We start from the raw sequence: 57,671 nt of genomic DNA on the forward strand, positions 1-57,671 counted from the left end.
GCGCATCATTCGCCTCCCGCGCGCGTAGCCGCAACACCTGCCGCGACTGCGGCGCTGCGCGACGATGCGCCGACGCGGATGACGTCCATCATCGGCGGCGCGGCGAGCGATTCGACAAGGTCGGCGAGGTTGCGCGTCGCATCGGGCAGGCCGCAGCTTGCGGCGCGCTCGGCGGCTTCCTCCAGCGCGCCGGGTTCGAGCGCCATGCGCTGGATGTGCTTCGCGACCTCGCCGGCCTTGAAATCGCCTTGCGCAAAGGCGATCGCGCCGCCCGCCTCGACCATGTCGACGACATTATAGGTCTGGTGATCGTCCATCGCGTGCGGATAGGGAACGAAGATCGCGGGCCGGCCGGCGCAGGTGAGTTCGGCGACCGTCGACGCGCCCGCGCGCGCGATGACCAGATGCGCCCAGCGCAGCCGCTCGGGAAAATCCCTGATATAGGGCGTGCATTCGGCGGCGACGCCCAGCTCCGCATATTTGGCGCGCACCGTCTCCAGATCGTCCTCGCGGCACTGCTGGACGACTTGCAGCCGGTCGAGCAGCGCCCGCGGCAGCATCGCGATCGCGGCAGGGACGACGTCGCTCAGCACCGTCGCGCCCAGGCTGCCCCCGACCACAAGCAGGCGGAAGATGCCGTCCTCGGGCAGCGGCGGGAAACCGTCGTCGCGGATCGCGATAATCTCGTCGCGCACGGGGTTGCCGGTGATGTGCAGCTTGGCCTCATGTCCCGCCGGGAAACGCTGGATATTGCGATAGGCGACCGCGACCGCATCGACGCGCGGCGCCATCATCCGGTTGACCCGGCCGAGCACCGCATTTTGTTCGTGCAGGACGCGCGGCCGCCGCGTCGCGCCCGCAGCGAGCAGGCTGGGGAGCGAGGGATAGCCGCCGAAGCCGACGACCACCGCCGGATCGAATTCACCGATCAGGTCGATGGCCATGCGGCGGCCCGTGCGGATCGCCAGCGCCGCCTTCAGCCAGCCGACGGGGCCGCCGGAGACGCGGCCGGCAGGAAGGACATGCGTTTCCAGTTCGGCGGGAGCGCCCGGGATCTTCAGCCCGCGATCATCGCTGACCAGCGCCACGCGATGGCCGCGCGCAATCAATTCGCCGGCGAGGGCGTAGGCAGGCAGCATATGTCCCCCCGTCCCGCCGGCGGCGAGCAGGAAGTGGCGCGTCGCTGTCATGTTTGGGCGCTCATCTTTTGTTCCAGTTGCGGGTCATCGATATCCGCGCCGCATAGGGGTTTCGCCGGGTCAGCGACAAGAGCAAACCCATGCCCATCGACAGCGCGAGGAACGAAGAGCCGCCATAGCTGATGAACGGCAGGGTCATGCCCTTCGACGGAAAGAGCTGGGTGTTCACCGCCATGTTGATCGTCGCCTGCCCGCCGAACTGTGCGATCAGCCCCGCGACCGCAAGGATGAGGAAGCTGTCCTCCTCGTCGAGCAGGCGGACGAGCACGCGCACGATGATCGCGAGGTAGAGGATCGCGATCGCGATGCACGCGATCATCCCGAACTCCTCGCCGATGACCGAGAAGATATAGTCGGTGTGCGCCTCGGGAAGCTGGAACTTGGCGAGGCCCGCACCGGGACCCGTCCCGATCAGCCCGCCGGCGGTCAGCGTCGCATGCGCCTTGTCGACCTGAAAGCTGTCGCCTTCCGCGAACAGCCAGATGTTGATCCGCTGCTGCGCGACCGGATAGAAGAAATAGGCAAGCACGAGGCCGACGACCCCGGCCCCCGCAAGACCGGCCAATATGCGCATCGACAGCCCGGCGACCATCACCAGCACGAGCCAGGTCGCGACGAAAATAACCGTCTGCCCAAGGTCGGGCTGGCCCATCAGGAGCAGCGCGATGACGCCGGTCAACACGAGCGCGAGCGGCACCACCGGCAGGCTCTGGTCATGCAGCCGCAGCGACAATATCCATGCGAGCGACACCGCAAAGAAGGGCTTGAGGAATTCCGACGGCTGCAGGCGGAAGGCGCCGCTGCCGATCCAGCGCTGCGCACCGTTCACCGATGTGCCGACCAGCGGCACGAGAAACAGCAGGAGGAGAAAGGCTATCGTGCCATAAATGGCAAAGCGCCGCGCCTGCGGCTTCGGCAGCATCGACACGGCAAGCATCACGGGGACACCGACCATGACCCACATCAACTGGCGATAGAAATAATAGAGTGGATCAAGCGACGCGGTCGAGGTCGACAATTTCTGTGCCGCGACCGGCGATGCCGCAGCAACCGCGACCAGCCCGACGGCGATCAGCATCGACACCAGCAACAACAGCACGCGGTCGATTTCCCAGAACCACAGCCCCAGCGGGGTGCGGTCGGCGCGGCTAAGGCGCGGCCCGCGACGTTTGACGGTGCGGGTTGTGGCGATGACCGGCCGTTCCGACGTCGCGTCCATATTATCCATTCCCCCGCTCATGCCCCAAGCGCCTGCACCAGCCCACGAAAAACATCGCCGCGCTGCTCATAATCCTTGAACTGGTCGAACGACGCACAGGCCGGCGACAGCAGGACGACATCGCCGGGTGCGGCCGCCGCGGCGGCATGCGCGACGGCGGTCGCAAGGTCGCCCGACCGGTCTACCGGGATGGCATCGCCGATTTCGGCCGCGAACGGCTCCATCGCCTCGCCGATCAGATAGGCGCGTTTGACATGGCCGAACCAGGGACGACAAGCCTCCAGCCCGTCGCCCTTGGCCTGCCCCCCGGCAATCCAGTGCAAACGCTGGTCCGGCGCCGGCGGAAATGCCGCCAGCGCCGGTGCAGCGGAAGCCGCATTGGTCGCCTTGCTGTCGTTGTACCAGCGGGCGCCAGCGGCTTCGCCGACCAATTCCATGCGATGCGGCAGCGCGTTGTACGTCGCGAGGCCGCGTTCGATCTGTTCGTCGTTCAACCCCAGCACGCGGCACACCGCGATCGCGCACACCGCGTTCTGGGCATTGTGCGGCCCCTGCAACGCGGGCCAGCGCATCTGGTCGGCGGGATCGATATCCTTCGCCGAGACGCGGTGGAGGCGGTGGTTGATGCGGCTCGCAATCGCTTTCGACGGGCCGTCGTCGACCGCGACGATCGAAACCTGATCGCGATGCTGCAGCCCGAACAGCCGCGCCTTCGACGCGGCATAGCCCTCGAAACCGTCATAGCGGTCGAGATGATCGGGGGTGATATTGGTCAGCACCGCGACGTCGCAGGCGAGGCTGTGCGACAGGTCGATCTGGTAGCTCGACAGTTCGAGCACATAGACCCCGCCTTCGGGCAGCGGATCGCGCGACAGGATCGGCAGGCCGATATTGCCGCCCATCAGCGTGGGGATACCCGCGCTTTCGAGCATATGGGTAACGAGCGCGGTGACCGTCGACTTGCCGTTGGTGCCGGTGATGCCGACGACCTTGTGCGGCGGCAGGTCGGCGCGCGCTTCGGCGAACAATTCGATGTCGCCGATCACGGGGACATGCGCCTCGCGCGCATGCGCGACGATCGGATGGCGGTTGAGCGGCACGCCCGGCGACACGACGACGCCCGCGAACCCGATCAGGTCGACTTCCAGAGGGTCGCCGATGTCGGCGTTCAGCGCCATCGCCTCGTCGCGCGCGGCCTCGCGGTCGTCCCACGCGGTGACGCCCGCGCCGCTGGCGACGAGCGCCTCGACGGTCGCCAGACCCGAGCGCGCCAGTCCCAGCACCGCATAGCGGCGGCCGGCAAAGGCGCGCGAGACGATCACCGCAGCTTCAAGGTCGCGAGCCCTGCGAGCGCGAGGACGATCGAGACGATCCAGAAACGGATGACGACGGTGGATTCGGGCCAGCCGAGCTGTTCGAAATGGTGATGGATCGGCGCCATGCGGAAGACCCGCTTGCCGGTGCGCTTGTACCAGAAGACCTGGATGATCACCGACAGCGCCTCGACCACGAACAGTCCGCCGATGATGACGAGGACGAGTTCATGCTGCGCGGTCACCGCGATCGTCGCCAGCGCGCCGCCCAGCGCAAGGCTGCCGGTATCGCCCATGAACACCGCGGCGGGCGGCGCATTGAACCACAGGAAGGCGAGGCACGCGCCGATGATCGCCGCAGCGAAGATCGCCAGCTCGCCGGCGCCGGGCACATGCGGGATGCCCAGATATTCGGCGAACTTCACGTTACCCGACAGATAGACGATGACCAGAAACGCCAGGCTGGCGATGATCACCGGGAAGGTCGCGAGCCCGTCGAGCCCGTCGGTCAGGTTCACCGCATTGCCGAAACCGACGATTAGCACCATCGCAAAGATATAATAGAAGGGGCCGAGCGGCACATAGACGTCGTTGAAAAACGGCAGATACAGGTCGGTACCGGTGCGCGAAACGATCAGCAGCACCGCGACCCCCGCGATCACGAACTCGATCAGCAAGCGGACGCGCCCCGGAATGCCGCGGTGGCTCGACTTGGTCACCTTGTCATAATCGTCGAGAAAACCGACGATGGCAAAACCGCCGGTCACGAACAGGCACGCCCAGACGAAGCGATTCGACAGGTCCATCCACAAGAGCGCCGAGATCATCAGCGAAATCAGGATCATCAGCCCGCCCATCGTCGGCGTGCCCTTCTTCGCGAGATGGCTTTGCGGGCCGTCGTCGCGGATCGGCTGTCCCTTCCCCTGCCGCATGCGCAGCATCATGATGAAGCGCGGCCCGATCCACAGGCCGATGATCAGCGCGGTCGCCACCGCGGCGCCCGACCGGAAGCTCAGATAGCGAATGAGGTTGAGCACCCCCGGAAAGCCAAGCCATTCCGCCAGCCAGTATAACATCAATAATCCCCGTTGGTCAGCGCCGTCACGATATGCGACAGGCCAACGCTGTTCGACCCCTTGACCAGCACGGCGTCGCCGGCGCGGATCAATTCGCCCAGCCGCGCCTTGGCGGCCTTATGGTCGGCCACATGCGCGAAATCGATGCGCCCCTCAAGCGCTTTGGCGAGCGGCGCCATCTCTTCGCCGACGAGCAGGGCGAAACGCACCCCGGCCGCGACGAGCGGAGCAGCAAGCGCCGCATGATAGGCTTCGCTGCCCGCGCCCAGTTCGCGCATCGCACCCAATATGGCGATGCGGCGCCCGGCGGATTCGCTGCCAAACTGCTCTATCGTTGCCGCCATCGAGGCCGGGTTGGCATTATAGCTTTCGTCGATGACGAGGATATCAACGCCGGACACCGCGACGCGATGCCGCGCCCCGCGTCCGGCGAGCCCCGCCATCTCGGCGAAGGCCAGTCCCGCAGCAGGCAGGTCGCCGCCGACCGACTTCACCGCGGCAAGCACCGCAAGCGCGTTCGATACCCAATGCGCGCCCGCCTGCGCGATGGTGAAACAGAGCAATGCGTCCTGCACCTGTGCCGTCACCAGCGAACCGCCCTGCCCGTCGGACAGCCAGTCGACCGCGCGCACGTCGGCGCCGTCGCCGAGGCCGAAGCTCACGACATGGGCCGCGTGCCGCTCCGCCTTGGCGCGCAGCCGCGCATAATGCGGGCTGTCGAACGGCACGATCGCGGTGCCGCCGGGCTCGAGCCCCTCGAAAATCTCGCCCTTCGCGTCGGCGATCGCTTCCTCGCTGCCGAAAAATTCCATGTGCGCGGGGGCGATGGTGGTGACGATGGCGACGTGCGGGCGCACCATGCGGGTCAGCGCGGCGAGTTCGCCGGCGTGGTTCATCCCCATCTCGAACACGCCATAATCGGCGGTCGACGGCATGCGCGCGAGGCTGAGCGGCACGCCGACATGATTGTTGTAGCTTTTGACCGAGCGGTGCGCCTTGCCGGGGCGGAAGCGGTCGAGCGCCGCGAACAGCGCCTCTTTTGTCCCCGTCTTGCCCGCCGACCCGGTGACGCCGATGATGCGGCCATGGCTGCGCGCGCGCGACGCGACGCCCAGCGCGTCCAGCGCGGCAGCGCTGTCGGCGACGCGGACGTGCGGATGGTCGATCGCCGTTTCGCAGACGATGCCGGCCGCGCCCGCGGCGATCGCCTTGTCGATAAATTCATGCCCGTCGGCGAACTCGCCCTTCATCGCGATGAAGAGGTCGCCTTTGGTAACCTCGCGCGAATCGAAAGCGACGCCCTGGACGGTGAAATCGGCGCTGGCGCTGCCGCCGGTGGCCGAAGCGATGGCGCGCGCGGTCCACAGCGGGTTCATGCCGCCTCCTCGCGCGCGACGGCCACGTCGTCGAACGGGATGACGCGCATCGCGTCGCCGCGACCGACAATCTGACCCTGCTCATGCCCTTTGCCCGCGATGCAGACGATATCGTCGGCACCCGCATCGGCGATGGCCGCGGCAATCGCGGCGCGGCGGTCGCCGATATTCCGCGCATCGGGGGCGCCATCGGCAACCGCGGCGCGGATCAGCGCAGCATCCTCGCCGCGGGGATTGTCGTCGGTGATGATTGCAAGATCGGCCTTGGCGGCGGCGACGCGCCCCATCTCCGGCCGTTTGGCCTGATCGCGGTCGCCGCCTGCGCCGAAAACGAGGATCAGCCGCCCTGCCGCATGCGGCCGCAGCGCGTCGAGCGCCGCTTCGATGGCGTCCGGCGTGTGGGCATAGTCGATATACACGGGCGCACCGGCCTTGGTAATCGCAGCGCGTTCGAGGCGCCCGCGCACCGGCTGGAGACGCGCGAGATTGGCCAGCGTCTGGCCGACATCGCCGCCCGTCGCGATCACCAGCCCCGCCGACACGAGCGCATTGGCCACCTGATAGGCGCCGATCAGCGGCAGATCGACCTTCCAAGTCGCATCCCCCGCCGCAATCGTCAGCGACTGCCCCAGTTGCGTCGGCTCACGCGAGACGAGGCGCAGATCGGCGCCCCCTGCTCCGACGGTCACCAGCCGCACGCCGCGCGCCTTCACCGCATCGATTACCGCCGGCGAATATTGGTCGTCGGCCCACACCACCGCGCTTCCGTCCATCTCGACGACTTCGCTGAACAGTCGCAGCTTGGCGGCGAGATAGGCCTCCATCGTACCATGATAATCGAGATGGTCGTGGCTGAGGTTGGTGAAGGCCGCCGCCTTCACCTTCAATCCCTCGGTGCGATACTGGTCGAGGCCATGGCTCGACGCCTCGAACGCCGCGTGCGTCACGCCTTCGGCGGCGAGGCCCGCCATATTGCCGAGGAAGGTCACGATGTCGGGGGTCGTCAGCCCGGTCGAGGCGCTGTCCTGCGACGTCGTGATGCCAAGCGTCCCGATCGATGCGGCGTTGAATCCGGCCATCCGCCACAACTGGCGCGTCATCTCGACCGTCGAGGTCTTGCCGTTGGTGCCGGTCACCGCAACACAGGTCGCGGGAAAGCGATGGAAGAAGCGCGCGGCGATATGCGCAAAGGCGCGGCGCGGATTGGTGTCGGCCACATGCACCGCGCCCTCGACCTTCGCTTCGGGCCGCGCGACGACCGCAATCGCCCCCGCCGCAATCGCTTCTGCAATGAAATCCTCGCCGTTGAACCGTTCGCCGACGAAGGCGCCGAAGATCGTTCCGGGCGCGACCTTGCGATGGTCGATGGCAAGCCCGGTCACCACCGGGTCGGCGCCTGCCAGCCGTTGATCGTCGAGCAGCGCCGCCAGACGCATTACTCCTTTTCCCCGTTTTTCCACAGCAAGGGGGTCAGTTCGGACACGTCGACGTCGCGCGTCTCGTCGGGGAAGACGCCGAGCATCGGCCCCGCGCGCATGACGACCTTCTTGACGACCGGCGCCGCGGTGTAGCCCGCGGTGCGCTGACCCGAGCTGAAGGCATTGCCCTTGGGCTCGTCGATCATCGCGAGCACGACATAGCGCGGATTGTCCATCGGGAAGGCCGCCGCAAAGGTCGCAACGACCGACGTACGGTTATAGCCGCCGACGCCCGGCTTTTCGGCGCTGCCGGTCTTGCCGCCGACCCGGAAACCCGGCGCGTCGGCCTGGCGCCCGGTGCCGTCGGAGACGATCAGGCGCAAAAGCTGGCGCATCCGCGCGCTGGTCGAAGCCTTGAAGACGCGGCGCCCCTGCGGCGGTGCCTTGTCGCCGAGCTTCATCAGCGTCGCCGGGCGCCAGATGCCGCCGTTGACCAGTGCGGCATAAGCGCTGGCGAGATGCAGCGGCGTGACCGCGATGCCATGACCATAGCTCGCCGTCATCGTCGTGACGCGGCCCCAGTCCTTGGGCCAGAGCGGAAAGGCGCGTTCCTTGAGTTCGATATGCGGGCGGCCGTCGAATTCGAGGTCGCGGAACAGATGCTCCATCTTTTCGCGGCCAAGCTGGTCGCCGATCTGCGCCGTCACGATGTTCGAGCTGTGGATGAGTGTCTCGGGCACGTTGAGCCACCGGCCCATGCTGTGCGAATCGCGGATCTTGAAACCGGCGATGGCGAGCGGCTTGGTCGCGTCATAGCGCTTGGCCATGCTCGTCACGACGCCATTGTCGATCGCGGCGCCGATGGTCAGCGGCTTGAAGGTCGAACCGAGCTCGTAAAGATTATAGGTCACGGCGTTGCGCCGCGTCGTCGGATCGCTGCCGGTCAGCTTGTTCGGGTTGAACGTCGGCAGCGACGCCATGGCGAGCACCTCGCCCGAATGCACGTCGAGAATGATCCCCGCGCCGCCAATCGCCTCGAGATTGGTCACCGCATTGCCGAGTTCGCTTTCGAGCACGCCCTGCACGCGCGCGTCGATCGACAGCGCCATCGGTTCGCCGCGCGTCGCCTTGTTGACGAGGCGATCGTCGAACGCGCCTTCGACCCCGGTAACCCCATGTCCTTCGGCATTGGTGAAGCCCAGGACGTGCGCCGCCAGCGAAAGCTGCGGATAGAGACGTTCCTTTTCGCGCGGAAAGTCGAACCCGACGTCGCCGATCGCGTTCACCGCAGCGACCTGGTCGGGCAGCGCGCGGCGGCGGATATAGGTCGGACGCGGTCCGCTCAGCTTGGCGAGAAATTCCTCGCGCGTCGTGTCGGGGAAGATCTTGACCAGCTCGTCGGCCAGATATTGCCGGTTATTGAGCAGTTTTTCGGGAACGACGCGGATCGAATAGCCATCGATGGTGCGCGCGAGCGGCACGCCGTTACGATCGACGATATCGGCGCGCGCCGGCACGAACGCCGCCGAGCCCGAACCGCGGCCGGTCGAAGTATCGAAAACCGCGAAATAGAGCAGCCGCATCGACACGAGGAAAAATGCCGCCATGAACAGCAGCATCAGGATCATCAGTCGCTGCTGCGCGGTCAGCAATATCTGCTGCCGCACCCCCGCGGTACGTACCCGGGCCGGACGGACGACCAGCGTGTTCATTGCGGCTTACTGCCCTCCCATCGCTTCGCGCGCCGCAGCGCGCTTGAGGTCCGCGAGCGTAGATTCGGCGAGGAGCTGGTCCTCGATCATCTTGAGCTGTTCGCGGCGGCGCGTCGGCGCGAGGCGCGGCGCCGCGTCGCTGCGTACGTCGTCACCGCGAATATCGGCCTGCGCGAGCTGCACCGGCTTCGCGGCCGGCGCCTTGACCGCTTCGGGCTTCGTCTCGACCTTTGCCGGTGTGCCAACTGCCGGCGTGCCAACGGGGCTGACCATCGCCATCAGCACCGGCGCGACCTCGTTCGCACCGCGCGCGCGCGGCAAGCGGTCGAGCGAGGCGAGCTGGCGCTCGTTCGACAGATACTGGTCGGCGGAGGGGGCCGAATAGCCGAAGGTGTCGGCATTCCACTGTTCGAGCTGGCGCATCGAGGCGCGCACCGCGAGTTCGGATTCGAGGTAGCGGATATTGTCGCGCGTCCGCTCGATCTGGCGGTTGATCTTCGCCAGCTCGCTGCGCGTCGCCGCGACCTTCAGCGACACGGGATACAGCATCATCGCGATGATGAGCACGAGGAGCACGAGACCGATACCCTGGAGCTTGCGAGCCGCCATCAGCATGAGATTGCCTCCTTGTCCGTCGATTCACCCATGGAACGAGCGGGCCACGCCGGAGCCGCACTCCGCACCGCGCTCCGAAGCGTTGCCGAACGTGCACGCGGGTTGCGCGCTTCCTCGGCCTTGCCCGGCCGCACCTTGCGCGCCGGGGTCTCGAAAGTTGCGGCCCGCGCCGCAGTGGTCGGCGCGGGCCGGTGGCGCGAACCGGCGGCATCGCCTCCGCTCCGTTCGCGCAGGAAGTTCTTCACGATGCGGTCCTCGGTGCTGTGAAAGCTGACGACCGCCAGCCGGCCGCCGGGCCGCAGCACGCGCTCGGCGGCGGCCAGCCCCGCCGTGAGTTCGTCGAGTTCGCCGTTGATATGGATACGGATCGCCTGAAAGCTTTTCGTCGAGGGGTCTTTCGGTGCGCCCGGCGGGTGGCGCAGCGCCTTGCGGATCACGGTCGCGAGTTCGGCGGTGCGGCTGAGCGGCCGCGCCGCGACGATTGCGCGCGCAACGCGGCGCGACTGGCGCTCGTCGCCATAATGATACAGCACGTCGGCGATTTCCGCTTCGTCGGCGCGGTTGAGCCAGTCGGCGGCGCTTTCGCCCTCCTGCGCCATGCGCATGTCCAACGGACCGTCCTTCTGGAACGAAAAGCCGCGCTCGCCCTGGTCGAGCTGCATCGACGACACGCCGATGTCGAAGGTGATGCCGTCGACCGTATCGATGCCGCGCTCGGCAAGCAGCCGGTCGATCTCGCCGAAGCGGCCGTGGACCAGCGTCAGCCGGCCGCCCGCTTCTTGGACGAGCGCCTGCCCTTCGGCAATCGCATCGGGGTCGCGGTCGCAGGCGACGACGTCGGCCCCCGCCGCAAGCATCGCGCGCGTGTAGCCACCGGCGCCGAAGGTCGCATCGACATGGCGCTCACCCGGGGCGATGGCGAGCGCGGCGATGACTTCTTCGCGAAGGACCGGATCGTGGCGCGGATCGCGCGGAAGTTCGGGGGGAAGCCCGGTCATTTCCGCCCCTTCCCTTTCGCCGCATCCCATGCGGCGGCGAGGCGCTGGAGCACCGGATCGGCGTCGGCACATTCGGCCAGCGTCGGCAGCCACCAGATTTCGAGCCGGCGGCCCGAGCCCACAAAAGCCGTCGCGCCGGCATCGCCGACGCGGTCGCGGTGGATGAAGCTGGGGAGGAAGCGGCCGCTGTCGTCGAGCGTATAGGGCTCGGTATAGCTGAAGCGCTTCTTGAACTCGGTATCCTCGTCGAAATCGAGGTCGCGCAGGCGGGCGGTTTCGCGGTCGCGTTCGATCTCGCCGTTCAGGCGGTCGTACTGATCCTGGCCATAGGCGACGAGGCAAGGCAGCTTTTCATGGAAACCGACCCAGAGCACGCGCTGGCCGTCCGCAGTGAGGGGCACATTGTTGCGGAACTGAGAGGGGACGGCGATGCGTCCCTTGCCATCGATCGCGGCGAAGTTGGTGCCCGCATATTGACCGGGCGTCACAACCGCCATCGCCATGCCCCCTGTCCTGCGCGCCACCGGGCAAAACTTCCCCGGCCCCGGAATCGCGAAATTCCGAAAAATAGGACTCAGGTGGAGATTGCCCCTCTCCGATCCCTGCCTATCAACTATAGATCGGGGTGGAAAGGGGTAATTTAGGGCAAAATAGGGAATCTACCCCCTATTCATCGCAAAATCGGGGTCGGATCGTCGAAATGGGGGCCCGGTGGTCGAGCAACGGGCGGGTCGGTTCGGGGCCAGTCGGGGAAAAGCCACCCTGAATGCCGGATCAATCGTCATTCGAGCGAATCCACAGGGGACGCAGCGCCACGGCCTGCCCGGCCGTTCCGTCCCACAGGCGGGCGGCCAGCCAGTCCATCGTGTCGGCACGGCGAAGGTGCGGCGCACCCGCGACCAACGGCTGCCACAGCGGAGCGAACAGCAGGTCGGCGTCGCCGACGAGCCACGCCTCGCCGGCGCCGATCCGGCACAAGGCGACGCGGCGGCCGCCATAGGCCCGGCAACCCGGTGGCAATCTGTCGAAGCGCCCGGCACTGAACAGGCGGAGCCGGGCACCATCGACGTCGACCGCCACGGCCTGCGTTTCGCCGACCGGCGAAGCACCGAGCGTCACGCCCCAATGGTCGAGCAGGGGGGTAAGCAGACTGGTCACCGGCGGATTGCGCGGGTCACCCAGCGGATACTGCATAGGCCATCCCGACAGCGCATCGCCCAACACCACCGCCCGGCCACCGCCGCGGACAAAGGCATCGATCGCGACCAGTTCCTGCGGCGCCAGCGCGCGCGGATGCGCGACGAGCAGCGCACCGCCGCGCGGCGGAACATTATCGACGAGACTATCGACAAGCTTGACGGGACCGGAGACCTCGAGCCGTGCCAGCGCGGGATCGTCGCGCGCTCCCTCCGCAATCATCGCGGCGATGTCACCGCCGCTGGTCCAGCGCAGCGGCAGCCCGGTAAGCATCGTCGCAGGAGGAGCTGCCGGGGCGGCGGCGAACGGGCGATATAGAAATGACAGCAGCGCATGTCCCGCTGCAAACCAACCGAACATCAGCGCCAGCGCCGCCAGTAGCCGCAACGCCCTTCCCCTCGCGCGCCACTGCGCGAAAGCATCGGCCGCCCATGCTGCGGCGACACTGGCCAGCAGCACCGATGCTAATTGCGCCCAACCCGCAGAACCGGCGAGCGACAGCGACAGCAGGGCCTGCGCCGCCAATAGAATCGCCAGCGCCGTCAGGATGGTGCGCCGGCGCACCCTCGCCGCCTCGCGACGTTGCCACCAGGCGAGCAAGAGCATGGAAGGCGCCAGCAAGGGAATAGCCAGCGCCGGGTCGATGCGGCCAAGCCAATATTGCCCGCCCGCGATCCACGCGGGCATGAGCGCCAGCAGCGCGGTGGCCAGCGCGCGCAGCAACGGCCGGCGCGTGCGTAACGTCATTGTTTCGATTGGCGCGCCCGGGCGAGTGCAGGGTCGGGTTCGAGATCGGGAACCGTCGTCGCTGCCGGCGCCGAGGGTGCCGCCTGTGGCACCTTCACCGGCGTCAGCGCATTTTCATCCTTCGAAACCGGCTGGACGCCCAGTTCTTCGAGCGGCGCGCTACCACCGCTTTTCGTCTGCTCGCCCGGCATCTTCACGGTCGGGTCGATCGCCGCGCTCTGCGCCGCATTTTCGCGCGCACGGTCGCCGATCAGCCCCGCCATACCGACGAGCAGCAACACCGTCAGCACCCCGGCAATGCCGATCTGCAACCGCCGCATCGAGTCGTTGACGGGCGCAGAAGGCGCCACCGGCAACGCCTCGATCTTCGCTTTGGGTATGCCGCCGTTCATGCCGCCGCTTCCGTTTCAGCCAGGCCTTTGCTCGCCAGCCATTCGGGGTTGTAGAGCGTGGACAGGTAACGAAACCCGCTGTCGCAAAGGATGGTTGCAATGCGCTTGCCGGGGCCGAGTTGCCGCGCGAGCGCCATCGCCCCCGCAACATTGATCCCCGACGACAGGCCGAGGCACAGCCCCTCCTCGTCGAGCAACTGGCGCACGACCGCGAGCCCTTCGGCGTCGGAGATGCGGAACTGGGTGTCGATCGGCGCGCCTTCGAGATTGGCGGTGATGCGGTTCTGGCCGATTCCTTCGGCGACGCTCGTCCCTTCGGGCTTCAATTCGCCGCACTGGTAATAATTATACAGCCCGGCGCCATGCGGGTCGGTCAGCGCAATGGTGATCTTCTCATCCCTTGCCTTCAGACCCAGTCCTGTTCCCGCGATCGTGCCGCCGGTCCCCGCCGCGCAGGTGAAGCCGTCGATCCGGCCGTCCATCTGCGCCCAGATTTCCTCGGCGGTGCCGAAAATATGCGATTTGCGGTTGGCGATATTGTCGAACTGGTTCGCCCAGATCGCATTGTCGGTTTCCTCGGCGATGCGGCGCGAGGTGTGGACGAAATGACCGGGGTTGGCGAAGGGCGCGGGCGGAACGAGCACCAGTTCGGCGCCGAGCGCGCGGATCGTCGCCATTTTTTCCGCGCTCTGGTTGTCGGGCATGACGATGATCGTCTTGTAACCCAGCGCATTGGCGACGAGCGCAAGGCCGATGCCGGTGTTGCCCGCCGTCCCCTCGACGATCGTGCCGCCGGGACGCAGGCTGCCGTTCGCCTCGGCATCGCGGACGATATAGAGCGCCGCGCGATCCTTTACCGATCCGCCGGGATTGGCATATTCGCACTTGCCCCAGATTTCGCAGCCGGTCGCTTCGCTTGGCCCTTTGAGCAGCACGAGCGGGGTATTGCCGATCAGGTCCAGACTGTTTTGCGCAATGGTCATGCGACTGATCTAGGGCGGCGCCAAGGCGGCTGCAAGACAGCTTCGTTTGCCCCGCTTCATCTTCGCCTTTGTCGACCAACGGAGCACGGACGCCGACGAACGCCCGGTCGTGAGCAATCGAAGGGGTTGTCATTGTAACAGTATATCATTACTGGACCGCCCGACAGCTCTTCCCAAGCAACAGGATTTTTCACCGATGCGTCTGCTTTCCACCGCCGGTTCCAGTCTCGCCGTCGCCCTTGCGATCCTTGCTTCGCCAGCCACCGCGCAAGAGCGGCGCGGCGCCAGCAACGACGACGTCCACACCGGCGAACCGATTGTCGTCACCGCTCCTTATGTGCGCAGCCTCGACATTCTCGGCAATGTGTCGGTGCTCGAAGGCGACGAACTGGCGCGCGACATTCGCGGGCAGATCGGCGACACGCTCACCCGGCAGCCTGGCGTATCGGCGACCAGCTTCTCCCCCGGTGCCTCGCGTCCCGTGCTGCGCGGCTTTTCGGGCGAGCGCGTCCGCGTGCTGACCGACGGCATCGGCTCGATCGACGCCTCGAACACCTCCGCCGACCATGCGGTCACCATCGATCCGCTGACCGTCGAGCGTATCGAAATCCTCCGCGGCCCAGCGGTTCTGCTGTTCGGGAGCCAAGCGATCGGCGGCGCGGTCAATATGTTCGACCGCCGGATCCCCCGGAAAGTTCCTGCCGACCATGTCCATGTCGATGCGATCGGCGGCTATGCCACCGCGGCGAACGACCGCAATATCGGCAGTTCGATCGATGTCGCGCTGAGTTCGCAGATCGTGGCGCATCTCGACGGAAGCTGGCGCAAGACGGGCGACGCCCGCACCGGCGGCTTTGTCTATGCTCCGGATATCCGTGGCGACCTGCTCCATCTTGCCGAACATGAAGTCGAGGAAGGCCATCTCGACGAAGCGGCCGAACTGACCGCACAGGCGGGCAAGCGCGGCAAGATCGACAATACGCAAAGCGAGACCTGGACCGCCGGCGGCGGGATTTCGCTGATCAACGACGGCGGCCAGCTCGGCATTTCGATCGGCTATTTCGACACCAATTACGGCGTGCCCGACCGCCCGAACACCGAGCACGATCATGGCGGCGAAGAGGAAGAGGGCGGCCACGAGCATGGCGAGGGGCCGGTCACCATCGGCATGAAGCAATGGCGCGCCGACCTGCGCGGCGAGGTCGAGCTGGGCGACGGCTTCTTCGACAAGCTGCGCATCCGCGCCGGCTTTGCCGATTACAAGCACACGGAATTCGAGGGCGAAGAGGTCGGCACCATCTTTACCAACAAGGGCGTCGAAGGCCGGATCGAGCTGGCGCAGAGCGACCGCGGCGGCTGGCGCGGGGCGAGCGGCGTGCAGTACAGCCACCGCGATTTCGACGCGGTCGGCGAAGAGGCGTTCGTGCCGCGCAACCTGACCGACCAGTTCGCGCTGTTCACGCTACAGGAATATACCGCAGGCCCGCTCGGGCTCGAAGCCGCGGCGCGCTACGAGAAGACCAGCGTGCGCGCGCAGACGGTCGGCTTCGACCGCAATTTCGACAGCTTCTCGGGCGCGCTCGGCGCAACCTATGATGTGTTCGACGGCGCCAAGATCGGGGTCTCGGTGTCGCGTGCCGTGCGCGCGCCGTCGGCCGAGGAACTGCTCTCGAACGGTCCGCACATCGCGACGCAGAGCTACGAGGTCGGCAATCCGAACCTCAAGCGCGAAGCGAACTGGGGCGCCGAAGCCTCGTTCAAGATCAAGACCGACGCGTTCAACCTCAGCCTGACCGGCTATTCGAACTGGTTCGACAATTTCATCTATTCGGCCGCGACCGGCGCCGAAGAGGATGAACTGCCCGTGTTCCAGTATTTCCAGCGCGATGCCCGCGTCTATGGTTTCGAGGCCGAGGCAAGCGCGCGGCTGGCACAGATCGGCGGCTTCAACATCGTCGGCGACGTGACTGCCGACATGACCCGCGCGAAGATCAAGAATGCCGGCCTCGACCGCAACGTGCCGCGCATTCCGCCGCTGCGCATCCTCGGCGGAATCGAGGCGCAGAGCGAACGGGTCGATGCGCGGGTCGAGGTCGAATGGACCGACGACCAGACGCGCACCGCGCAGTTCGAGACGCCGACCGACGGCTTCACCCTCGTCAACGCGTCGCTGAGCTGGCGCCCGCTTCCCGACACGAAGAACCTGACGCTCAGCCTGTCGGCGAACAATATCTTCGACGTCGAAGCACGCCGCCACGCGAGCTTCACCAAGGATTATGTGCCACTGTCCGGCCGCGATTTCCGCCTCACCGCGCGGGCGAGCTTCTGACCCCTCCCTGACCCTGAGCTCGTCCCAAGGGCCGGGTCCGGTTTTCTACCGGATCCGGCCCGTTCGCGTTCAGGACAGCATCGCCATCCCGCCGTTCACATGCAGCGTCTGCCCGGTGACATAGGCGGCTTCCTTCGACGCTAGATAGACGACCGCCGCGGCGATATCGCTTCCCTCGCCCATGCGGCCCGCCGGGATGCGCTGGTTGAGCGCTTCCTTCTGCGCGTCGGGCAGGTCATCGGTCATCGCGGTGGCGATGAAGCCCGGTGCGACGCAGTTCACCGTGACGCCGCGGCTCGCCAGTTCCTGCGCCAGCGCCTTGGTCATGCCGGTGACACCCGCCTTTGACGCAGCATAATTGGCCTGCCCCGGATTGCCCGTCGCACCGACGACGCTGGTGATCGAGATGATGCGGCCGAAGCGCGCCTTCATCATCGGCTTGGCTGCCGCGCGCGCGAGGCGGAAATTGGCCTCGAGGTTGATGCGGATCACGTCCGACCATTCGTCGTCCTTCATCCGCAGGATCAGATTGTCGCGGGTAACCCCGGCATTGTTGACGAGGATGTCGAGTTGCCCCAACGCCTCGACCGCCGACGGCACGAGCGCATCGACGGCGGCCGCATCACCGAGATTACACGGCAGCGCGACATGGTCGCCGCCAAGGCTGTCGCGAAAACCGTTCAGCTTCTCCGCATTGGAACCCGACACCGCAAGCCGCGCTCCCTGCGCGGCCAGTGCCTGCGCGATGGCCGAACCGATGCCGCCCGAGGCGCCGGTGACGAGGGCGGTCATGCCGGTGAGATTAAACATAGTCTTGTTCCTTGTTTCTACATCCGGCGGTGGAATGCCGGTCGGAATGAGTTTGACCGACGACCTAATGGATCCGGCCAAATTTTACAGCGAGCTGAACCGGTCCTTCGGAATCTCCATCATGCCTTGGGTAAGCAACCAAGCCCCGACATAGGCCGTAACGTCCGCCGTGATGGGAAGCCCCGCCCGACCCGTAATATGTTCGTTCAGATACTTCGTATCCTCATCCGAAGGGTACGGCACAAAACCGCTTGTATATATAGCATCAACGGCTGGGCGCATTATTTCAATCAACCGCGCCTTATCAGAATTTGAATAGGCATCACGGAGCTGCGTCATCTGCTCAGGCTCCAAAACAGTGTTTTGATCGAGCCCACTCCACAAAATCTCTCCGATTTTATATGAAATCGCCTGGATAGTAGCTTCGTATGACCAATCATGCTTATTCGCGCATTCTTTAACGCGCCTTACGATAGCAGCCTCAATTTCAGGCGCGATCCTTCTGTCATTTTTCCAATCATTTAATCCATAGCTGCCGACAAAGCGAAATAGCGAAGCAGATTCGGCTTCGGAATATCCTACGTCTATACAATCCAGGTTATCGGCCGCCTGCGCTCCAGCGGGGACTAATAGCAATAGGAGCGTAAGCGCTCGCCGAGCTTTAGACATCGACAATCCTCTCCGATTTAAAGAGCTTTGAGCAAAGCCTCGATGTCATCCATCGAGATCACGCTGATCGTCTCGACCTCGCCGGCAGCGCTGCGCTTCACCATCGGCGACAGGACCTTGCCGCCGAATTCGACGAATTGCGCGACGCCGATATCTTCCATCGCACCGACGCTCTCGCGCCAGCGGACGCGGCCGGTGACCTGCTGGACGAGGAGATCGCGGATCGTGTCGGCATCGCTGACCGGGCTCGCAGTGACGTTGGCGACGACCGGGACCAGCGGCGCGGCGGGCGGGTTCGCGCCCAGCGCTTCGGCCATCGCATCTGCCGCCGCCTGCATCAGCGGGCAGTGGAACGGCGCCGACACGGGGAGCAGCACGCCGCGCTTGATCCCGAAGTCCTTGACCAGCGCAACCGCGCGCTCGACCGCACCCTTGTGGCCCGAGATCACGACCTGCGACGGATCGTTGTCGTTCGCGACGGTGCAGACCTCACCCTCGGCTGCTACATCGGCGAGCTTCTGCGCCGTCTCGATATCGGCGCCGAGCAGCGCCGCCATCGCGCCGACGCCGACGGGCACCGCCGCCTGCATCGCCTGCCCGCGCGTCTTGAGCAGCCGCGCGGTGGTCGCAAGGTCGAAGGCCCCGGCAGCGCAGAGCGCGCTATATTCGCCGAGGCTGTGGCCCGCGACATAATCGGCCTTGGCCGAGAGCGTCACGCCGCCTTCCTTTTCGAGCACGCGCAAGGTCGCGATCGCGTTCGCCATGATCACCGGCTGGGCATTTTCGGTGAGGGTGAGCTGGTCCTCGGGACCTTCGCTCATCAACTGGAACAGCTTCTGGCCGAGCGCGTCGTCGACTTCCTGAAAGACCTCGCGCGCGACCGGCGATGCGTCGGCAAGCGCCTTGCCCATGCCGACCGCCTGGCTGCCCTGACCCGGAAAGATGAATGCGCGCATGAAATTTCCTACTCGTCATCCCAGCGAAAGCTGGGATCGGTTGCGTTGTCACTCCAGCGATCCCAGCTTTCGCTGGGATGACGGAATTGGATCGGCAGCGCCTATTCCTTCACCCCGCGCGATGCAAGCCGAAGGGCACGACCTTGTTCGCCGCGTCGTGGCCGATGTCGGCCCGGCCGAGCCACGGAATGCCGGTCCGCACACACCAGCCCTGCGCGATTTCTTCGGCGTCCATGCCGAACGGCCGGTCGTTTTCGGGGACGTCGCTCACCCGCCCGAGGCGGATGCCAGCGAGGCCGCGCGGGGCCAGATAGCTCGCGACATGGAAGAAAGCGCGGTCGAAGGCATAGAGATATTCGCTGACCTCCTCGACCAGCAGGACATGGCCCGCCAGATCGGGTTCGAGCGGGGTACCGAGCAGCATCGACAGCGTCATCAGGTTGAACGCCGCATGCCGCGCGCCATGCGCCAGTCCCGCCTCGCACGCCGCCGGATCGCGCGCGACGAGCCAGTCGAGCGCGCGCGTCACCGCCCCATCGCCGCCTTCGCGCCGGATATCGGCGACCATCGGGCCGTGCGCGACATGGTCGAAACCGTCGCGATAGAGGCACCCAAGCAGATTGCCCTGATCCGAATAGCCGAGAAACGCCTTCCACCTTGCGACATCGGTCATCGCCGCCACCGCATCCTCGGCGATCCGGCACGCACCATAACCGCCGCGCGCGAACCACACCGCATCGATATCGGGACGGTTCGCCATCTCGACGAGCGCGGCAAAACGATGCCCGTCCTCACCCGCAAAATGACCGTGCACCGCAAAGCATTGCGGATCGAATTCCAGCTCGACATCGGGATAGCCAAGCGCCGCGATCGCCCGGACCGCTTCCGCATCGTCGGGTAAAATAGGTGTCGAAGGGGCGACGATCCCGATACGCAAATCCTGTCCCCTGCCCTGCCTTGCCAAAACCGAGCCAAGCCCATATCGCGCCGCGATGGCCGAAAACAAATCCTATTTCTTCTGCGGCATCGGCGGTTCGGGCATGCTGCCGCTCGCAATGATCGTCGCGGCGCGCGGCAGCGCCGTTTCGGGGTCGGACCGCAGCCGCGATCAGGGCCGCTCGCCCGACAAGTTCGGCTGGATTGAAAGCCACGGGATCGCACTGTTCCCGCAGGACGGCAGCGGACCGCAGGCGGGCCAGACGCTCGTCGCTTCGGCGGCGGTCGAGGATAGCGTTCCCGACGTCGCGGCCGCCAATGCGCTCGGCCTGCCGCGGATGACGCGCGCCGACCTCAACGCCGCGCTGTTCAACGCCGCCGAACGGGCGATCGGCGTCGGCGGCACCAGCGGCAAATCGACCGTCACCGGCATGGTCGGGTGGATCCTCGACCGCGCGGACCGCAAGCCCACGGTGATGAACGGTGCCGTGATGCGCAATTTCGCGAACGACACCATGCCCTTCGCCAGCGCGCTGGTCGGCGATGCCGCGACCTATGTCAGCGAAGTCGACGAAAGCGACGGCTCGATCGCGCTTTATCAGCCCGATGTCGCCGTCGTCACCAACATCAGCCTCGACCACAAGAGCCTCGCCGAACTGCACCAATTGTTCGGCGATTTCGCCGCCAAGGCGCGGATCGCCGTGATCAACGCCGACGACCCCGAATCCGCTCCGTTGCTGGCAGGCGGCAACGTCATGCGTTTCGGCTTTTCGGATGCGGCGGCGATCCGGGGCAGCGATTTCGAGGCGCTGCCCGACGGCTGCCGCTTTGCCGTCAGCTTCGCGGGCGACCGCCACGAGGTTCGCCTGCGGATGCCCGGCCGCCACAATGCCGCCAACGCTCTCGCGGCGATCGCGGCGGCGCGCGCGGTCAATATCCCGGTCGGCCAATCGGTCGCCGCGCTCGCCGATTTCGCCGGCCTCGCGCGCCGCTACGAGGTGCTGGGACAGGCGAATGGCGTCACGGTGATCGACGATTTCGCGCACAATCCCGACAAGGTCGCCGCCACGCTCGCCGCCGTCGCCGAACTTCCCGGCCGCGCCCTGCTCTTCTTTCAGCCGCACGGTTACGGCCCGCTCCGCCAGATGGGCAAGGAGCTCGCCGCCAGCTTCGCCGCGGGAATACGCCCCGACGACCGGCTCTTCGTCTGCGATCCGGTCTATTTCGGCGGCACGGTCGACCGCAGCATCGGCAGCGAAGCACTGGTGGCCGACATCGTCGCGGGCGGCGGCAATGCGGCGCATCTGACCACCCGCGCGGCGTGCGGCGCGGCGATGCTCGACGAAGCAAAGCCGGGCGACCGCATTCTCATCCTTGGCGCACGCGACGACACGCTGACCGAATTCGGGCAGGAATTGCTGGAAAAGCTGGCCGCGCGCGCTTGATTTCTCGCCGCGAATCTGTATAGGCGCCCTCATTCGGGGCGAGGCCTTGTGCCATTCGCCCCGTTTGCTTTGCACCAATTCGTGAAGCGAGACGACAGCCGGAGGGGTTTCGCGATTGGCGCGGGACCAGCGATCGGCCAAATCGAAGGAAGCGCACCATGCCGTTTTACGAGCATGTCTTTATCGCGCGTCAGGACCTGAGCCAGGCTCAGGTCGATGCGCTGGCGGAAACCGTCACCAACGTCATCGGCGAATATAAGGGCCAGGTTCACAAGACCGAAACCTGGGGCCTGAAGCAGCTCGCCTACAAGATCGCGAAGAACCGCAAGGGCCATTATGTGATGCTCTCGGCCGAAGTGTCGGGCGAAGCCATCGCAGAAATCGAGCGCCAGGCCGCGATCAACGAAGATATCATCCGCTGGCTGACCATCAAGGTCGACGAACTCGAAAAGGGTCCGTCGGTGATGATGCGCAAGCAGGAACGCCGCGGCGGCCGTGGCCGTGACCGCGACGGCGAAGAATAAGGAACAGCATCATGGCACGACCCTTTTTCCGCCGCCGCAAGACCTGCCCCTTCAGCCAGAAGGACGCACCGGTCATCGATTACAAGGACGTCCGCCTGCTCCAGGGTTACCTGTCGGAGCGCGGCAAGATCGTCCCGTCGCGGATCACCGCGGTGTCCACCAAGAAGCAGCGTGAGCTGGCCAAGGCGATCAAGCGCGCCCGCCACATCGGCCTGCTTCCCTACATTGTGAAGTAAGGAGAGCAGCTCATGGAAATCATCCTGCTCGAACGTATCGAGAAACTGGGCGGTATCGGCGACGTCGTCACCGTCAAGAACGGCTTTGCCCGTAACTTCCTGCTGCCGAACAACAAGGCGCTGCGCGCGAACGACGCGAACCGCAAGCTGTTCGAAGCCAACCGTTCGAAGATCGAGGCCGACAACGCCGAGCGTCGAACCGACGCCGAAGGCCGCGCCAAGGACATCGACGGCAAGCAGGTCGTCCTGATCCGTCAGGCATCGAACACCGGCCAGCTCTACGGCTCGGTTTCGGTTCGCGACATCGTCGATGCGCTGATCGAAGACGGCGTCACTGGCGTCACCAAGGCGATGGTCGAACTCGAACGCCCGATCAAGGCGCTCGGTCTCGTCGACGTCAAGGTGAAGCTGCACCCGGAAGTCGCAGTGACCGTCGGCGTCAACGTCGCACGCTCGCCCGACGAAGCCGAAATGCAGAAGCAGGGCATCGACGTCATCGCGGCGATGTTCGAGGAAGAACAGGCCGAAGCCGTTGCTTCGGCGCTGGAACCCGACAGCGAAGACGAGTTCGAGGAAGCCACCCCGCCGTCGGAAGTCGCCGCCGAGGAAGCTCCCGCTGCGGACGAGGATGAAGAGGCCTGAGCCCCTTCTCCCCGCAACAGACAGAAAAGGCTCCGGAACCCTTGTTCCGGAGCCTTTTTCTTTGCCTCGATCCGGCGGTGCCTCGCCGCCGCTAATATCCCATCAAGGCCAACACTTCCTTGCGGCTGCGCTCATCGTCGAGGAAGCTGCCGAGCAGCCTGCTCGTCACCATGCCGACGCCGGGGGTGCGGACGCCGCGCCCGGTCATGCACCCGTGCTGGGCGTCGATCACCACCGCGACGCCATGCGGCTGGAGATTGTCCCAGATGCATTTTGCAACCTCGGCGGTCAGGCGTTCCTGCACCTGCAACCGGCGGGCATAGCCATTGAGCACCCGCGCCAGCTTCGAAATGCCGACGACACGATCCTTGGGGAGATAGGCGATCGACGCCTTGCCGGTAATCGGCGCCATATGATGTTCGCAATGCGACTGGAACGGGATGTCACGAAGCATCACGATCTCGTCATAGCCGCCGACCTCCTCGAAGGTGCGCGACAGGTGGATCGCGGGATCGTCGGCATAGCCCTGGCAATATTCGAGCCACGCCCGCGCGACGCGCTTCGGCGTATCGAGCAACCCTTCGCGCGACGGATCGTCGCCCGCCCATTCGATCAGCGTGCGGACCGCGCCCAGCACCTCTTCGGGCACCACGGGCTTGCCGTCCGGTCCCAGTTCCACCTTCGTCATCGCACCGCTTTCACTGTTGCTATCATGTCGCACATTTCGACGCGAAATCGCGCATGCGCAACCCCGGCAGGCGAAGATTTTCATCGCGGCGGCGAAGTTTACGTTGCGGAATCGGAGCTTTTTAACCCGCGGAACTTGGGTCTTTTCGGGGCATTTTTCTGCCCCAACAAGTGACTTGACGCTTTCGTCAACTCGGCGCACCTTCATTGCATTACAGAACTCGCTCAAGCGGGTCGTAATCCGGAGAGGCCGGCGTGTTCCCCGACGCCGGTGGGAGAGGACGATGACCAGCGCAGCTGGCAGGTGGGATAAACGCGGGCACTTGGCCGTTTCGGCCGGGCGCCTTTCGCCACGCCTGGTCACACCCCCTCCCCTTACCACAAATTGAGTTTGGGCGGCCCCGCACCCGCGGGTTCGAAAAAGGGAGGATATAGATGAAGTTCAAGGCACTGATCGGAACCTCGATCCTTGCGATGACGGTGGCGACGCCGGCCTTCGCGCAGGATGCACCGGCCGAAACCGAACGGGACGCGTTCGGCGGCGAAATCGTCGTCACCGCGCAGCGCCAGTCGGAACGTCTGCAGGACGTGCCGATCGCGGTCAGCGCCTTTTCATCCGAAGCGCTCGAAGCGCAGCAGATCAAGACCCCGTCGGATCTTCAGCTGACGCTACCCAACGTCACCTTCACCAAGACCAACTTCACCGGCGCCAGCTTTACCATCCGCGGGATCGGCGACCTTTGCGTCGGCACGACCTGCGACAGCGCCACGGCAATCCACCTGAACGGCGACCCGCTGTTCTCGACCCGCCTGTTCGAAACCGAGTTCTTCGACCTCGAACGCATCGAAGTGCTGCGCGGGCCGCAGGGTACGCTGTTCGGCCGCAATGCGACGTCGGGCGTGGTCAACGTGATCACCGCCAAGCCGAAACTCGGCCTCTTCGAGGCGGCGGCCGAAGGCGAATATGGCAATTATGATTCGATCAAGGGCAAGGCGATGGTGAATATTCCCATCGGCGACACCATCGCCCTTCGCGTCGCGGGCATCTATCTCAACCGCGACGGCTATACGAAGAACACTTTCCTCAATACGCGCATCGACGATCGCGATCTCTATTCGGTCCGCGGCTCGCTGCGCTGGGAACCGACCGACAACACGACCATCGATCTGATGGGATCCTATTTCCGCGAAAAGGATCAGCGCACCCGTATCCAGAAACAGCTTTGCCAGCGCGATCCGACCGGCATCCTCGGCTGTCTCAACACGCGCCTCGACAATTCGCCGTTCAACGGCAATTCGACCTTCACCGCCGCGCTGACATCGCGCGAATTCCTCGCGACGCAGGGCATTCCGGCGGCGTTCGCACTCGGCAGCCTTTATGGCCCCGACGTCTATGGCAATACCACGATCCCCGCCGACCCGCGGACGGTGAACACCGCCTATACGCCGAGCTACTTCACCAGCGAGCTGACGCTGCAAGGGCAGATCGAGCATGATTTCGGGCCGGTCTCGCTGCAGGTCTCGGGCCAATATCAAAAGGTCAAGCTCGACGCGTCGCAGGACTATAACAGCAACGTCGGCGATCGCTCACTCTATGCGGGCGGTCTCGGCACATTGCAGGCGGCGGCAAACGGGGCCTTCGACGGCATCCTGCCGGGCTTTTCCAACTATATTGGGCCGGTCGCCGCGGCGATCATCCCCGACGGCCCCGGGGGTCAGCTGTGCACCTCGCTGGCCGAGGAAAGCGGCTTCGGCAGCTTCGGCGGCAACAAGATCTGCAGCGACCAGTCGCTGCAATTCGACCGGTCGAACCAGTATAACAGTAGCTGGTCGGTCGAAAGCATCCTGACCAGCGATCTCGACGGGCCGTTCAATTTCCTGATCGGCGGCATTTATGCCGACTATCACCTGACCGAGAACAGCTATTATGTGAACGCCTTCCCGATCGACTATCTGACCGGCGTTCTCGGGGCGTTCAATTCCTATGCCAACGGCCTGCCGCCGTCGTTCCTCGGCACGCCTTTCTTCCGCAACAACACGGGCGACTTGAAGATCAAGTCGTACGGCATCTTCGGCGAAACCTATTTCGAAGTGAACGACAAGCTGAAACTGACGCTCGGCCTGCGCTACAATAACGACAAGAAAACCGTCGTCGCCCGGTCGACGCTGGCCAGCTTCCTCGTGCCGTTCGGACAGACCGGTACCGCATTCGATTCACCGTTCGTAGTGACCTTCGACGCCGATCCGGGCACGCCGGGCAACCAGATCGAACAGCGCCGCAGCGTGAAGTTCAACGAATGGACCGGCCGAGCGGTGGTCGACTACAAGATCACCGACGACAACCTGCTCTATGCGTCCTATTCGCGGGGCTATAAATCGGGAGGTATCAACCCGCCGCTGCAGCCGATCTTCGAAGTCCCCGAATCGTTCCAGCCCGAACAGGTCGATGCGTTCGAAATCGGTTCGAAGAATGCTTTTGGCGGCGGCGCGCTGCAATTGAACCTGACGGCCTTCTACTACAAGTACAAGAAGCTGCAGCTCAGCAAGATCGTCGCGCGTACCGCGGTCAACGATAACGTCGACGCCGACATCTACGGCTTCGAAATCGAAGGCATGGTCCGCCCCGATCCCGACTGGGTGATCAACCTCGGCTTCAGCTATCTCCACACGAAAGTTACCGAAGACAAGTTCACCAGCAACCCGCGCGACTTTGGCGGCGGCCGCTCCGATGCGGTCATCATCAAGGACATCACCAACGCGGCGAACTGCGCCGTGGCACCGGGAACCTCGGGGAATGCCGCGGGCAGCAATGCCTTCGTCAACTTCGTCAACAATGCGATCAATGCGGGGATCGACGTCAATGGCGACGGTACCATCGGTGCCGGCGACATTCGTCCGGGCGCGGGCCTGCAAGGCACCACCGCCTTCCCGGCCGACGGCGGGATCGCATCGACCGGCGCATTCAGCATCTGCGGCGTGCTGCAAAGCTATGCGGCGGCGGCGGGCAATCTGTTCGACCCGAACGGGATTCAGGTCTTCACCGCAGGCATTCCGGTCAACATCAAGGGCAACCAGTTGCCGCAGGCGCCGAATTACAAGTTCAGCGCGGGCGTGCAATATACCGCGCATCTTGGCGACATGACTCTCGTCCCGCGCGTCGACCTTGCCTATACCGGCGAGAGCTATGGCAGCATCTTCAACGGCAACGTCAACCGGATCAAGGGCTATGCCCAGGTCAACGCGCAGTTGCAGCTCAACGGCGCCGACGACAAATGGTTCGTGAAGGGGTTCATCCAGAACATCTTCAACGCCAACAGCGTCACCGGCCTGTACATCACCGATCAGTCGTCGGGTAACTACACCAACATCTTCACTCTCGAACCGCGCCGCTACGGCATCGCGGCGGGCGTGCGGTTCTAAAAACCGGCGGCAACGTCAACAAAAAGCCCCGGCTTCTCGATCGAGAAGCCGGGGTTCTTTTTTGCCTGCTGTCCGGGCGGCCGGAGCATTGCTCCGGCCGCTTCCGGTCAGAATTTGAAGCGGCCGGTCACGCCATAGGTGCGCGGCTGGTTCGGATAGCCCGAGACGCTGCCCGCCTGGGCGACGGCCGGGAAGATCGTCGTCAGGTAGGTCGCGTTGGTGAGGTTGCGGCCCCACACACCGAGTTCGAAGCCGTTGGTCAGCGCGACGGTGAACGACGCGTTGAGCTGGTTGACTTCGCGCTTCAGGTTCTGCGCGACGCTAGCCGGCAGGCCGGTCAGGCCTTCGACGATCTGGACCGGGCTTTCATAATGATAGTCGACGTGGAAGATCGCCTTGGTCCCGCCCGCAAATTCATGCGTATAGGTACCGCCGGCGGCCATCGTCAGCTCGGGGATGCCCGCGGGCATGGTGCCCGAGATGTCGCCGAACGCCGAATTGACGAAGCTGTCGTACTTCGGATCGAGCCAGGTCACCGCGAGCGTCAGGTTGAGCCCGTCGACCGGCCGCACCGAGCCGTCGAACTCGAAGCCCCAGGTCGACTGCTTGCCGGCGTTGGCGAGCGCGAAACCCGTGCCGGTGAAGATGTTCGACTGGAAACCCTTGATCGACTGCTTGAACGCGGCAAGGTTCAGCGCTGCGACCGACCAGTTCGCTTTCAGACCGACTTCATAGACTTCGGATTCTTCCGGAGCCGCAAAGCGCGAACCCGAAACGAGGTTCGGCGTCGTCAGGCCGGCCGCGCCGATCGCGGCCAGGTCGCTCGCCAGCGGACGGCTGTCGCGCGACAGGTTGACCGAGCTGGCCTTGAAGCCCGTCGCATAGGTCGCATAGACATTGACCGTGTCGGTCAATTCATACGACGCGCGGACGCTCCAGGCGAGATCGTTGTCGCTCGTCTTGCCGGGTTCGACGCTGTTCGGCAGGTTGAGGAACGGCGGCAGGAACTGGAACGGCTTCAACCCGTTGAGCGGGTTCGCCGCCGGATTGTTCTGGTTGGCGTTGGCGAAGGCCTGGAACGCCTGGAAGGTTGCCGCCGTCGCGGGGTTGGTCGCGAACGCGAACACCGCGGCCGGATCGTTCGGATTGACGCCAGCCTGCTGCAATGCGCCACCGAGCAGGAGCTGGTTGCGGAAGCCGGCAAAGGCCGGATCGTTAAGGTCGATACCCGAGAAGGTATCGGTGCTGATGACGTTGGTCGCGAACTTCTTGCGATCCTGCGTATAGTTCGCACCGGCCGACAGCGTCAGGCGATCGGTAACCTCGAAATCGACCGTACCGAAGATCGACCAGGCGGTGTTCTTCAGGCGATAGGCCTCATCGAGCCCGTCGCCTTCGCGAAAGAAGCTGCCCGACGGCGCGCCGAGGGCGGCCTCGAGCGCGGGAACGCTCAGCGCCCCGCCGCTCGCGGCCTGGATCAGCGCGTTGCCATAGGGGCGGAAGTCCTCACCGAAGCGAATGTCGTTCTTCTGTTTGATCTTCTCGTTGAAATAATAGCCGCCGAGCAGGAAGTTGATCGGGCCGTCGAAGTCCGACGTCAGGCGGACTTCCTGCGTCCAGGTGTCGATGCCGAGCTGCTGGCTGTTCTGCCCGATCAGGTCGGCCGAAGTGAAGTCCGAATCCTGGTTCGTGTTGGCGCGCACTTCGCGATAGGCGGTGATCGAGGTCAGCGCGAGGTTGCCGAGATCATAGTCGATCTGCGCCGAACCGCCGTAATTCTCGATCTCGTTCGTCGACAGGAAATTGTTGTAGACGTTGTACGAGAAGGGATTGTTCGCATCGACGCTGGGGCCACCGGCGAGCGCGTTGGTGATCGCGACGGTCGGCCCGGCGATGACATTGCCCGCGATGCAGCAATTTTCGTCGATCTTGTCATAATCGCCGATCAGGCGGATCGACAATGCGTCGGTCGGTTCGAACAACAGCTGGCCGCGCACGCCCCAGCGGTTGCGGTCATTGACGTCGGTGTCGAGGTTGAGGTCGCGGGCATAGCCGTCGCGGCGGTTGTAATTGCCGGCGAGCGAGAAGGCGACCGTATCGCTGATCGGGCCGGTGATGTTGCCCTTGACGGTGATCGCATCGTAATTGCCGTAGCTCGCTTCGATCGCGCCGCCGAATTCATACTGCGGCTTTTGCGTGACGATGCTGATAACGCCCGCCGAGGCATTCTTGCCGAACAGGGTCGATTGCGGTCCGCGCAGCACTTCGACGCGCTCGAGGTTCGGAAGGTCGCCGATCTGGGCGGCCGAACGTGAACGATAAACGCCGTCGATGAACACGCCGACCGACGGTTCGATACCGGCATTGTTCGCGCCGTTGCCGAAGCCGCGGATGATGAAGTTGGTGTTCGCGCTCGACTGGAGCTGCGACACGCGCAGGCTCGGCACCGCCGACTGCAGGTCGATGAGGTCGCGGATCGCCGCATTTTCGATGTCGGCGGCCGAGGTCACCGACACGGCGATCGGCGTGTCCTGCAGCGTCTGCGAACGCTTGCTGGCGGTGACGATGATTTCATTGCCATAGTCGGCGTCGTTCGCGGTCGCCGTATCATCGGCGGGCGCGGCGTCCTGGGCATAGGCAAAGGCAGGGGTGGTCGCGGCGCACAGCATGGTGGCGCCCAACAGGATGTTGCGCAAAGTCATGACGATACCTCTCTCCAAAACCGGCAAGGCGCGGCCGCAAGGCCTGAACGGGAGATGCCCGCCGGTGAACGGCCGCTGTAATGGAGCAGCGCCGCGCGTCAACGCGGGCCCGCAGCGAGCCCCGATTTTCCCTGCGATTAGTGGCTAAAAAGCAACAGTTTACTTGCGGCGTGGCGACCACCCCCACCGACGACGAGCTATCGCATCCGAAATCGGGAGCTTTGGCGCCGCTGCCTCAGTCGTTCCCTTCCGTCGCGATATGACGCTCGCACCAGTCGACGATCCGCGCGGCGGAGTCGGGATAGGCCGGATAGCCCCGCAAGCTGTGGCCGTCCTCGGGATAGACCGCGAGCGCCGCCGTTGCGCCCGCCTCCGAAAGGGCGCCGAAGAACTCGACGGCCTGCCCGGTCGGCGTGTTCTTGTCGCGCCCGCCGGCCAGCACGAGTGTCGGCGTCGTCGCGCCTTCGGCGAAGAAGACCGGGCTGCGGTCGAAATATTGCCCGCCCGGCCGCCGCGGCGAGCCTTCGAGCAGCGCCTGGTCGAACCACGGGATCTGCGACGCATAATGCTGGCTGTACCAGTTCGCGACCGGCGAGATCGGAATCGCCGCGGCGAAACGATCGGTCTGGGTGACAAGCCAGGCGCTCATGAAACCGCCATAGCTGGTTCCCGACACCGCGACGCGCGCCGGGTCGACGATCCCCGCCGCGACGAGGCTGTCGATCCCGGTCAGATAGTCGTGCATATCTTCGCCGCCCATGTCGCGGTGAACCCGGCGCGCGAAATCCTGCCCCCGGCCGCCCGAACCACGCGGGTTCGGCAGCAATAGCGCATAGCCTTTCCCGACCAGCACAGGCCCCGCTCGCAGCGCCGCCGCATAGCGGTTGCGATGTGCCCAGACCGGCCCGCCGTGAATGTCGACGAACAGCGGCAGGTTCGACGCATCGCCATCGGGCAGCACCAGCCAGCCGCCGACCTCCAGCCCGTCACGTCCGGTCCAGCGATGGTAACGCATCGCCCCGGGAATCGCCGGTGCCGGCGAGGGCGCAAACTCGGCAAGCACGTCCGCCGCCCCGTTCGCAAGCCGCGCAATCGCCGGCGGACGGGCATAGCCTTCGATTACCCCCAGCGCGGCGCCGCCGGGCGCGGGAATCGCTTTGGGATACCAGCCGCCGATCGTCAGCTCGTCCGACGCCCAATGCTCATGCCGTTCGCCGGTGGCGACGTCGATCTCGCCCACCACCGTCTGGGCTTCGCGCACGCCTGCGAACAGCAGGCGCCGCTCGTCCCGCCAGCGAACATCGGAGACCTCGACACCGCCCGTATCGAGGATATGCCGCGCTTTGCCTTCGCCCAGCACGACGGAACCGCAGACGATCCCGCGATCGCTGCAAAAGGCCTCGATCGCGGCCCAGTACCGCCCGTCGGGCGAACCGGCGGGTACGCCGATCTGCTCGACGGGGGCGTGTGTAGCCTCCTCGGCTCCGGTCTTCGCGTCGATGATGCGCAGCGTCGCTTCGTACCAGCTTCCCTCGCCGTGATGATCGCTCGCGATCACGGCGAAGCGCTCTTCGCCGAGCCACGCCGCCTCCCACACATTGACCGGCGGCCGGGTCACCGCTTGCAGCGCCGCCCTGCCGTCCGACCAGCGATAGAGCCGCCGCCACAGATCCTGCGCGTCGGACGCCGCGACCTCGGGCAGCCAGCTCGGCCCCGACGCCCCGCCGCGCAGGGCATAACCGCCCTCGGCGCCCGATACATCCGCCCCGAGATCGGCGCCGAGGATCAGCAGGCCGCTGCCGCCGGGCGACCAGGCGAGGGCCTCGACGCGCGCTTCGAGCGGAATCGATACCAGCGGCTCGCCGCTCTCGGACAGGATGACGAGCCGCTCGCGCCCGCCGTCGCCGCTCGCGATATAGGCGGCGCGTCCGTCCGGCGCGTTGCGGTGTAGGCGGCCGGGGGCGATGCGATGGACCATGCCGTCGCGCAGGTCGAGGCGGCATATTGTGCTGGCGGGCCCGTCCTCGAGCGTCCCCGGAAAATGTTGCCCCGCGAAATGCACGCTGCCGCCGTCGGGGGTCAGGTCGAGATCGGCGGCGGTCCACAGATGATCGGTGCCGGGACGAAAGAGCGTGTCGTAAAACGCATTCACCTCGCGCGCGGCGCGGGTTTCGCGCATGTCCTTTTCAATCATGGCGTCCTCCCACGATCATTCTTCGAGATCGGATTTCAGATATTTCGCCGCACGCAACATGAAGATTCCGGCCGGCAAAAAGGTCAGCGACATGATCATCAGCGCATAGCGCAACCCTTCGGCGGGGCCGTAGATCTGCGCCATATGATCGCTGATCGCGCCGGCAAGGACGGGACCGAGCCCGAGCCCGATCAGATTGGCGAAGAAAAAGGCGAGCGCGACCGCCATCGCCCGCCGCTTGCTGCCGCAAATGACGTGCAGCGCCGCGAAGATCGTCGGGACCGCGCCGGTCAGCAATATGCCGCCAATCAGCGACAGCGGGATCATCAGGGCCACCGAACCCATGGCGAACGAGCCGACATAAAGCGGCAGCGCCGCGATCAGCGCGAGCCCCGGAAACTTCGCCACCCACGCGATATCGCGTTTCGCCAGATAGTCGCCGAGCTTGCCGCCGCCGAGATTGCCGACGACCGCGCCGACCGCCGACATGATCCCGAACAGCCCGCCCGCCTCGGCCACGGTCAGCCCGTGGACCCGGATCATGAACGAAGCGGTGAAGACCAGCGCGCCATAGGCCATCAGGAAATAAACGACGAGCGCATAGACGATGTTGCGATAGGCGGGCTTGGCGAGCAGCAGCTTGATGCTTTGCCGCGCATCCTCGGTCGCTTCGGGAGCGACGGCGAAGCCGGCCTGGAGCCGGGGCTCACGCAGGACGAAATGCGCCGCGACCGCGAGCAGGAAACCCGGCAGGCCGATGACGAGGAAAGCCTCGCGCCAGCCATAATGCTGCGCGACCCAGCCGCCGGCCGTCATGCCGATGATATAACCCGCCATCGACGACATCATATAGACGCCGAGCGCGCCAGCCCGCTGTTCGGGCGGGTAATAATCGGCGATCAGGCTCTGCGCGGGGGGCACCGCCCCCGCCTCCCCCGCCCCGACGCCGACCCGCGCCAGCGCCAGTTGCCAGAAATTCTGCGCAACGCCGCACAGCGCGGTCATGATGCTCCACACGGTGAGCGACCAGACGATGATCTTCTTGCGGTTGCCGCGATCGGCGAGCCACGCGATGGGCAGCCCGACGGTGACATAGAAGATCGCAAAGGCCAGCCCGGTCAGCAGCCCGAGCATCGTGTCCGAAACGCCGAATTCGGCCTTGATCGGTTCGAGCAGGACCCCGATCACATTGCGGTCGGCATAGTTGGACGTGCCGGTCAGGAAGAGAATGAACAGCAACGTTCGCCGCTGCCCCGGCCCGTAAAGCTCCCAGGGATTCGCGGCCTTCGCCGCATCGATCGCTTCGACCTTGTTGCTCATCATCGCCTTTCCCGGGAGGTGAGTCCGGACCGCTGCGCCGCCGTTGGCACGCAGTGGCCATCGCCAAAGGACTATCGCGAAGGGCAGGTTCATTCAATGCATAAATGCATTTTTTATTTCTCCAGAAATTACATTTGTATTTCAACATATTAAATCTGGACACGAGATCGAACCGGCGATGATGCCCGGCCCAAGGCGCTTAATCCGGCGCGGCGGCCGTTGACAATCAAACATGCAGAAACGTATTTAAATTGCCACGCCTTATCGCTAGCGAGTTCCGCGCACACCGGGAAGGAATATCGATGACCTTGAGTCCCCTCGAAAATTTCGGTTCGGCATTGCGCGTGATCGACGATGTCTGGTCGGCCCTGAACGGCAACGGCTTTCTCGGCGGCGACAAGGACGCGCCGATACGATTTCCCGATATCGGATTTGCGGCAGCGACCGAGCGCGCCGCGCGCGGCCGCGCGCTGCTCGACCGCATAGACGCGATCGACAGCGCCGCCCTGCCCCACGACCTGCCCTATACGCTCGAGATGGCACGGCAGATTGCCGAACGGTGGTCGCGCGAAGCGGATTGGTACTGGCTCGTCTTCGACCCGCTCGGTGGCGGCTTCTATGCGATGTTCGCCCCGACCGCCTATTGCGGCGGCTTCCTCCTCAACGTCTTCGGCCCGCGGATCGGCGGGTACAGCTTTACGTCGCGCGGCGACGGCGATCGCTATGTCGGACTGATCCGCGATTATGGCCGGCTCGTGCAGCAGATGCACGAGCGCACCGAAGGCCAGGCCGAGCGGGGCATCTTTATGCCGCGCCTGCAACTCGAACAGTCGATCCCGCTGATCGAAGGCTTCCGCGCCGGCATCACGGCGATGCTGACCCCCGACGCGTCGCGGCTCGCCGCGGTCGATGCCGCGCCCGTGCTCGCGCAGATAAGCTCGGCGATTGCCGACGATGTGATCCCGGCCTTCGACGCCTTTCTGGCCTTCCTGAAAAACCCCGCCTATGCCGAAAATGCTCCCGAAAGCGTCGGCATTTCGCAATATCCGGGCGGCAGCGAGGTCTATGCCGAGCTGGTGCGCCTGCACACGACGCTCGACCTGACGCCCGAACAGGTTCACGCGACCGGCCTCGCGCGGATGGCCGATATCGGATCGCAGATGCGGGCGCTGCTCGACGAAGCAGGCTTCACGGGGAGCCCGATCGACTATCTCGATGCAGTCAGGAACAACCCGGCGTGGCGCGCTTCGGGCGCCGAAGCGATCGGCGCGGTGTTCCAGCGCTATATCGACCGCATCGCGCCGCACATCGACGCGACCTTCAATTTCAAGCCCAAGGCCGGCCATGGCGTCGCGCCGCTGCCCGACGCGCTGACCGGTTCGATGACCTTCGGCTATTACACGCCACCGACGCCGACCGACGACAAGGGCCGCTATATCTTCAACGCGCCGAACCTGTCGCAGGGGCCGCTCAACAATATCGGCGCGCTCAATTATCACGAGTTGGTGCCCGGCCACCATTTCCATCTTGCGACGCAGGACGAGAACGAGACGCTCCACCCGCTGCGCCGCAAGGCGTTCGTCAACGCGTTCAACGAAGGCTGGGCCGAATATGCCGCGACGCTGGCGGGCGAAATGGGCATGTATCCCGAGCCCGAGGAACGCTTCGGCCGCTTGATGATGGACGCTTTCCTGACCTGCCGCCTCGTCGTCGATACCGGGATGAACGCGCTCGGCTGGTCGATCGAGCAGGCGCGCGACTATATGCGCGCGAACGCCTTCATGCCCGAGCAGGAAATCCGTTCGGAATCGGTTCGCTATTCGTGCGACATTCCGGGACAGGCGCTCGCCTACAAGCTGGGCGACACCGTCATCTACGAAGCGCGCGAGAAAATGCGCGCCGCACTCGGCAACCGTTTCGACATCCGCGATTTCCACGACGCGGTGCTGCGGCCCGGAGCATTGCCGCTGCCGCTGCTTCAGCGGAATGTCGAAGAACAGACCCAACGGATCGCCGCGGGCTGAGCCGGCGCGCCGGCCGGGCGACCGGCGGGCGCCTCCTCCGATTTTTTATGCATTTATGAATTTTATTATGCGCAGCCTCGGGAGAGGATTTGCGTCAATTCAAGATACTGTAAATTAATAATTATTTTTGGCAGAGACACAAGGAGAACGGCGGCGCGAGCGCAGGCCCCGCCAAGAACCGGGCTTGATTTTCGCCAATCAATATATGACAGTTCTGCATAAAATAGCGACTCAAGTCGCAGAGGAACGCGCACTTCAACGGGAGGTTCACGATGCAACGGAAATGGGTCATCCACACATCATGCGCGGCGCTTGCTCTAGCGTGGCCGCAATTGTCCGCCGCGCAGGAAGCGGCGCCGGCGTCGGACTATGCCGACGGCAATGAAATCATCGTCACCGCAAGCAAACGCGCCGAAAAGCTCCAGGACGTTCCCGCGGCGATCACCGCGGTGTCGTCGGAGAAGATCGAGACGCTCGGTATCCGCGATTTCCGCGACTATGCGACGCTCGTCCCCGGGCTCAGCCAGCGCGACAACGGCGCCCCCGGGCTGGGGTCGATCATCCTTCGCGGCCTCAACTCGGGCCCGCAACAGGTGTCGAACACCACCGCCGTCTATATCGACGAGGTTCCCTTTACCGCGAGCGGCTTCCTGTCGGCGGGCGCGCTGCTGACGCCGTCGCCCGAGCTTGCCGAGGTCGAGCGCATCGAGGTGCTGAAGGGTCCGCAGGGCACGCTCTATGGCGCGAGCAACCTCGGCGGCCTGGTTCGCATCATCACGAAGAAGCCCGACACGTCGGCATTTTCGGGCTCGGCAGGCGGCGAGATTTCGACCGTCGCGCACGGCGAAATGGGCTTCATGGTTCGCGGCTCGGTCAATGTCCCGGTCATCAAGGACCAGCTCGCGGTAACCGCGACCGGTTACTATCGCCGCGCTGGCGGTTTCACCGACAATGTCGTGACAGGGTCGGAAGATGTGAACCGGTCGAACCTCTACGGCGGCCGTCTCGCGCTGCGCTACGCACCGACCAGCGACTTCACGATCGATCTCAGCGGCATCTACCAGAATATCGAGAATCTGGGCTATGCGACCCAGAAGCTTGTCCCCGGCACCTTCGATCCCGCCTTCGGCAAATATGCCTATACCAGCTTCGCCGACCTGGGATCGGAAATCAAATATCGCATCGTCAACGCCAATGTCGAATATCGCGTCGGCATCGGCACCTTCACGGCATCGGGCAGCTATGCACGCTACAAGTCGCGCACCGAAACCGACGCGACGGCAACCTATATTCCGGTAGCACGCGCCGTTCTCGGCCCGATCGCGGATACGGTGTTCGGCGTGCCGATCGACACGCTGCTTCCCGCCAACTCCAACGCCCGCTTCCTCGCCTCGCCGAACATGAAGAAATGGACCGGCGAAGTCCGCTTCGCGTCGGACCGTCTGGGGCCGGTCGAATTCATGGTCGGGGGTTTCTACACCAACGAAGACAATATCTATTACACCACGGTCTTCGCCCACAACGCCGACGGCACGCTCCGCGCGGCGCCGTTCGACCAGCTCGTCAAGGCGACGACGACCTCGCGTTACGAGGAGATCGCGGGTTTCGGCAACCTCACCTTCTACCTCACCGATACGCTCGATATCACGGGCGGCCTGCGCTACGCGCATAACAAGCAGGTTGCCGGCACCGGCGGCCCGGGCGGCATCACCTATTATCTGCCGCGCACGCCGCGCACGTTCAACTTCAGCGACAATTCGCTGAGCTATCTGGCGACGCTGCGCTGGCGTCCCGCGCCGAATGTCAGCGCCTATCTGCGCGCCGCCAGCGGCTATCGCCCCGGCGGTCCGCAGACCAACCCCACGCCGCCGCCGGGCGCGCAGACCTTCGTCCGGCCCGATACGGTGTGGAATTACGAAGCCGGCATCAAGGGCTCGGTGCTCGACGGCGCGCTCGCCTTCGACGTTTCGGCCTTCCACATCGACTGGAAGGACATCCAGCTCAATTCGCTCGTCAACGGCATCATCCTGCAGGGCAACGCCGCGAGCGCGACGGTCGACGGTTTCGAGATGCAGCTCACGGCGCGCCCGTCGGACCTGCTGACCGTCAGCGTCAGCGCCGGGCACACCGACGGCAAGATCAAGGCGATCGACCCGCTCGCATCGTCGGCCACCGGCGCGCGAGCGGGCGACAAATTGCCGCTGACGCCGAGCTGGACGACCTCGCTGATCGTCGATCATGCCTTGCCGCTCGGCGACACGATGACGGGCAATGTCGGTGCGACGCTGCGCTTCCAGTCGGACATGCCCGCCACCTACCCGGCGCTCGATCCGTCGCGGCAGCAGAAGCTGCCCGACATCACCACCGTCGACCTGCGCGCCAGCGTCACGTTCGACGAGCGCTTCACGGCGCAGCTACGCGTCGACAATCTCTTCGACAAGCTCGGCTTCACCAACGTCACGATCGACGGCGCCAGCGTGATCCGGCCGCGCACGGTATCGCTTGGCCTGTCGACGAAATTCTGATCGCGTCTGACGGTCGCCCGGCACCGGGCGACCGTCTTCGTGCCAGGGAGCATCAGACTTAATCATGCACTATTGCATGCCATCCTTGCAGTTCTGCGATATGACGCCATGATCGCATCGGGCGGCGCCCCGGGCGCGCTTCACGGACAGGGATATTGAACGGGCATGGTTGGACGGGCACCGAAGAATACGGTTCAGGACTGGATCGAGGCCGCGCAGCGGACCTTGGTCGACGAAGGCATTGCGGGCCTGAAAATCGACCGGCTGGCCAACCGGCTTGGCGTGACCCGCGGCGGTTTCTACCATAATTTCAAGGACCGCGACGATTTCTTCGACCAGCTCATCCAGCACTGGGAAGAAAGCTGCCGCTTCCTGCCCGATGCCCCGCCACCGGCCAGACCCGCCGATGCGATCGCGTGGTTCGACCGGGTGATCCGGCGCCTGATCGACGCCGACGGCTATGATTATCATTTCGACCTGGCCGTCCGCGAATGGGCGCGGTCGGACAAGCGCGCCGAATGGGCGGTCGAACGCGCCGACCGCGAGCGGCTCGACACGCTGCAGAAATTCTTCGAAGCGATCGATTACGACAGCGAGCACGCGGCGATCCGCGCGCGCGTCTTCTATTATCACCAGATCGGCTATTATGCGATCGGCGTGCAGCAGAGCATTCCGGAGCGACGGAAGAACGCCCAGCTTTATCTCGACATCCTGTGCGGCGAGGAGGCGATAGCGGCGGCGCGCGCCAGCGCCCGAAAGGCGCGCAAGCCCCGCGCGGTGTGAAGCCGGCGGGGCCGCCCGGCGCTATTCGATGTCGAACTTTACGCCCTGCGCCAGCGGCAATATGCGGCCATAGTTGATCGCATTGGTCTGCCGCCGCATATAGGCCTTCCAGCTATCCGACCCGCTTTCGCGCCCGCCGCCGGTTTCCTTTTCGCCGCCGAAAGCTCCGCCGATTTCGGCCCCCGACGTCCCCATATTCACATTGGCGATGCCGCAATCCGACCCCGCCGCCGACAGGAACTGTTCCACTTCGCGAATGTCGGTCGCAAAGATCGACGAGGAAAGCCCCTGCGGCACGTCGTTCTGCCACGCGATCGCTTCGTCGAGCGTGCGGTATTTGAGGACATAGAGGATCGGGGCGAAGGTTTCCTCGCGGACGCAGTCGGCTTGCTCGCCCATTTCGACGAGCGCCGGGCGCGCATAGAAGGACGCCTCGCCATTGACGTCGACGCGGCCGCCGCCGTGCACCCGTCCGCCCGCGGCGCGGGCCGCAGCCAGCGCGCGCTCCATCGCCGCAAACGCCTCGCCGTCGATCAGCGGGCCGACCAGCGTGCCGGGATCGCGCGGGTCGCCGATCGAGATCGTGCGGTAAACCTCGATCAGTCGCGGAACCAGCCGGTCGTAAACATCGGCATGGACGAACAGGCGGCGCATCGTCGTGCAGCGCTGGCCCGCCGTTCCCATTGCCCCGAAAGCGACGGCGCGCAGCGTCAGGTCGAGGTCGGCCGACGGCGTGACGATCGATGCGTTGTTGCCGCCGAGTTCGAGGATTGACCTGCCGAACCGGCGCGCCACGCGCTCGCCGACCGTCCGGCCCATCCGTGTCGAGCCGGTCGCCGAGATGACCGGAAGCCGCTTGTCGTCGACGAGCAGCTCGCCGAGGTCGCGGCCGCCGATGATCAGGCCCGCCAGTCCGGCGGGGGCGTCGGGGCCGAAATTCCCGATCACGCGCTCGACGATCGCGTGGACGGCGAGCGCGGTCAGCGGGGCCTTCTCCGACGGCTTCCAGACGACGCTGTCGCCGCAGACAAAGGCCAGCGCGGCGTTCCAGCTCCACACGGCGACCGGGAAGTTGAATGCCGATATCACCCCGACCGGGCCGATCGGGTGCCATTGTTCGGTCAGCCGGTGATCGCCGCGCTCGGAGGGCATGCACAGGCCGTAAAGCTGGCGCGAAAGCCCGACCGCGAAGTCGCAGATGTCGATCATTTCCTGCACCTCGCCAAGCCCCTCGGACAGCGCCTTGCCGACTTCGAGCGAGACGAGGCGGCCGAGCGCCTCCTTCGCGCCGCGCAGTTCCTCGCCGAGCTGGCGGACGAATTCGCCGCGGCGCGGAGCAGGGACGGTGCGCCAGACCCGGAACGCCGCCGCGGCGGCAGCGATCCGCTCCGCCGCTTCCGCCGGCGTCGTCTCCGCGACTTCTGCGATCACATCGCCGGTGATCGGCGAACGGACGATGCGCGTTCCGCCCGCCAGCAAGGCGGGATCGGCCCCCAGCGCGGCGATCAGGTCGCGGGTTTCGGCGGCAACGGCATTGGTCATGTCATGATCCTCGATGAACAGGCTGGTGAAAACGGGAACCGGTAAAATGGGCGAGCTGCGCACCCGCTTCATAGAAGGCCGAACGGCATCCGCCAAAGGGCGCGGCGCGCAAATCGCTCAGCGGCAGCGAAAAATCCTCGAGCCCGATTTCGCCGAGCGCGAGCCGGGCGAGGTCGCGGCCGAAGGTCGTGCCGGGCGCGATGCCGCGGCCGTTATAGCCGCTGACCGACACCATGTTGCGCCCATGCAGGTGGAGGCGGGGGACCGCGTCGCCGGTCATGCCGATCCGGCCGTACCAGCGATGCTCCAGCTCGACCTTGGCAAGTTGCGGGAACAGGCGGGCGATCTCGCGTTGCCCCCAATCGGCGTGGATCGACTTGCCGAGCCCGCGCAGCGCGCCGACGCTCCCGAACACGAGGCGGCCATGCGCATCGAGCCGGAAGGAGGAGAGGATCGATCTGGTATCCCACGCCCCCTGCCGCCCCGGCAGGATCGTTGCGGCCAGTTCGAGCGACAGCGATCGCGTCGCAAGCTGGAAATAAGGCAACATCACCTGCTCGGCCCGGATGTCGGCGCAGGCGCCGCGCGAATAGGCGTCGGTGGCGAAAATCACCCACGGCGCGACGACCTGCCCCGCCGGCGTCGAGATCCGCCACGCCGAGCCCAGATCCTCGCAGGCGATGACCGGCGACCGCGTATGGATGCGCGCGCCGCCCCGCGCCGCATGGTCCGCGAGCCCGCGGACATAGGCAAGCGGCTGGATTGTCCCGGCGCGGCGATCGAGGAGGGCGCCGGCATAGGCGTGGCTTCCCGTGAAATGCGCAGCCTCGCGGGCATCGAGCAGCCGGACATCGGCGCCCCTTGCCAGCCATTGCCGCGCGCGTTCGGTAATGTCGCCATGGCCTTTTCGGCCGACCGCACAGTGGAGCGTGCCGCGATGAACGGCCTCGCAGTCGATACCGAGGCGTTCGATGAGGTCGAAGACGAGCCGGGGCGCCTCGCCGAGCTGGCTCACCAGCCGTTCGCCATAAGGCGCCGCGAGCGATGCGACGAGGTCGTCCGGCATCACCCACATGCCGGCGTTGACGAGGCCGACATTGCGGCCCGCGCCGCCGAAGCCGATGTCTTCGGCCTCGAGGACGACCGGCGCCCGACCCGCCGCAGCGAGATGAAAGGCGGCCGAACAGCCGGTGAAGCCGCCGCCGACGATCACGGCGTCGGCGACTATCTCTTTTGCAAGGGGCGTGCCCGGCGACAGAGACGGCGCCGTTGCCTCCCACAGGCCGTGGCTCAGCGGGTCGTTGTTCATAGCGTTGCCGGGGCGACCATGGCCCTCGCTCCCCTGCCCCTGCCGCCAAAAAAGAGGCGTATCATGCGATATGGGAATTATCGGCTTTGAAACTGCCTCGTCAAACGACTATTCGGACGGAACTGGTTCTCGAATGGAATGAACATGACGCCGCGCCGCTTCCTTCCGCCGACCGCCCTGCTCTGTGCGTTCGAGGCAGCAGCGCGCACCCAGAGTTTCACCCAGGCGGCGCGCGAACTGTCGCTGACCCAGAGCGCGGTGAGCCGGCAGATCCGCGCGCTCGAGGATATATTGGGCGCGCCGCTCTTTCACCGCGAGAAGCAGAAGGTCTTCCTGACGCTCGCGGGAAGCGCCTACGCGCGCGAGATACGCGACGCGCTCAATCGGATTTCGGGCGCGACGCTGGGCTTCCGGGCCAATCCGGGTGGCGGGACGCTGCATATCGCGGCGCTGCCGCTGTTCGGCGCCCGCTGGCTGATGCCGCGCCTCCCGCGCTTCCTCGCCGCCCATCCGGACCTGTCGGTCAATGTGACGACGCGCCTTGCGCCCTTCGACTTTCGTTTCGATCCGGTCGATGCGGCGATCCATTTCGGCCTGCCCGAATGGCCGGGGTCGCGCCTCGATTTCCTGATGAACGAAAATGTGGTGCCGCTTTGCAGCCCGGCGCTCGCCGCTCAGCTTGGCTGCACGGCGCCCGCCGACCTCGTCGATGCGCCGCTGCTCCACCTCGTCTCGCGCCCCGACGCCTGGGAACGCTGGTTCGCAGCGATGCAGGTCGATCCCGGCGAAGTCCACGGGATGTTGGTCGACCAGTTCGCGCTGGGTATCGAAGCGGCGCGCGCTGGCCTCGGCGTCGCATTGCTGCCCGAATTTCTCGCCGCCCCCGAACTCGCGCGCGGCGAACTCGTCAAAGTGTTCGACGCGCCATGGCAGGGTCCCGAGAGCTATTATCTCGTCCGGCCGGACACGCATGAAAACTACACCCCGCTCGACGCGTTCGCGGACTGGATCATTTACGAGGCGGGCTTGCCGTCGAACTGACCCGATCGCACCGGCCGCGAATAGCGCGCCAACTCGCGCACAAGATGATCGAACAGGACGCTGACGCGAGGCAGGCGCCGCAAATCCTCGTGCGTAACGATCCAGGTGTCGAGCCCCGGCAGAAGCAGGTCCGGAAGCACCGCTTTCAATCGGCGATCGGCAAGCCCTATTTTCCGCTGCATCACTGCGATGCCCATTCCCGCCCTTGCGAGCGCGATCTGGGCCGGGTGACTGTCGGTCCGCATCTTGAAACAGTCGCGGGCGATGCCGGGCAATAGCGCCGCGGCGAACTTCATATCTGCAGGCTCGCGGTCGGATCCGATGATATCGTGGCCGGCGAGATCGGCGGGAGTGCCCGGCATTCCCTTGCGCGCCAGATAATCTTCATGAGCGAAAAGGCCGAGTTCGATCACCCCGATCTTCTTGGCGACAAGCGCACCCTCGCGCGGCGGATGCATGCGGATGGCAATATCGACCTCCTGTTCGATCAGATCGGCCGTCGCGTTGCTCAACGAAAGCTCGATCACGATCCCCGGATGCGCCGCCTGCAGCTTCGCCAATATCGGTGGCAGGACTTCGATGCCCACGACCTCGGACGCGCTCAAGCGGACCGTGCCGGCGATTTCGCCGGCCGGGGCAGATGCGACGCGCCCGAATAATTCGGACGCCCTGTCCATCGCGCGGGCACTGTCGGCCAGCGAGCGCGCATGCTCGGTTGCCGCAAGGCCGTTCGCCGACCGGGTGAACAGCACCGTACCCAGTCTCCGTTCAAGCGCCGCGATCCGCGAACGGACGGTTGGCTGCGCCAGCCCGAGCCGCCGCGCCGCACCGGACAAGCTGCCTTCTTCGAACGCCGCGAGGAATGCCTGCTGATCTTCCCAGGGAATGGTACCGCTCATCATTTTTTGATTAGCAGTTTCGAAAGTTTTGCCAATTTCTTTCACCTGTCCAAACCCTATCCTTGGCTGCGGATTACAGGAGATCGAAGATGACCAACGAGAACACCGCAGCCACCGCATTGATACTCGGCGCGACAGGCGGCATTGGCGGCGCGATCGGCGCCGCGCTCCGGCGCCGGGGATGGACCGTCAAGGCGCTCGCGCGCGATCCGGCCCAGGCGGCAGCCGGCTGGCAAAATGGTCCGTCGCCCCTGTGGATCGCGGGCGACGCGATGAACGAGGCCGACGTCGTGGCGGCTGCGGCCGGGACGTCGGTCATCGTCCATGCCGTCAATCCGCCGGGCTATCGCAACTGGGACCGTCTGGTGCTGCCGATGATCGGAAACAGCCTTGCCGCCGCGCGGGCGGCAGGCGGCGCCCGCATCATACTCCCGGGCACAGTCTATAATTTCGAGGCCGGAACCACGACCGTCGTGGACAGCACGACGCCGCAATCGGCGCGATCGCGCAAAGGCGCCATTCGCACGGAAATGGAAAGGCTGCTCGAAGAAGCGGCGCCCGACGTGCCCAGCCTGATCCTGCGGGCGGGAGATTTTTTCGGCCCCGGAATCCGGCAAAGCTGGTTCGCGCAAACGATGGTCACGCCCGGCGCACCGGTTCGGCGGATCGTCAATCCGGCGATCGGCGCGGGCCACAGCTGGGCTTATCTTCCCGACCTTGCCGAGACTTTCGCCCGCTTGATCGAAAAGCCCGACCGGCTCGATGCTTTCGAGCGCCTCCAGTTCGAGGGTCATGTCGATGCAAGCGGCACAGAAATGATCGAGGCCGTGCGCGCGGCCGTCGGCCGGGATATTCCGGTCCGGGCTTTTCCCTGGTGGCTGATGCGGTGCCTTGCCCCGTTCGGCGGTTTTCCACGCGAAGTGGTCGAAGTAGAGCCCTATTGGCGCCACCCCATGCGGCTCGACAACCGGCGCCTTCAACGCCTGCTCGGTAACGAGCCGCACACGCCGCTCGACACGGCGGTCAGGCATACGCTCGAAGCGCTTGGCTGCCTCGATCAACGCGGCACCCTGTCGCAAGCCGCGTGACGGCGCGCCATCCGACGGATCGCGCAGCCCGTCCGGAAAGGCTTTTACAATCCCGTGGCGCCTCGTTATGGGGCCCGCGGCCGAAATCGCCAGCCGACGGCGCGGCGCACAGGCAAGCAGCAACTCTCATTATTGCCGGCATTTTTTCCGGGAAGATTTCTTTCGAACATGTCGAGCAGCGGGTTGATACAGACGTTCATGCAGATCAGGCCGGCGCTGCACCGGTTTCTGGTCGTGCGCGGCGCTTCGACCGCCGAAGCCGAAGATATGCTGCAGGAAATCTCGCTGCGGCTCTCGACGGCCAATATCGGCCCGGTGGCCGAGGTCCGCGCCTATCTGTACAAAATGGCGTCGAACCAGTTTCAGCTACACCGCCGTACCGAGCAGCGCCGCGCGCGGCGCGAGGAAGACTGGGTCGATGCGAACAGCGCCGGCGAACGGGACATCGACCCCGCCGCATCCGCCGAGGTCCGGCTGATCCAGCGCGAAGAGCTTGCCATTCTCCAGACGGCGCTATCGAAGCTTCCCGAACGGACACGGTGGATATTCATGCAATTCCGGGTCGAAGGCCTGCCGCAAAAACAGATCGCCAACGCGCTGGAGATCAGCGTCAGCGCCGTCGAAAAGCATCTGACGCGCGCCTATGGGGAAATCGCCGCCACGAAGCTGTTGCTGGATGGGGATCATGACCTGCCGCGGCATCTCAAGAACACAGGGGGCGTGTCATGAGCATCGCGGAACAGAATCCTATCATCGAGCGGGCCATCGAATGGCACGTCCGGCTGCGCGACGGCGGCGACGACGTCTGGGAAGCATTTGCCGCCTGGCTCGAAGAAGATCCGCGCCACGCAGACGCCTATGAGCGGATCGAGGCGCTCGATGACCGGATCGGTCCGCTGCTGGACGATATCGATCGCCGGCAACCCGCCAATGACCTTTACGACGAGCCTCAGCCCCGGCGCCGCTTCCTCTATTGGGCAGGCGGCGCGCTGGCGGCGTCGGTCGCGGCGGCCTTGCTCCTGATACCGCAACTGTCCTCGCAATCGTACGAAGTCGCAACCACCGCCGGCGAGCGGCGCCAGCTCGAGCTCGAGCAGGGCACCGATATCGCGCTCAACGGCGACACGAAGCTGGTGCTGGACCGGGAGAACGCGCGCTCGGCGGAGTTGGTCCAAGGCCAAGCCCTGTTTCGTGTCCGGCACGATGACAACCGCCCGTTCGTCGTCGCGGTTGGCGATGTCCGGATCGTCGATGTCGGCACGATATTCGAAGTGGTGCGCGACGGCGGCGAGATTCGCGTGGCGGTGTCGGAAGGCAAGGTCGAATATCGCGCCGCGGGCAAGGTCGTCCCGCTCGACGCCGGTCAGTCGCTGATTGCCGCGAGCGACGGAAAAATCACGGTGTCCGATACGCCCATCGAGGCCGTGGGGTCGTGGCAACACAAGCGATATCTGTACGCGGGCGCCCCGCTCTCGCGCGTCGCGTCCGATCTGTCGCGTAGTCTCGGCGTCGGCATCCGCGTCGATTCCGCACTCGGCAACCGGCCGTTTTCGGGCAACCTGCATATCGAGGGCACCAGCGAAGCCGAATTGCACCGCCTCGCCGCCGCGCTCGACGTCCGTCTCCAGCGTGAAGGGCGTATCTGGGTCATGAGGCCGCCAACAAGTGCGCCGGATTGATCTGGTTGCGGCCGCGGGTGCCGTGGCAATCAGCCTTGGCAGCGCGGCCCCGGTGTGGGCCCAGAGCTTCGATGTTCCGCCCGGGCCGCTGGGCGATGTCGCGGGGCGGATCGGTGCGCAGTCCGGCACGACGGTAACCGTTCCCGATCCCGAACTCGCCAAGCGGCGCTCGCCGGGCGTGCGCGGCCGCCTTGGCCTGCGCGAAGCGCTGCGCCGCGCCCTCGCCGGGACCGGCGCCGAAGCGCGCTTCTTCGACGGGCGCACGGTTCGCATCGTCCGCCGGACCGTAACGGTACCGAAAGCGCCGAAACCGTCGCGGCCGAAACCCGCCGTCCGGCCCGTCGCCCCTCCACCCGCGGCGGAAGCCCCGGAGGAGATCATCGTCACCGGCAGCAAGGCGCAAACGTCGCTCGACAGCTATCCGGGAACGGCAAACATCATCGATATCGCAGGCAGTTGGAGTAGCCGAAACGGCACCGACGGAACCGCCGCGATCACGCGGCTCCTGCCATCGCTTTCGACCACCAATCTCGGCAGGGGCCGGGAAAAAATCTTCATTCGCGGGGTCGCCGACAGCAGCTTCAATGGCCCGACGCAATCGGCGACCGGGCAATATCTGGGCGATGTCCGCCTGACCTTCAATGCGCCCGATCCGTCGCTGAACCTTTACGACATGCGGCGGGTGGAGGTGCTCGTCGGCCCGCAGGCACCGTTGTACGGGGCGGGCTCGCTCGGCGGCATCATCAGGTTCGTGCCCAATACGCCCGACCTTCACCGGCTATCGGGCAGCGCATCGGCCCTTACCGAATATACCAAGGGTGGCGGCCTCGGCGGCGAAGTCAACGCCATGCTCAACATCCCGATTTCGGACGGGCGCTGGGCCGCGCGAATGACCGCCTCGATCGGCGAGCGCGCCGGCTATATCGATGCGCCCGCGCAGGGTGCGAAGAATATCAACCCGACGCAAAGCTATGGCTATCGCATCGCGCTGCGCGGCGAAGATGTGGGCGGCTGGACCCTCGACCTTGGCCATGTCCGGCAACATATCGAGACCGCCTCGGGCCAATATGTCCTGCATGGCCCCGGCGAGCCGACGATCGCACAGCCTTTCCGCAGCGATTATCGCCTTGCCTATTTGCGGGCCGAAAAGCAGCTCGGCGACGCCGCGCTGGTATCGACCACCGCGATCGTGCGGCACGATCTCGAGAGCGAATTCGATGCCAGCCCGCTGTTCGAAATCGTCTCCCGGTTCGGGGAAGCGAGCAAGATCTCCATCCTGTCGCACGAGACCCGCGTCTCGGGGGGCGGGCGGCGAACGCCGTGGGTGATCGGGGCGAGCGCAATCTATAGCCGCAGCCTCGTTTCGCAGTTTCTGGATCTCGCCGACTTCCCGAGGATCGCGGTCGAGGTCGTCGACCGGAACCTCGACACGGCGCTCTATGGCCGGGTTACGCGTTCGCTGAGCCCGTCGCTGTCCGTGACGGTCGGGGGGCGTCTGACCTACGCGAGGACCGAAAGCTACATCCGCGATCCCAAGCCGCCGAATACCGCCGAAAGTTTTCGCGACGGCGCGCGCTTCTCGCGGACGGTGGCGCTCGACTGGCAGCCCGGCGGCCTCTCCTCGGCGTTCGTCCGTCACGATCAGGGGTTTCGCGCCGGCGGCCTGACCGCTTACCCGACGGCTCTCGGGCTCGTTGCCCAGCCATTCCGCCCGGACACGCTGGATATGTACGAACTCGGGGTCAGGCTCGGCCGATCCGACCGCGACGAGCTTTCGCTCCGCGCCGCCTTCTTCCTGAACAAATGGCACAATATGCAGGCCGACCTGATCGACGTGACGGGATTTCCCTACACCGCCAATGTCGGAAACGGGCGGATTGTCGGCCTCGACGCCGAACTGCGCTGGCGGCCGGACCCCGAGCTGCTTCTCACGGCGTCGGCATTCGTCAACGATAGCCGCCTGACCCCTTCCGAAGCGGTCGGTCCCGCCGGCAAGGGCCAGCCGCTGCCGAACGTCGCCGGCGTCGGAGGCCGGCTGGCGGCGGACTGGCGCCGCGAACTCGCGGCGGACAGGGCACTGACCGCGAGGGCCTCGATACGCTACGTCGGAAAATCGCGCCTCGGCGTCGGGTCGGTGCTCGACATACCGCAAGGCGGCTATGCGGTCATCGACATGGGCGTCGGAATCGACGTCGGACGGATCGCGCTGTCGCTCAATCTCGACAATGTGGCCGACGCGCGCGGCAATACCTTCGCCTTCGGCAACCCGTTCTCGGTCGTTCGCCGCGATCAGGTGACCCCGCTTCGCCCGCGTTCGCTCCGGCTCGGCATCGACTTCGCCTTCTGAACCGCCGGGCGCGCGGAGGGTCCGTTTTGCACAAAAATGCGCTCCCGCCGGATTTATGGTGGGGATTCCTCCGGGGCACGGTGTCCTAGGCGTGAAGGACGGCGAACCGACAGCGGTCGGTGCGCCTCGTTCGGACGTTCATGTCTAGTGGAGGACATATGAGAAATACTTGGATTCTGGCGCCTGTACTCGCGATTGCGGTCACGGGCTGCGCCAGCAACGCCGACCAGCGGGCCGCGGTTCGCGGGGCGCTGATCGGAGCGGCCGGTGGCGCCGTGGTCAGCGCCGCAACCGGCGGCGATTTGGCGGAAGGCGCGGCGATCGGCGCGGTCGGCGGCGCCGCAATCGGTGTCATCACGCAGGATGGCCGCCAGCGCAAAGTCTATCGCGACCGCGACGGGCGCCGTTACTGGGTCGATGACCGTGGCCGTCGCCGCCACATGTCGGACCGGCGCTGACCCTTTTTCACAACCGAATCACGATGCGCGGCCAGAGCGGCCGCAAGATACACATGATGGAGTATGATATGCGTAGCGTAATGACGTCCTTGTTTTTCGCCGTGTCGGCGGCAGCTTTTGCGGCGCCGGCGATGGCTCAGGACGCGCCGAGCGGCCTCAGGGTCGGCGTAATCGGCGGACTCGATATCGTCCGCCCCGGCAGCACCGAGGATTCGGACGTCGCTGGCGACGATCAGAGCACCGAAGGCTTTCTGTATGGCCTCGATGCCGGTTACGACCTCGCGCTTGGCCGGGTGGTCGTGGGCATCGAAGGCGAGTGGAGCGATTCGACCGGCAAGACCAAGACCGATCGCAGCGACCCCAATTTCTTCGGCTATGGCAAGGTGGCGCCCGGCCGCGACCTGTATGTCGGCGCCCGCGTCGGCTTTGCTGCCGGCCCCGATACGCTGATCTATGCGAAAGGCGGCTATACGAACGCCCGTCTGAACGTCGTCGCCTCGAACGGCGACATCGACCGCAAGGAACGATTCCGGCTCGACGGCTGGCGGATCGGCGCCGGCGTCGAACATGCGATCGGAAGCCGCAGCTACGCCAAGATCGAATATCGTTACTCCAACTATACCGAAGCGGATTTCCGTTTCCGCGACGGCGACACCACCGACCGGTTCGAGGTCGACACCGACCGGCACCAGATCGTCGCCGGCGTGGGCTTCCGCTTCTAGGCACCAGCAGCGCGGCAGGCACGCCCTGCCGCGCTCTTCCCCCCTCGCGGAGAAGCTTGTCATGAAAAAAGCGGCAACCATTGCGCTGTGCCTCGCCGCCATCCTGCCTCTTTCGGCGGCCGGCGCACGGGACCACCACCGGGATCGTGACGATCGCCGCTGGGATTCACGCGACGAACGTTTCGATCGGGACGATCGCCATCGCCATAGGGACCGGTTCGACGGCCGGCGTCACGCCAGATATGTCGAATGGCGCAGATGGCACCGCGGCGAACGCTTCGACCGTCGATATGCCCGCGACTATCGGGTGATCGACTATCGCCGCTATCGCGGTTTGCGGCCTCCCCCGCGCGGTCATTATTATGCCCGCTCGGGCAACGACGCCATCCTGGTTGCGATCGCGACCGGTATTGTGGCCGCGGTCATTACCGACGCCATCCGTTAGTCGGAGCAGAGGCGTATCGGAACCTGGCGCCCCCTCCCCCTCCCTGCCCTGTTTCGATACTACCTGACCCGATGACCTGTGGAGCCGCGCGCGATACCGTGCGCGGCTCCACAGGCTTTTTGGCCCCGGCTACCTTGCCGTGTTTCGATCGGCCTCGATGACTGAATCCGAAAATGGCCGTTCGTGGACGGGTCGCTTGGCATTTCGGCCCTCCGCATCAACTGGTCAGCAGTTTCAGACCCGAAAAGAGCAGCACGGCGGCGAGCGCGGGGCGCAACAGATGGTCGGGCGCCCGGCTGGACAACAGGCTGCCGACGATCACTCCGGGGATCGAGCCGATCAGCAGGCTGATAAGGAGCACCGGATCGACATCGCCGTAAAGCCAGTGTCCCGATCCCGCGACCAGCGCCAGCGGGACGGCGTGCACGATGTCGGTACCGACAATCCGCGACACCGGCAGGTTCGGATAGAGCATCAGCAAGGCGGTTACCCCGATCGCCCCCGCCCCGACCGAAGAAATCGAAACGGCAACCCCGATGAAGGCGCCGAGCAGCACGGTCGGAAGCAGAGCGCGCGGGTCGTGGCGGCTGCCGCCCCGCCGCGCGAGCCGCACCAGACGTTTCTGGAAAAGCGCCGCGAAGGCGGTCAAAATCAGCATGCAGCCGAGGAAGACGATGATCACATGTTCGGCCTTCGCGCCGATTTCTCCCAAACCCTGCAACGCGGCGACCGACAAGAGCGCGGCCGGGATCGACCCGGCGGCCAAGCGGCGGAAAATGCGCCAGTCGACGGTATCGCGCCAGCCGTGGACCGTGCTTCCTACGGTCTTGGTCACCGCAGCGAACAGCAGGTCGGTCCCGACCGCCGTCTTGGCGTTGACGCCGAACATGAGGACCAGCAGCGGCGTCATCAACGACCCGCCGCCGACGCCGGTCAGCCCGACCATGACGCCGACGAACAGGCCGGCGGTGATATGCATGACGTCGAGGTGACCGAGCATAGTCTGGAACAACCAAATCCTCCTGGTTCGCCCCATGCTGGCAGCGGCCGCTCCGCCCTGTCAAACGGCGATCGATCAAATGCCGGCGAGCACGGCGACCCGCCCGCCGGCACGCGCCTTACGGACGTTCGATCACCACGGTTACCGCCCGACGGTTCTTCGCATAGGCGGCCTCGTCCGATCCCGCGGCGGCCGGGCGCTCCTTGCCATAGCTGATGACATCGACCCGGCCGGGATCGACCCCGAGCGTCGCGAGATAGTTTTTCGCCGAGTTTGCGCGCCGCTCGCCGAGCGCGATGTTATAATCGCGCGTTCCACGCTCGTCGGCATGCCCCTCCAGCGTCACGCGGACACCGGGATTGCGCGCCAGCCAGGCGGCCTGACTTTGAAGAATGGCCATATCCTCGGCATCGACGTTGAACTGGTCGAAGCCGAAGAAGATGCGATCCGACGACACGTTCGCGACAAAATCCTGTTGCGATCCGGGAATAACGCGATCGCTCTCTTCCGGTCCGCAGCAGGCCGGCGGCGGCGGCAGATCCTTGGGCGCCTTCTTGGCGCAGCCGCCGACCGCAAGCATCGCGGCCATCGCACTCATCAAAGCAAGCTTCTTCGTCATATTTCCCCCCTCGTGTTGAGGAACCCACTCCGGTCGGTTCCGTAAAAATCATATTGGTCAGGAGCGCGCCCGCGCGAGTGCCTCGGCCCGCGCATCGATCGCGGCAGGCCCGCTGTCACCGACCAACGCATAGGACATGTCGCCGCGGCGCCAGTAGGCGACCGAATGCTCGCCTTCGCGAACCGCGTCGGGCCGTTCGGGCGCGCTTTCTCGCCCGCGCTTTGCAAAGAGCGACAGATGATCGCCCTCGCCGGTCTTGAGCGCCATGACCAGCGCCGGCCCGCGTTCCGTGGGGAATAGTTGCACGTCGGTGACCTTCCAGTCGGCCGGCACCTTAGGCACCGAAATTTTGGTCGCGCGCCGGATCTCGCGCGCGTCGAACTTCGGCGCTTCGAGTTGCGAAGCCATGTCGGCACGCATTCCGGAGACCATATGCGATGTCAGCGCATCGTCGACGTAAGCGGGCGGCCCCTGGAATATCACCAGCAAGGCGGCGGCGATTCCCGAGGCCGACAGGCCCGCCGCGGGTGTCCAACGCCGCCAGCGGGCGCCGGCGGCGTTGGGCGAAAGACCCTCAAGCCCCCCGGCCAGTCGGCGAGGCAAGGGGGCGCGGTCGCGCGCAAGCAGTTGCAACGCGCTCCGCGTCCCCAGATCCCCCATCACGCGCGCGGCAAGTTCGGGGTGCTGGCGCAGATAGTCTTCGACGGCAAAGCGTCCCTCGGTATCGAGCTGCCCGTCCACATAAGCGTCGATTTCCTGCTCACTCGGTGCGGCTGCCATCCCGTCCTCCCACGATACGCAGCGCCGGTTCGGCCCGCTGCTCGTCCTGTTGCCTGAGTGCCGCGCGCGCCCGCGCTATTCGCGACATGATCGTCCCCACCGGTACACCCAGCACGTCCGCGCACTCCTGATAGCTTAGCCCCTCGATCGCCGTCAGGTGAAGCACGGCGCGGTGATGCTCGGGCAGCGCGGCAAAGCTTCGCGCAATCTCGCCGAGCCGCGCATGATGTTCCTGCGACGCGTCCGAATGCGCAACCTGCGTCTCTGCGAAGCGGTCGTTCCGCCGTGCTTCGGCCGCCTCGCGCCGGGTTCCCGAAATAAAGACATTGTGGACGATCGCCAGCAGCCAGCGCCGCCGGTCGCGTCCCTCCTGATAGGTCGCCTGTCGCTCGATCGCGCGAACCAGGGCATCCTGCACCACGTCGTCGGCATCGTCGCGATCGCGGGTCAGCGACCGGGCGTAACGGCGCATCGCCGCCACATCGCCGGCAAAGCCGCTGGATTTTCCCCAACGGATCCTCATGCCGCGCATTGTCGGGCCAGCGCCGGATATTGCAAGGCCGCATCGCGCCCGGCCAGCCGCTCGTAGACGCCGACGACGTCGGCAAGGATCGTATCCCAGCGATAATGATCGGCCGCGGCGGCCGCGGCTTTGCCGAGCAGATGCCGACGCGCGGGCTGGCCGATCAGCGACGCGGCGGCGGCAGCATAGGCGCCGGGATCGCGCGGCGGCACGAGCAGACCGGTGCGGCCGTGCTCGATGAGCGCCGACGCGCTGTCGACATCGGCCGAGACGATCGCGAGCCCCGATGCCATTGCTTCCAGATTGACGTTCCCGAACGCCTCGGTGACGCTGGGATTGATCAGTATGTCGGCGCTGGCGACGGCCTCGCCGAGCGCCGCACCGTCGAGGAAGCCGAGAAAGGTCACGTTCGGAAGCCGCCGCGCGAGCCAGTCGCGCGCAGGTCCCTCACCGATCACGATCGGGCGGACCATATGGCCGCGCTCGCGCAGCGCCGCGATCGTCTCGGCAAAGACGCCGAGTCCCTTTTCGAGGACCAGCCGGCCGAAGAAGAGCAGGACCATGTCGTCCGGCGCGTAGCCGAGGTGGCGCCGGAAGGACGCGCTGCGCCGCGCTGGTCCGAACAACGCCCGGTCGATACCGCGCGACCAGATCGACACCCTGTCCGGTCCGAACCGGGCGGTTAGTTCATCGCGGATCGGCGGCGTGGGCGCGAGAATATGATCGGCGTCGCCATAGAAGCGCGCGAGATAGCGGTCGACAGGACCGCGCAGCAGGCCAAGGCGATAATAGTCGAGATAGGTTTCGAAGCGCGTGTGAAGGCTGGCGACCACGGGAATGCCGGCGGCGCGCGCATAGTTTTGCGCTTGGCGGCCGAGAATGTCGGGCGCCGACAGATGGACGATATCGGGGGCGAAGGCCTCCATATCCTCGCGCGCCGCTTTGGTGAAACCCACTGCGAGCCGATATTCGGGGCGCCCCGGAATGCACGCCGAGCGTACGGGAACGATATCGCCGACCGACGCAAACGCCTTTTGCGGCGCGACCGGCGAATAAATGCGCACCTCGGCCCCCGCCCGATCGAGCAGATAGGCGACGAGGCGATTGAGCGCGCGGTTCGCACCATCGCGCACGCAATCATAGTTCCCGGAGAACAGCGCGACGCGCAGCGGCCGCAACGGCGCCGAACGATATCCGGGGGCAAGAGAAGAAACGGCGGGGAAAGTCTTCGTCATGCGGGGCTTACGCCCGCCGCACGGTCTCTATTCCATTGGCCTCCGATCTTCCGCGGGTGGCAAGCGAGTACTGAGCCTATCGACGCTGCCCATGTTCTTTGAGGATGGCACAGACCCGCTCGACCGGCAGCGCCGGTACGTAGAAACGGTTGGCGCCTTCCATCGCTTCGGCGGCGACCATGGCGTTGACGATGGCTTCCTCGGTGGCGTCGATGACCGCTTCGAACATCGGCGACAGGTTGAGGTTCGGGAAATGATCGATGGGTTGAGGGTCGCCCGTCTCGCTCACCCCGCCATTCGCCGTCGACAGCGCCAGAAAAATGTCTCCCGACAGCGCCGTTCCGACCCCGCCGAGACGGCCGATGCCGAGCGCCGGGCGCTTGGCAACACGTTTGAGCTGGTGCGGCAAGAGTGGCGCGTCGGTCGCCACGACGACGATGATCGATCCGTCCCCCGCTTCGTTCGGCGTCGGTTGCCGTGTGTCATCGTCGGTGCCGAGCCAACGGGCGTAGAGGCCGGCGTGCTCCGGCGGAATCAGATCGGGATCGAGCGGGCGGGGCTTGTCGTCGAGCAGACGCTCGCCGACCTTGACCCCTCCGAGCCGCAACGAATGCCGGGCGCCGAAATTGCTCTGGACCAGCACGCCGACGGTATAGCCCCCCTGTTCGGCGGGCAGGACGCGCGACGCGGTGCCGGTGCCCGCCTTATATTCGAACGTCATCATGCCGGTACCGCCGCCGACGCTGCCCTCGGCGATCGGGCCGCTCCGCGCACCGTCGAGCGCCGCAAAAACATGGTCCGGCCGGATATGACCGCCATCGATGTCGTGGAGCAGGCCGTCGAACGTCTCCGCGACGACCGGGACCAGGAAAACCGTATCATTGCCGCGCCGGCGAACCCAGCTGATCGCCGCATCGCGAACCACGCCGACCTGATGCGTGTTCGTGATCAGCACCGGGCCCTCGACAAGCCCGCGCTCGTCGAGCCAGATGGTGCCGGTCATCTCCCCGGCATGGTTGAGCGAGGCCCAGGCACCGAAACAGGGCGACAGGCTATCACGCCCGCGCGGCAGGATCGCGGTGACGCCGGTGCGCACCGGGCCCTTACCGACCTCCAGCCGCCCCTCGCCTTCCCACAATGTCGTGTAACCGACCTCGACGCCGGGCACGTCGGTGATCGCGTTGAGCGGGCCGGGCACCCCCGAAAAGGGGATGCCGTGATCGCGGGCGCGTTTCCCCGTCATGCCGCCGATCGACCCCGCAAGCGTCGAAGATGTCATTTTCAGTCCCCTGATGATTTTCGTCGAGTGGGTGAGCTTGGCAGAACCGCGTCCGGTCCACCGTTTCCGCCATCCGGTCGAGGTTTGGATCCGCATCTCCGGCCGTCAAGACACCTACACAGACAGCACGGCCTCGCCACCCGGATGGCCCCGCCGCCGCAACTCTCTGGGCGAGGCGCCGAAGCGGCGCTGGACGGCCACCGTAAAACTCGACGGATAATGATAGCCGACCGCATATGCGATCTCGGTGATCGGGACGTCATAACGGTCCAGCATCGCTAGTGCATGCTGCATCCTGAGTTCGGTGATGAAACCGAAAACGGTCTGCCCCGTCAAACGATGGAAATTGGAGCAAAGACCTGTGCGGCTGAGCCCCACCTCGCGCGCCAGATCGTCAAGCGACGGCGGTGCCGCATAGTGTTCGCGCAACAGGTTCTTCGCCCTGTTGACCGCCCGATCGATGAGAGCCGAAGGCTCCGTCAGGCCGCCATCGTCTTTCTCTTCCAGCATTTCGAAGACATGGCACAATATCTCGACCGCCTTGGAGCGAAAGAAAAGCCACCGGCTACGCCCGCTCAGCGAACAATTATGCAGGTCTTCGAGGCAGCGAAGCAAGGCAGGCCCGCAACTCAACTGCTTCGCGACCCTATGGTCCAGCCTATCTGCGAGGAACGCCCGGATCACGGCCGGCAGCCCCTCGTCCTGCGGATAGAGGCGCCGAAGCGTCGACCGGTGAACGATAATCTGGACGGCCCGATGATGCCCGCACGAGACAAGTTTTGCCGGTGGCGCGTCCGGCGGTTCGATGACCACGCCCGCGCTGCGTCCGCGGATATCGATCATCTTGTCCTGCGACGGCAGATACTCGCCATCGCCGTCATGGGCGACGCGTATCCGCAAGGCTTCGGGAGTGGAAATCTCGCAGGCAAGCGGCGCCGCAAGGTCGACGTCGCTGACCGCCACGAAAAAACCGTCAGAGAGCCCGCAGAATTCCGAGAAACCGCTGACGACCGGGTTCGCCATGATCATGCGATAATGACAGGGCTCGCCGAGAGAAAGATAGCGGTCGACCGGGACGATGGGTTCGATGTCGCTTTGCTCCAGCGCATAGGCCCGAGCAGGGAACACTGCGGCGATCTTCCGAAAGGCCGTGGGCGCTATCCCTTCCGGTAACCGCGATACTATTGCCGTCCGGCGATCCGCGGCTTGCATGGCCGGTCGGCTGTCAGCCGTATGAAGCATGTCGCCCTCCCGCCGAACGGCAATTCGATCCGCCAAAAAAACAGTTATGTACGTAATCGAAAGCGTGCGGTCAAATGGCCGCTTACGGCGGGCATCGAGCGCGCTCTCCGGAGCGAAGCCGGTACACGAAACGACCCCAGCCATTCGGGAGATGGATTATGCAGGACATCGATCAACCCGGCGAGGAGCGGATCAGCACCCGCCCCTTGCCCGCCATCTCCATGTTCCCCCGGACGCAGTATTTCGAGATTGATTCCGAAAAAGCGGGGGCTCGCTATGCCGTCTGGGTGACGACGCCGACCAGCTACGACCGGGAACCGGATCGCCGCTTCCCGGCGATCTATTCGCCGGACGGGAATCGAAACACGGCCTTCACCGCCGGGCTCTGCGATTTGAATGAATGGGACTTGATGGACCCGTTTCAGGCGACCATCCAGATTTGCGTCGGCTATACCGACGAAGACGCCGGGCGCGCGCTTGCCGTTCGTGCCCGCGACCTGCTGCCGCCGAACGAGGCTCTCCCCTCCGGCATGGTCGAGAATATGCGAAACAGCGCCGACAACGGCGTGCTCGACCCGGCCGGCATCGAACTCTACATCCATAATCTGGAAAACCCGGCGGGCGACCGCTTCCTCGCCTTTCTCACCAAGGAACTCCATCCCTTCATCTGTCGGACCTATCGCATCGAGACCGACAGCATCGGCCTGTTCGGCCATTCCTACGGCGGCCTCTTCGCCACCTATGCGGCGCTTCAGGATCGCACGATCTTCCGGCATTTCGGCGCCAGCAGTCCCGGCATTCTCGTCGGCCGGTCGGTGATCTTCGACTTGTACGCCGAAGCGGTCGCGAAGGGCGGACTCTCGGACCGCCATCTCCATATGACCGTCGCGGCGCGCGAGATCACCGATCCCGGAATTTACCAGCCGATGGTCGGGGGCGGCACCGTCGAGTTCATGCAGCTCGCCGGGACAACCCCGCTGAAGGGTCTGACCTTCTCGGGTCGGTTCTTCGACGAT

General features: G+C 65.4%; 50 protein-coding genes (2 of these 50 only partly in view). 18 read left to right on the plus strand and 32 right to left on the minus strand.

All coding sequences use genetic code 11. From position 1 onward, the window contains the following. The 14 genes from murC to LH19_RS13630 all read right to left on the minus strand — a co-directional run. A protein-coding gene (gene murC / locus LH19_RS13565; RefSeq protein WP_054733546.1) for a UDP-N-acetylmuramate--L-alanine ligase crosses the window boundary here: on the minus strand, positions 1-6 show its 5' end (the start). 1,425 nt of this gene lie to the left of the window's left edge; the window shows 6 of its 1,431 coding nt (coding positions 1-6); its start codon is at positions 4-6; its stop codon lies beyond the left edge, outside the window. Continuing rightward, positions 6-1,190: an undecaprenyldiphospho-muramoylpentapeptide beta-N-acetylglucosaminyltransferase gene (murG, locus tag LH19_RS13570; protein WP_054728864.1), complete on the minus strand. Its 1,185-nt coding sequence runs from the start codon at positions 1,188-1,190 to the stop codon at positions 6-8. Before murG ends, murC begins: the two co-directional genes overlap by 1 nt. A gap of 10 nt (positions 1,191-1,200) precedes the next feature. Next, complete coding sequence (locus LH19_RS13575) at positions 1,201-2,427, minus strand: FtsW/RodA/SpoVE family cell cycle protein (RefSeq protein WP_407696659.1); 1,227 nt, start codon at positions 2,425-2,427, stop codon at positions 1,201-1,203. Between the two features lie 8 nt (positions 2,428-2,435). Further along, positions 2,436-3,740 (minus strand): UDP-N-acetylmuramoyl-L-alanine--D-glutamate ligase, encoded by a 1,305-nt coding sequence (murD, locus tag LH19_RS13580; RefSeq protein WP_054728867.1) that lies wholly within the window; start codon positions 3,738-3,740, stop codon positions 2,436-2,438. After that, positions 3,737-4,807 (minus strand): phospho-N-acetylmuramoyl-pentapeptide-transferase, encoded by a 1,071-nt coding sequence (gene mraY, locus LH19_RS13585; RefSeq protein ID WP_054728872.1) that lies wholly within the window; start codon positions 4,805-4,807, stop codon positions 3,737-3,739. Before mraY ends, murD begins: the two co-directional genes overlap by 4 nt. After that, complete coding sequence (locus LH19_RS13590) at positions 4,807-6,183, minus strand: UDP-N-acetylmuramoyl-tripeptide--D-alanyl-D-alanine ligase (RefSeq protein WP_054728875.1); 1,377 nt, start codon at positions 6,181-6,183, stop codon at positions 4,807-4,809. The genes mraY and LH19_RS13590 overlap by 1 nt, the downstream gene beginning before the upstream one ends. Beyond that, the gene (locus LH19_RS13595; RefSeq protein ID WP_054728879.1) at positions 6,180-7,619 is read right to left on the minus strand and encodes a UDP-N-acetylmuramoyl-L-alanyl-D-glutamate--2,6-diaminopimelate ligase; all 1,440 of its coding nucleotides are present in this window, start codon (positions 7,617-7,619) and stop codon (positions 6,180-6,182) included. The genes LH19_RS13590 and LH19_RS13595 overlap by 4 nt, the downstream gene beginning before the upstream one ends. Next, complete coding sequence (locus tag LH19_RS13600) at positions 7,619-9,313, minus strand: peptidoglycan D,D-transpeptidase FtsI family protein (RefSeq protein ID WP_054728883.1); 1,695 nt, start codon at positions 9,311-9,313, stop codon at positions 7,619-7,621. The genes LH19_RS13595 and LH19_RS13600 overlap by 1 nt, the downstream gene beginning before the upstream one ends. 6 nt (positions 9,314-9,319) lie before the next feature. Beyond that, positions 9,320-9,928: a hypothetical protein gene (locus LH19_RS13605; protein ID WP_054728886.1), complete on the minus strand. Its 609-nt coding sequence runs from the start codon at positions 9,926-9,928 to the stop codon at positions 9,320-9,322. After that, positions 9,922-10,926: a 16S rRNA (cytosine(1402)-N(4))-methyltransferase RsmH gene (gene rsmH / locus LH19_RS13610; protein WP_054728887.1), complete on the minus strand. Its 1,005-nt coding sequence runs from the start codon at positions 10,924-10,926 to the stop codon at positions 9,922-9,924. Before rsmH ends, LH19_RS13605 begins: the two co-directional genes overlap by 7 nt. After that, positions 10,923-11,429 carry a division/cell wall cluster transcriptional repressor MraZ gene (locus LH19_RS13615; protein ID WP_234715930.1) on the minus strand — a complete coding sequence of 169 codons (507 nt, stop codon included), beginning with the start codon at positions 11,427-11,429 and terminating at the stop codon, positions 10,923-10,925. Before LH19_RS13615 ends, rsmH begins: the two co-directional genes overlap by 4 nt. A gap of 271 nt (positions 11,430-11,700) precedes the next feature. Further along, positions 11,701-12,870 carry a Gldg family protein gene (locus LH19_RS13620; RefSeq protein WP_054728888.1) on the minus strand — a complete coding sequence of 390 codons (1,170 nt, stop codon included), beginning with the start codon at positions 12,868-12,870 and terminating at the stop codon, positions 11,701-11,703. Then, complete coding sequence (locus tag LH19_RS13625; protein WP_054728891.1) at positions 12,867-13,262, minus strand: hypothetical protein; 396 nt, start codon at positions 13,260-13,262, stop codon at positions 12,867-12,869. Before LH19_RS13625 ends, LH19_RS13620 begins: the two co-directional genes overlap by 4 nt. Then, entirely contained in the window at positions 13,259-14,245 is a 987-nt protein-coding gene (locus tag LH19_RS13630) for a cysteine synthase A (protein ID WP_054728894.1), read from the minus strand. The genes LH19_RS13625 and LH19_RS13630 overlap by 4 nt, the downstream gene beginning before the upstream one ends. 196 nt (positions 14,246-14,441) lie before the next feature. Here LH19_RS13630 and LH19_RS13635 point away from each other — a divergent pair, with 196 nt between their 5' ends. After that, the gene (locus LH19_RS13635; RefSeq protein WP_054728897.1) at positions 14,442-16,574 is read left to right on the plus strand and encodes a TonB-dependent receptor; all 2,133 of its coding nucleotides are present in this window, start codon (positions 14,442-14,444) and stop codon (positions 16,572-16,574) included. 69 nt (positions 16,575-16,643) lie between these two features. Here LH19_RS13635 and fabG read toward each other — a convergent pair whose 3' ends face one another. From fabG to LH19_RS13655, 4 genes are all read right to left on the minus strand, one after another. Next, the gene (gene fabG / locus LH19_RS13640) at positions 16,644-17,384 is read right to left on the minus strand and encodes a 3-oxoacyl-[acyl-carrier-protein] reductase (protein ID WP_054728899.1); all 741 of its coding nucleotides are present in this window, start codon (positions 17,382-17,384) and stop codon (positions 16,644-16,646) included. 84 nt (positions 17,385-17,468) lie between these two features. Beyond that, positions 17,469-18,053 carry a hypothetical protein gene (locus LH19_RS28685; protein ID WP_145923368.1) on the minus strand — a complete coding sequence of 195 codons (585 nt, stop codon included), beginning with the start codon at positions 18,051-18,053 and terminating at the stop codon, positions 17,469-17,471. 17 nt (positions 18,054-18,070) lie between these two features. Next, on the minus strand, positions 18,071-19,009 hold the full coding sequence (gene fabD / locus LH19_RS13650; protein WP_054728908.1) for an ACP S-malonyltransferase: 939 nt from the start codon (positions 19,007-19,009) through the stop codon (positions 18,071-18,073). A gap of 109 nt (positions 19,010-19,118) precedes the next feature. Further along, entirely contained in the window at positions 19,119-19,946 is an 828-nt protein-coding gene (locus LH19_RS13655; protein WP_054728911.1) for an LD-carboxypeptidase, read from the minus strand. A gap of 55 nt (positions 19,947-20,001) precedes the next feature. Here LH19_RS13655 and LH19_RS13660 point away from each other — a divergent pair, with 55 nt between their 5' ends. The 4 genes from LH19_RS13660 (at position 20,002) to rplI (ending at position 22,792) form a co-directional block, all read left to right on the plus strand. Next, a complete protein-coding gene (locus tag LH19_RS13660; protein ID WP_054728914.1) occupies positions 20,002-21,390 on the plus strand; it encodes a Mur ligase family protein in 1,389 nt (462 codons plus the stop codon). A 158-nt stretch (positions 21,391-21,548) separates the two neighbouring features. Continuing rightward, on the plus strand, positions 21,549-21,914 hold the full coding sequence (gene rpsF, locus LH19_RS13665; RefSeq protein WP_054728917.1) for a 30S ribosomal protein S6: 366 nt from the start codon (positions 21,549-21,551) through the stop codon (positions 21,912-21,914). Between the two features lie 11 nt (positions 21,915-21,925). Next, positions 21,926-22,150, plus strand: coding sequence for a 30S ribosomal protein S18 (rpsR, locus tag LH19_RS13670; protein WP_054588470.1), 225 nt, complete (start codon positions 21,926-21,928; stop codon positions 22,148-22,150). A gap of 12 nt (positions 22,151-22,162) precedes the next feature. After that, positions 22,163-22,792, plus strand: coding sequence for a 50S ribosomal protein L9 (gene rplI / locus LH19_RS13675; RefSeq protein ID WP_054728920.1), 630 nt, complete (start codon positions 22,163-22,165; stop codon positions 22,790-22,792). Positions 22,793-22,883: 91 nt separating this feature from the next. Here rplI and folE read toward each other — a convergent pair whose 3' ends face one another. After that, positions 22,884-23,480: a GTP cyclohydrolase I FolE gene (gene folE / locus LH19_RS13680; protein ID WP_054728923.1), complete on the minus strand. Its 597-nt coding sequence runs from the start codon at positions 23,478-23,480 to the stop codon at positions 22,884-22,886. Positions 23,481-23,914: 434 nt separating this feature from the next. Between folE and LH19_RS13685 the strand changes: the two genes are divergently transcribed. Beyond that, positions 23,915-26,899, plus strand: coding sequence for a TonB-dependent receptor (locus tag LH19_RS13685; RefSeq protein ID WP_054728928.1), 2,985 nt, complete (start codon positions 23,915-23,917; stop codon positions 26,897-26,899). A 107-nt stretch (positions 26,900-27,006) separates the two neighbouring features. Here the strand turns inward: LH19_RS13685 and LH19_RS13690 are convergent, their stop codons facing one another. The 3 genes from LH19_RS13690 to LH19_RS13700 all read right to left on the minus strand — a co-directional run bounded on the left by LH19_RS13690 (position 27,007) and on the right by LH19_RS13700 (position 33,118). After that, a complete protein-coding gene (locus LH19_RS13690) occupies positions 27,007-29,601 on the minus strand; it encodes a TonB-dependent receptor (protein ID WP_234715931.1) in 2,595 nt (864 codons plus the stop codon). A gap of 235 nt (positions 29,602-29,836) precedes the next feature. Continuing rightward, a complete protein-coding gene (locus LH19_RS13695) occupies positions 29,837-31,795 on the minus strand; it encodes an alpha/beta hydrolase family protein (protein WP_054728934.1) in 1,959 nt (652 codons plus the stop codon). 15 nt (positions 31,796-31,810) lie between these two features. After that, positions 31,811-33,118, minus strand: a complete 1,308-nt coding sequence (locus LH19_RS13700; RefSeq protein ID WP_158514401.1) for a spinster family MFS transporter — start codon at positions 33,116-33,118, stop codon at positions 31,811-31,813. A 299-nt stretch (positions 33,119-33,417) separates the two neighbouring features. Between LH19_RS13700 and LH19_RS13705 the strand changes: the two genes are divergently transcribed. From LH19_RS13705 to LH19_RS13715, 3 genes are all read left to right on the plus strand, one after another. After that, a complete protein-coding gene (locus LH19_RS13705) occupies positions 33,418-35,139 on the plus strand; it encodes a DUF885 domain-containing protein (protein WP_054728936.1) in 1,722 nt (573 codons plus the stop codon). 272 nt (positions 35,140-35,411) lie between these two features. Next, on the plus strand, positions 35,412-37,664 hold the full coding sequence (locus LH19_RS13710) for a TonB-dependent receptor (protein ID WP_082395691.1): 2,253 nt from the start codon (positions 35,412-35,414) through the stop codon (positions 37,662-37,664). A gap of 165 nt (positions 37,665-37,829) precedes the next feature. Beyond that, positions 37,830-38,447, plus strand: a complete 618-nt coding sequence (locus tag LH19_RS13715) for a TetR/AcrR family transcriptional regulator (protein ID WP_054728944.1) — start codon at positions 37,830-37,832, stop codon at positions 38,445-38,447. 21 nt (positions 38,448-38,468) lie between these two features. On the opposite strand, the gene amaB is transcribed toward LH19_RS13715, so the two are convergent. Both amaB and LH19_RS13725 read right to left on the minus strand, forming a co-directional pair. After that, on the minus strand, positions 38,469-39,989 hold the full coding sequence (amaB, locus tag LH19_RS13720; protein ID WP_054728947.1) for an L-piperidine-6-carboxylate dehydrogenase: 1,521 nt from the start codon (positions 39,987-39,989) through the stop codon (positions 38,469-38,471). A 1-nt stretch (position 39,990) separates the two neighbouring features. After that, positions 39,991-41,298, minus strand: coding sequence for an NAD(P)/FAD-dependent oxidoreductase (locus LH19_RS13725; RefSeq protein ID WP_054728949.1), 1,308 nt, complete (start codon positions 41,296-41,298; stop codon positions 39,991-39,993). 144 nt (positions 41,299-41,442) lie between these two features. Here LH19_RS13725 and LH19_RS13730 point away from each other — a divergent pair, with 144 nt between their 5' ends. Continuing rightward, positions 41,443-42,339 carry a LysR substrate-binding domain-containing protein gene (locus tag LH19_RS13730; RefSeq protein WP_054733559.1) on the plus strand — a complete coding sequence of 299 codons (897 nt, stop codon included), beginning with the start codon at positions 41,443-41,445 and terminating at the stop codon, positions 42,337-42,339. Here LH19_RS13730 and LH19_RS13735 read toward each other — a convergent pair. After that, positions 42,312-43,241, minus strand: coding sequence for a LysR family transcriptional regulator (locus LH19_RS13735; protein WP_201258423.1), 930 nt, complete (start codon positions 43,239-43,241; stop codon positions 42,312-42,314). The two genes, LH19_RS13730 and LH19_RS13735, sit on opposite strands and share 28 nt — an antisense overlap. Positions 43,242-43,327: 86 nt before the next feature. On the opposite strand from LH19_RS13735, the gene LH19_RS13740 reads away from it, so the two are divergent. The 7 genes from LH19_RS13740 (at position 43,328) to LH19_RS13770 (ending at position 49,977) form a co-directional block, all read left to right on the plus strand. Then, positions 43,328-44,326 carry an NAD(P)H-binding protein gene (locus LH19_RS13740; protein ID WP_054728952.1) on the plus strand — a complete coding sequence of 333 codons (999 nt, stop codon included), beginning with the start codon at positions 43,328-43,330 and terminating at the stop codon, positions 44,324-44,326. A gap of 198 nt (positions 44,327-44,524) precedes the next feature. Beyond that, the gene (locus tag LH19_RS13745) at positions 44,525-45,055 is read left to right on the plus strand and encodes an RNA polymerase sigma factor (protein ID WP_167346277.1); all 531 of its coding nucleotides are present in this window, start codon (positions 44,525-44,527) and stop codon (positions 45,053-45,055) included. Then, a complete protein-coding gene (locus LH19_RS13750) occupies positions 45,052-46,005 on the plus strand; it encodes a FecR family protein (protein WP_054728959.1) in 954 nt (317 codons plus the stop codon). The genes LH19_RS13745 and LH19_RS13750 overlap by 4 nt, the downstream gene beginning before the upstream one ends. Beyond that, complete coding sequence (locus tag LH19_RS13755) at positions 45,992-48,352, plus strand: TonB-dependent receptor domain-containing protein (protein WP_054728962.1); 2,361 nt, start codon at positions 45,992-45,994, stop codon at positions 48,350-48,352. The genes LH19_RS13750 and LH19_RS13755 overlap by 14 nt, the downstream gene beginning before the upstream one ends. A 158-nt stretch (positions 48,353-48,510) precedes the next feature. Then, positions 48,511-48,810, plus strand: a complete 300-nt coding sequence (locus tag LH19_RS13760) for a hypothetical protein (protein WP_054728964.1) — start codon at positions 48,511-48,513, stop codon at positions 48,808-48,810. 68 nt (positions 48,811-48,878) lie between these two features. Continuing rightward, positions 48,879-49,532 (plus strand): outer membrane protein, encoded by a 654-nt coding sequence (locus LH19_RS13765; protein WP_054733562.1) that lies wholly within the window; start codon positions 48,879-48,881, stop codon positions 49,530-49,532. Between the two features lie 61 nt (positions 49,533-49,593). After that, complete coding sequence (locus LH19_RS13770) at positions 49,594-49,977, plus strand: RcnB family protein (RefSeq protein WP_054728967.1); 384 nt, start codon at positions 49,594-49,596, stop codon at positions 49,975-49,977. 217 nt (positions 49,978-50,194) lie between these two features. Here the strand turns inward: LH19_RS13770 and LH19_RS13775 are convergent, their stop codons facing one another. The 7 genes from LH19_RS13775 to LH19_RS13805 form a co-directional block, all read right to left on the minus strand. Then, complete coding sequence (locus LH19_RS13775; RefSeq protein WP_054728971.1) at positions 50,195-50,977, minus strand: sulfite exporter TauE/SafE family protein; 783 nt, start codon at positions 50,975-50,977, stop codon at positions 50,195-50,197. 118 nt (positions 50,978-51,095) lie between these two features. Next, positions 51,096-51,596 carry a peptidoglycan-associated lipoprotein Pal gene (gene pal, locus LH19_RS13780; RefSeq protein ID WP_054728975.1) on the minus strand — a complete coding sequence of 167 codons (501 nt, stop codon included), beginning with the start codon at positions 51,594-51,596 and terminating at the stop codon, positions 51,096-51,098. Positions 51,597-51,653: 57 nt separating this feature from the next. After that, positions 51,654-52,376 carry an anti-sigma factor family protein gene (locus tag LH19_RS13785; protein ID WP_054728977.1) on the minus strand — a complete coding sequence of 241 codons (723 nt, stop codon included), beginning with the start codon at positions 52,374-52,376 and terminating at the stop codon, positions 51,654-51,656. Then, positions 52,357-52,899 (minus strand): sigma-70 family RNA polymerase sigma factor, encoded by a 543-nt coding sequence (locus LH19_RS13790; RefSeq protein WP_054733565.1) that lies wholly within the window; start codon positions 52,897-52,899, stop codon positions 52,357-52,359. Before LH19_RS13790 ends, LH19_RS13785 begins: the two co-directional genes overlap by 20 nt. Next, positions 52,896-54,134, minus strand: coding sequence for a glycosyltransferase family 4 protein (locus LH19_RS13795; RefSeq protein WP_054728980.1), 1,239 nt, complete (start codon positions 54,132-54,134; stop codon positions 52,896-52,898). Before LH19_RS13795 ends, LH19_RS13790 begins: the two co-directional genes overlap by 4 nt. Positions 54,135-54,210: 76 nt before the next feature. After that, positions 54,211-55,413, minus strand: coding sequence for a DmpA family aminopeptidase (locus LH19_RS13800; RefSeq protein WP_054728983.1), 1,203 nt, complete (start codon positions 55,411-55,413; stop codon positions 54,211-54,213). Positions 55,414-55,527: 114 nt separating this feature from the next. Then, positions 55,528-56,655, minus strand: coding sequence for a helix-turn-helix transcriptional regulator (locus tag LH19_RS13805; RefSeq protein WP_167346278.1), 1,128 nt, complete (start codon positions 56,653-56,655; stop codon positions 55,528-55,530). Positions 56,656-56,813: 158 nt separating this feature from the next. Here LH19_RS13805 and LH19_RS13810 point away from each other — a divergent pair, with 158 nt between their 5' ends. Next, a protein-coding gene (locus tag LH19_RS13810; protein WP_054728989.1) for an alpha/beta hydrolase crosses the window boundary here: on the plus strand, positions 56,814-57,671 show its 5' portion. 72 nt of this gene lie beyond the right edge of the window; 858 of the gene's 930 nt are visible here — the first part of the coding sequence; it begins with the start codon at positions 56,814-56,816; the stop codon falls past the right edge of the window.

The sequence above is a fragment of the Sphingopyxis macrogoltabida genome (genome assembly GCF_001314325.1).
In the GTDB taxonomy this organism is placed as follows: Bacteria; Pseudomonadota; Alphaproteobacteria; order Sphingomonadales; family Sphingomonadaceae; genus Sphingopyxis; species Sphingopyxis macrogoltabida.

Coding starts and splice junctions, on each gene's coding strand:
- murG (WP_054728864.1), bottom strand. CDS start 1,190: ATGACAGCGACGCGCCACTTCCTGCTCGCCGCCGGCGGGACGGGGGGA.
- LH19_RS13575 (WP_407696659.1), bottom strand. CDS start 2,427: ATGGATAATATGGACGCGACGTCGGAACGGCCGGTCATCGCCACAACC.
- mraY (WP_054728872.1), bottom strand. CDS start 4,807: ATGTTATACTGGCTGGCGGAATGGCTTGGCTTTCCGGGGGTGCTCAAC.
- LH19_RS13590 (WP_054728875.1), bottom strand. CDS start 6,183: ATGAACCCGCTGTGGACCGCGCGCGCCATCGCTTCGGCCACCGGCGGC.
- LH19_RS13595 (WP_054728879.1), bottom strand. CDS start 7,619: ATGCGTCTGGCGGCGCTGCTCGACGATCAACGGCTGGCAGGCGCCGAC.
- LH19_RS13600 (WP_054728883.1), bottom strand. CDS start 9,313: ATGAACACGCTGGTCGTCCGTCCGGCCCGGGTACGTACCGCGGGGGTG.
- LH19_RS13605 (WP_054728886.1), bottom strand. CDS start 9,928: ATGCTGATGGCGGCTCGCAAGCTCCAGGGTATCGGTCTCGTGCTCCTC.
- rsmH (WP_054728887.1), bottom strand. CDS start 10,926: ATGACCGGGCTTCCCCCCGAACTTCCGCGCGATCCGCGCCACGATCCG.
- LH19_RS13615 (WP_234715930.1), bottom strand. CDS start 11,429: ATGGCGATGGCGGTTGTGACGCCCGGTCAATATGCGGGCACCAACTTC.
- LH19_RS13620 (WP_054728888.1), bottom strand. CDS start 12,870: ATGACGTTACGCACGCGCCGGCCGTTGCTGCGCGCGCTGGCCACCGCG.
- LH19_RS13625 (WP_054728891.1), bottom strand. CDS start 13,262: ATGAACGGCGGCATACCCAAAGCGAAGATCGAGGCGTTGCCGGTGGCG.
- LH19_RS13630 (WP_054728894.1), bottom strand. CDS start 14,245: ATGACCATTGCGCAAAACAGTCTGGACCTGATCGGCAATACCCCGCTC.
- LH19_RS13635 (WP_054728897.1), top strand. CDS start 14,442: ATGCGTCTGCTTTCCACCGCCGGTTCCAGTCTCGCCGTCGCCCTTGCG.
- fabG (WP_054728899.1), bottom strand. CDS start 17,384: ATGTTTAATCTCACCGGCATGACCGCCCTCGTCACCGGCGCCTCGGGC.
- LH19_RS28685 (WP_145923368.1), bottom strand. CDS start 18,053: ATGTCTAAAGCTCGGCGAGCGCTTACGCTCCTATTGCTATTAGTCCCC.
- fabD (WP_054728908.1), bottom strand. CDS start 19,009: ATGCGCGCATTCATCTTTCCGGGTCAGGGCAGCCAGGCGGTCGGCATG.
- LH19_RS13660 (WP_054728914.1), top strand. CDS start 20,002: ATGGCCGAAAACAAATCCTATTTCTTCTGCGGCATCGGCGGTTCGGGC.
- rpsF (WP_054728917.1), top strand. CDS start 21,549: ATGCCGTTTTACGAGCATGTCTTTATCGCGCGTCAGGACCTGAGCCAG.
- rpsR (WP_054588470.1), top strand. CDS start 21,926: ATGGCACGACCCTTTTTCCGCCGCCGCAAGACCTGCCCCTTCAGCCAG.
- rplI (WP_054728920.1), top strand. CDS start 22,163: ATGGAAATCATCCTGCTCGAACGTATCGAGAAACTGGGCGGTATCGGC.
- folE (WP_054728923.1), bottom strand. CDS start 23,480: ATGACGAAGGTGGAACTGGGACCGGACGGCAAGCCCGTGGTGCCCGAA.
- LH19_RS13685 (WP_054728928.1), top strand. CDS start 23,915: ATGAAGTTCAAGGCACTGATCGGAACCTCGATCCTTGCGATGACGGTG.
- LH19_RS13690 (WP_234715931.1), bottom strand. CDS start 29,601: ATGACTTTGCGCAACATCCTGTTGGGCGCCACCATGCTGTGCGCCGCG.
- LH19_RS13695 (WP_054728934.1), bottom strand. CDS start 31,795: ATGATTGAAAAGGACATGCGCGAAACCCGCGCCGCGCGCGAGGTGAAT.
- LH19_RS13700 (WP_158514401.1), bottom strand. CDS start 33,118: ATGATGAGCAACAAGGTCGAAGCGATCGATGCGGCGAAGGCCGCGAAT.
- LH19_RS13705 (WP_054728936.1), top strand. CDS start 33,418: ATGACCTTGAGTCCCCTCGAAAATTTCGGTTCGGCATTGCGCGTGATC.
- LH19_RS13710 (WP_082395691.1), top strand. CDS start 35,412: ATGCAACGGAAATGGGTCATCCACACATCATGCGCGGCGCTTGCTCTA.
- LH19_RS13715 (WP_054728944.1), top strand. CDS start 37,830: ATGGTTGGACGGGCACCGAAGAATACGGTTCAGGACTGGATCGAGGCC.
- amaB (WP_054728947.1), bottom strand. CDS start 39,989: ATGACCAATGCCGTTGCCGCCGAAACCCGCGACCTGATCGCCGCGCTG.
- LH19_RS13725 (WP_054728949.1), bottom strand. CDS start 41,298: ATGAACAACGACCCGCTGAGCCACGGCCTGTGGGAGGCAACGGCGCCG.
- LH19_RS13730 (WP_054733559.1), top strand. CDS start 41,443: ATGACGCCGCGCCGCTTCCTTCCGCCGACCGCCCTGCTCTGTGCGTTC.
- LH19_RS13735 (WP_201258423.1), bottom strand. CDS start 43,241: ATGATGAGCGGTACCATTCCCTGGGAAGATCAGCAGGCATTCCTCGCG.
- LH19_RS13740 (WP_054728952.1), top strand. CDS start 43,328: ATGACCAACGAGAACACCGCAGCCACCGCATTGATACTCGGCGCGACA.
- LH19_RS13745 (WP_167346277.1), top strand. CDS start 44,525: ATGCAGATCAGGCCGGCGCTGCACCGGTTTCTGGTCGTGCGCGGCGCT.
- LH19_RS13750 (WP_054728959.1), top strand. CDS start 45,052: ATGAGCATCGCGGAACAGAATCCTATCATCGAGCGGGCCATCGAATGG.
- LH19_RS13760 (WP_054728964.1), top strand. CDS start 48,511: ATGAGAAATACTTGGATTCTGGCGCCTGTACTCGCGATTGCGGTCACG.
- LH19_RS13765 (WP_054733562.1), top strand. CDS start 48,879: ATGCGTAGCGTAATGACGTCCTTGTTTTTCGCCGTGTCGGCGGCAGCT.
- LH19_RS13770 (WP_054728967.1), top strand. CDS start 49,594: ATGAAAAAAGCGGCAACCATTGCGCTGTGCCTCGCCGCCATCCTGCCT.
- LH19_RS13775 (WP_054728971.1), bottom strand. CDS start 50,977: ATGCTCGGTCACCTCGACGTCATGCATATCACCGCCGGCCTGTTCGTC.
- pal (WP_054728975.1), bottom strand. CDS start 51,596: ATGACGAAGAAGCTTGCTTTGATGAGTGCGATGGCCGCGATGCTTGCG.
- LH19_RS13785 (WP_054728977.1), bottom strand. CDS start 52,376: ATGGCAGCCGCACCGAGTGAGCAGGAAATCGACGCTTATGTGGACGGG.
- LH19_RS13790 (WP_054733565.1), bottom strand. CDS start 52,899: ATGAGGATCCGTTGGGGAAAATCCAGCGGCTTTGCCGGCGATGTGGCG.
- LH19_RS13795 (WP_054728980.1), bottom strand. CDS start 54,134: ATGACGAAGACTTTCCCCGCCGTTTCTTCTCTTGCCCCCGGATATCGT.
- LH19_RS13800 (WP_054728983.1), bottom strand. CDS start 55,413: ATGACATCTTCGACGCTTGCGGGGTCGATCGGCGGCATGACGGGGAAA.
- LH19_RS13805 (WP_167346278.1), bottom strand. CDS start 56,655: ATGCTTCATACGGCTGACAGCCGACCGGCCATGCAAGCCGCGGATCGC.